This window comes from Streptomyces sp. NPDC046197, assembly GCF_040646295.1.
Taxonomy (GTDB): Bacteria; Actinomycetota; Actinomycetes; order Streptomycetales; family Streptomycetaceae; genus Streptomyces.
Window position 1 is genome coordinate 1 of sequence record NZ_JBEYZY010000019.1, and the last position, 55748, is coordinate 55748.

The 55748-nt window shown below is 73.3% G+C and carries 54 protein-coding genes and 2 pseudogenes (1 of these 56 running past the window's edge); 24 read left to right on the forward strand and 32 right to left on the reverse strand.

Features of this window, described 5'->3' with window-relative positions:
* Positions 1-316 precede the first annotated feature (316 nt).
* From AB0A61_RS25055 to AB0A61_RS25085, 7 genes are all read right to left on the reverse strand, one after another.
* Complete coding sequence (locus AB0A61_RS25055; protein ID WP_361296259.1) at positions 317-508, reverse strand: DUF2795 domain-containing protein; 192 nt, start codon at positions 506-508, stop codon at positions 317-319.
* A 99-nt stretch (positions 509-607) separates the two neighbouring features.
* Positions 608-2176: an NAD(P)/FAD-dependent oxidoreductase gene (locus AB0A61_RS25060; protein WP_361296262.1), complete on the reverse strand. Its 1569-nt coding sequence runs from the start codon at positions 2174-2176 to the stop codon at positions 608-610.
* Positions 2177-2288: 112 nt separating this feature from the next.
* Complete coding sequence (locus AB0A61_RS25065) at positions 2289-4529, reverse strand: serine/threonine-protein kinase (RefSeq protein WP_361296265.1); 2241 nt, start codon at positions 4527-4529, stop codon at positions 2289-2291.
* Positions 4530-4657: 128 nt separating this feature from the next.
* Positions 4658-5506, reverse strand: coding sequence for an oxygenase MpaB family protein (locus tag AB0A61_RS25070; protein WP_361296652.1), 849 nt, complete (start codon positions 5504-5506; stop codon positions 4658-4660).
* A 108-nt stretch (positions 5507-5614) separates the two neighbouring features.
* Complete coding sequence (locus AB0A61_RS25075; protein WP_361296268.1) at positions 5615-7393, reverse strand: MOSC and FAD-binding oxidoreductase domain-containing protein; 1779 nt, start codon at positions 7391-7393, stop codon at positions 5615-5617.
* 214 nt (positions 7394-7607) lie between these two features.
* Positions 7608-8786: an acyl-CoA dehydrogenase family protein gene (locus AB0A61_RS25080; protein ID WP_361296271.1), complete on the reverse strand. Its 1179-nt coding sequence runs from the start codon at positions 8784-8786 to the stop codon at positions 7608-7610.
* Between the two features lie 150 nt (positions 8787-8936).
* Positions 8937-9320 carry a ferredoxin gene (locus AB0A61_RS25085; protein ID WP_361296274.1) on the reverse strand — a complete coding sequence of 128 codons (384 nt, stop codon included), beginning with the start codon at positions 9318-9320 and terminating at the stop codon, positions 8937-8939.
* A 118-nt stretch (positions 9321-9438) separates the two neighbouring features.
* On the opposite strand from AB0A61_RS25085, the gene AB0A61_RS25090 reads away from it, so the two are divergent.
* The 8 genes from AB0A61_RS25090 to AB0A61_RS25125 all read left to right on the forward strand — a co-directional run bounded on the left by AB0A61_RS25090 (position 9439) and on the right by AB0A61_RS25125 (position 15144).
* On the forward strand, positions 9439-9837 hold the full coding sequence (locus AB0A61_RS25090) for a ChaB family protein (protein WP_361296277.1): 399 nt from the start codon (positions 9439-9441) through the stop codon (positions 9835-9837).
* Between the two features lie 67 nt (positions 9838-9904).
* The gene (locus AB0A61_RS25095) at positions 9905-10276 is read left to right on the forward strand and encodes a DUF6479 family protein (RefSeq protein WP_361296280.1); all 372 of its coding nucleotides are present in this window, start codon (positions 9905-9907) and stop codon (positions 10274-10276) included.
* Between the two features lie 792 nt (positions 10277-11068).
* Positions 11069-11794, forward strand: coding sequence for a ribonuclease BN (locus tag AB0A61_RS25100; protein ID WP_361296655.1), 726 nt, complete (start codon positions 11069-11071; stop codon positions 11792-11794).
* Between the two features lie 90 nt (positions 11795-11884).
* Positions 11885-12376 (forward strand): DUF1360 domain-containing protein, encoded by a 492-nt coding sequence (locus AB0A61_RS25105; RefSeq protein ID WP_361296283.1) that lies wholly within the window; start codon positions 11885-11887, stop codon positions 12374-12376.
* 4 nt (positions 12377-12380) lie between these two features.
* Positions 12381-12845: an ATP-binding protein gene (locus tag AB0A61_RS25110; RefSeq protein ID WP_361296286.1), complete on the forward strand. Its 465-nt coding sequence runs from the start codon at positions 12381-12383 to the stop codon at positions 12843-12845.
* Between the two features lie 243 nt (positions 12846-13088).
* Complete coding sequence (gene dhaK, locus AB0A61_RS25115) at positions 13089-14081, forward strand: dihydroxyacetone kinase subunit DhaK (protein ID WP_361296289.1); 993 nt, start codon at positions 13089-13091, stop codon at positions 14079-14081.
* Positions 14082-14126: 45 nt separating this feature from the next.
* A complete protein-coding gene (gene dhaL, locus AB0A61_RS25120; protein ID WP_361296292.1) occupies positions 14127-14735 on the forward strand; it encodes a dihydroxyacetone kinase subunit DhaL in 609 nt (202 codons plus the stop codon).
* Position 14736: 1 nt separating this feature from the next.
* On the forward strand, positions 14737-15144 hold the full coding sequence (locus AB0A61_RS25125) for a PTS fructose transporter subunit IIA (RefSeq protein ID WP_361296295.1): 408 nt from the start codon (positions 14737-14739) through the stop codon (positions 15142-15144).
* Between the two features lie 292 nt (positions 15145-15436).
* On the opposite strand, the gene AB0A61_RS25130 is transcribed toward AB0A61_RS25125, so the two are convergent.
* Positions 15437-16153 carry a glycoside hydrolase family 75 protein gene (locus AB0A61_RS25130; RefSeq protein WP_361296658.1) on the reverse strand — a complete coding sequence of 239 codons (717 nt, stop codon included), beginning with the start codon at positions 16151-16153 and terminating at the stop codon, positions 15437-15439.
* 384 nt (positions 16154-16537) lie between these two features.
* On the opposite strand from AB0A61_RS25130, the gene AB0A61_RS25135 reads away from it, so the two are divergent.
* From AB0A61_RS25135 to AB0A61_RS25145, 3 genes are all read left to right on the forward strand, one after another.
* On the forward strand, positions 16538-17560 hold the full coding sequence (locus AB0A61_RS25135) for a fibronectin type III domain-containing protein (protein ID WP_361296298.1): 1023 nt from the start codon (positions 16538-16540) through the stop codon (positions 17558-17560).
* 21 nt (positions 17561-17581) lie between these two features.
* Positions 17582-18523: a LysR family transcriptional regulator gene (locus AB0A61_RS25140; RefSeq protein ID WP_361296301.1), complete on the forward strand. Its 942-nt coding sequence runs from the start codon at positions 17582-17584 to the stop codon at positions 18521-18523.
* Between the two features lie 192 nt (positions 18524-18715).
* On the forward strand, positions 18716-19255 hold the full coding sequence (locus tag AB0A61_RS25145; protein WP_361296304.1) for a hypothetical protein: 540 nt from the start codon (positions 18716-18718) through the stop codon (positions 19253-19255).
* Between the two features lie 115 nt (positions 19256-19370).
* Here AB0A61_RS25145 and AB0A61_RS25150 read toward each other — a convergent pair whose 3' ends face one another.
* The 3 genes from AB0A61_RS25150 to AB0A61_RS25160 form a co-directional block, all read right to left on the reverse strand.
* Positions 19371-19922 carry a PadR family transcriptional regulator gene (locus AB0A61_RS25150; RefSeq protein WP_361296307.1) on the reverse strand — a complete coding sequence of 184 codons (552 nt, stop codon included), beginning with the start codon at positions 19920-19922 and terminating at the stop codon, positions 19371-19373.
* 81 nt (positions 19923-20003) lie between these two features.
* Entirely contained in the window at positions 20004-22019 is a 2016-nt protein-coding gene (locus tag AB0A61_RS25155; protein ID WP_361296310.1) for an NADPH-dependent 2,4-dienoyl-CoA reductase, read from the reverse strand.
* A 419-nt stretch (positions 22020-22438) separates the two neighbouring features.
* A complete protein-coding gene (locus tag AB0A61_RS25160) occupies positions 22439-22810 on the reverse strand; it encodes a hypothetical protein (RefSeq protein WP_361296313.1) in 372 nt (123 codons plus the stop codon).
* Positions 22811-23134: 324 nt separating this feature from the next.
* On the opposite strand from AB0A61_RS25160, the gene AB0A61_RS25165 reads away from it, so the two are divergent.
* The gene (locus AB0A61_RS25165) at positions 23135-25213 is read left to right on the forward strand and encodes a SpoIIE family protein phosphatase (RefSeq protein ID WP_361296316.1); all 2079 of its coding nucleotides are present in this window, start codon (positions 23135-23137) and stop codon (positions 25211-25213) included.
* A 130-nt stretch (positions 25214-25343) separates the two neighbouring features.
* On the opposite strand, the gene AB0A61_RS25170 is transcribed toward AB0A61_RS25165, so the two are convergent.
* The gene (locus AB0A61_RS25170; RefSeq protein ID WP_361296319.1) at positions 25344-26165 is read right to left on the reverse strand and encodes a putative protein N(5)-glutamine methyltransferase; all 822 of its coding nucleotides are present in this window, start codon (positions 26163-26165) and stop codon (positions 25344-25346) included.
* 534 nt (positions 26166-26699) lie between these two features.
* On the opposite strand from AB0A61_RS25170, the pseudogene AB0A61_RS25175 reads away from it, so the two are divergent.
* Positions 26700-26965, forward strand: a pseudogene (locus tag AB0A61_RS25175) (hypothetical protein).
* A gap of 29 nt (positions 26966-26994) precedes the next feature.
* On the opposite strand, the gene AB0A61_RS25180 reads toward AB0A61_RS25175, so the two are convergent.
* Positions 26995-27729, reverse strand: a complete 735-nt coding sequence (locus tag AB0A61_RS25180; protein ID WP_361296322.1) for a GNAT family N-acetyltransferase — start codon at positions 27727-27729, stop codon at positions 26995-26997.
* Positions 27726-28652 (reverse strand): NADP-dependent oxidoreductase, encoded by a 927-nt coding sequence (locus AB0A61_RS25185; protein WP_361296325.1) that lies wholly within the window; start codon positions 28650-28652, stop codon positions 27726-27728. Before AB0A61_RS25185 ends, AB0A61_RS25180 begins: the two co-directional genes overlap by 4 nt.
* 278 nt (positions 28653-28930) lie before the next feature.
* On the opposite strand from AB0A61_RS25185, the gene AB0A61_RS25190 reads away from it, so the two are divergent.
* Together AB0A61_RS25190 and AB0A61_RS25195 are read left to right on the forward strand one after the other, a co-directional pair.
* Positions 28931-29536 (forward strand): sulfite oxidase-like oxidoreductase, encoded by a 606-nt coding sequence (locus AB0A61_RS25190; RefSeq protein ID WP_361296328.1) that lies wholly within the window; start codon positions 28931-28933, stop codon positions 29534-29536.
* A complete protein-coding gene (locus tag AB0A61_RS25195; RefSeq protein WP_361296331.1) occupies positions 29529-30284 on the forward strand; it encodes a ferredoxin reductase in 756 nt (251 codons plus the stop codon). Before AB0A61_RS25190 ends, AB0A61_RS25195 begins: the two co-directional genes overlap by 8 nt.
* 21 nt (positions 30285-30305) lie before the next feature.
* On the opposite strand, the gene AB0A61_RS25200 is transcribed toward AB0A61_RS25195, so the two are convergent.
* Entirely contained in the window at positions 30306-30656 is a 351-nt protein-coding gene (locus AB0A61_RS25200) for a universal stress protein (protein WP_361296334.1), read from the reverse strand.
* A 675-nt stretch (positions 30657-31331) separates the two neighbouring features.
* Here AB0A61_RS25200 and AB0A61_RS25205 point away from each other — a divergent pair.
* From AB0A61_RS25205 to AB0A61_RS25215, 3 genes are all read left to right on the forward strand, one after another.
* The gene (locus AB0A61_RS25205; protein WP_361296337.1) at positions 31332-31916 is read left to right on the forward strand and encodes a hypothetical protein; all 585 of its coding nucleotides are present in this window, start codon (positions 31332-31334) and stop codon (positions 31914-31916) included.
* A gap of 147 nt (positions 31917-32063) precedes the next feature.
* Positions 32064-33230, forward strand: a complete 1167-nt coding sequence (locus AB0A61_RS25210) for a serine hydrolase domain-containing protein (RefSeq protein WP_361296340.1) — start codon at positions 32064-32066, stop codon at positions 33228-33230.
* A gap of 131 nt (positions 33231-33361) precedes the next feature.
* Positions 33362-34117 (forward strand): GntR family transcriptional regulator, encoded by a 756-nt coding sequence (locus AB0A61_RS25215; protein ID WP_361296343.1) that lies wholly within the window; start codon positions 33362-33364, stop codon positions 34115-34117.
* Between the two features lie 163 nt (positions 34118-34280).
* Here the strand turns inward: AB0A61_RS25215 and AB0A61_RS25220 are convergent, their stop codons facing one another.
* Positions 34281-35228, reverse strand: coding sequence for a methyltransferase domain-containing protein (locus tag AB0A61_RS25220; protein ID WP_361296346.1), 948 nt, complete (start codon positions 35226-35228; stop codon positions 34281-34283).
* A gap of 27 nt (positions 35229-35255) precedes the next feature.
* Positions 35256-35990: a hypothetical protein gene (locus tag AB0A61_RS25225; RefSeq protein ID WP_361296349.1), complete on the reverse strand. Its 735-nt coding sequence runs from the start codon at positions 35988-35990 to the stop codon at positions 35256-35258.
* A gap of 196 nt (positions 35991-36186) precedes the next feature.
* Here AB0A61_RS25225 and AB0A61_RS25230 point away from each other — a divergent pair, with 196 nt between their 5' ends.
* From AB0A61_RS25230 to AB0A61_RS25240, 3 genes and pseudogenes are all read left to right on the forward strand, one after another.
* The gene (locus tag AB0A61_RS25230; protein WP_361296351.1) at positions 36187-37014 is read left to right on the forward strand and encodes a class I SAM-dependent methyltransferase; all 828 of its coding nucleotides are present in this window, start codon (positions 36187-36189) and stop codon (positions 37012-37014) included.
* A gap of 322 nt (positions 37015-37336) precedes the next feature.
* Positions 37337-38482, forward strand: coding sequence for a transcription termination factor Rho (gene rho / locus AB0A61_RS25235; protein WP_361296354.1), 1146 nt, complete (start codon positions 37337-37339; stop codon positions 38480-38482).
* Between the two features lie 176 nt (positions 38483-38658).
* Positions 38659-39561, forward strand: a pseudogene (locus AB0A61_RS25240) (D-alanyl-D-alanine carboxypeptidase); the annotation flags it as partial.
* 11 nt (positions 39562-39572) lie between these two features.
* Here AB0A61_RS25240 and AB0A61_RS25245 read toward each other — a convergent pair.
* The 11 genes from AB0A61_RS25245 to AB0A61_RS25295 all read right to left on the reverse strand — a co-directional run bounded on the left by AB0A61_RS25245 (position 39573) and on the right by AB0A61_RS25295 (position 50597).
* Positions 39573-40940, reverse strand: a complete 1368-nt coding sequence (locus AB0A61_RS25245; RefSeq protein WP_361296661.1) for a glycosyltransferase 87 family protein — start codon at positions 40938-40940, stop codon at positions 39573-39575.
* Positions 40941-41265: 325 nt separating this feature from the next.
* The gene (gene mptB / locus AB0A61_RS25250) at positions 41266-42660 is read right to left on the reverse strand and encodes a polyprenol phosphomannose-dependent alpha 1,6 mannosyltransferase MptB (protein ID WP_361296357.1); all 1395 of its coding nucleotides are present in this window, start codon (positions 42658-42660) and stop codon (positions 41266-41268) included.
* 116 nt (positions 42661-42776) lie between these two features.
* Entirely contained in the window at positions 42777-43703 is a 927-nt protein-coding gene (locus tag AB0A61_RS25255; RefSeq protein WP_361296360.1) for a glutaminase, read from the reverse strand.
* A 45-nt stretch (positions 43704-43748) separates the two neighbouring features.
* A complete protein-coding gene (aspA, locus tag AB0A61_RS25260; RefSeq protein ID WP_361296363.1) occupies positions 43749-45158 on the reverse strand; it encodes an aspartate ammonia-lyase in 1410 nt (469 codons plus the stop codon).
* A 64-nt stretch (positions 45159-45222) separates the two neighbouring features.
* On the reverse strand, positions 45223-46239 hold the full coding sequence (locus tag AB0A61_RS25265; protein ID WP_361296664.1) for an asparaginase: 1017 nt from the start codon (positions 46237-46239) through the stop codon (positions 45223-45225).
* A 145-nt stretch (positions 46240-46384) separates the two neighbouring features.
* Positions 46385-47062 carry a FadR/GntR family transcriptional regulator gene (locus AB0A61_RS25270; protein WP_361296667.1) on the reverse strand — a complete coding sequence of 226 codons (678 nt, stop codon included), beginning with the start codon at positions 47060-47062 and terminating at the stop codon, positions 46385-46387.
* A gap of 172 nt (positions 47063-47234) precedes the next feature.
* Entirely contained in the window at positions 47235-48071 is an 837-nt protein-coding gene (locus AB0A61_RS25275) for an undecaprenyl-diphosphate phosphatase (RefSeq protein ID WP_361296366.1), read from the reverse strand.
* Between the two features lie 74 nt (positions 48072-48145).
* A complete protein-coding gene (gene crcB, locus AB0A61_RS25280; protein WP_361296369.1) occupies positions 48146-48520 on the reverse strand; it encodes a fluoride efflux transporter CrcB in 375 nt (124 codons plus the stop codon).
* Positions 48521-48555: 35 nt separating this feature from the next.
* Positions 48556-49041, reverse strand: a complete 486-nt coding sequence (locus tag AB0A61_RS25285) for a CrcB family protein (RefSeq protein WP_361296372.1) — start codon at positions 49039-49041, stop codon at positions 48556-48558.
* A gap of 170 nt (positions 49042-49211) precedes the next feature.
* The gene (locus AB0A61_RS25290) at positions 49212-50174 is read right to left on the reverse strand and encodes an SMP-30/gluconolactonase/LRE family protein (RefSeq protein WP_361296670.1); all 963 of its coding nucleotides are present in this window, start codon (positions 50172-50174) and stop codon (positions 49212-49214) included.
* Positions 50175-50309: 135 nt separating this feature from the next.
* On the reverse strand, positions 50310-50597 hold the full coding sequence (locus AB0A61_RS25295; protein WP_361296374.1) for a helix-turn-helix domain-containing protein: 288 nt from the start codon (positions 50595-50597) through the stop codon (positions 50310-50312).
* Positions 50598-50877: 280 nt separating this feature from the next.
* On the opposite strand from AB0A61_RS25295, the gene AB0A61_RS25300 reads away from it, so the two are divergent.
* Entirely contained in the window at positions 50878-51222 is a 345-nt protein-coding gene (locus AB0A61_RS25300) for a VOC family protein (RefSeq protein WP_361296377.1), read from the forward strand.
* Positions 51223-51390: 168 nt separating this feature from the next.
* Positions 51391-51786, forward strand: a complete 396-nt coding sequence (locus AB0A61_RS25305; protein WP_361296380.1) for a MarR family transcriptional regulator — start codon at positions 51391-51393, stop codon at positions 51784-51786.
* Here AB0A61_RS25305 and pqqB read toward each other — a convergent pair.
* The 3 genes from pqqB to AB0A61_RS25320 form a co-directional block, all read right to left on the reverse strand.
* The gene (gene pqqB / locus AB0A61_RS25310; protein WP_361296383.1) at positions 51783-52667 is read right to left on the reverse strand and encodes a pyrroloquinoline quinone biosynthesis protein PqqB; all 885 of its coding nucleotides are present in this window, start codon (positions 52665-52667) and stop codon (positions 51783-51785) included. The two genes, AB0A61_RS25305 and pqqB, sit on opposite strands and share 4 nt — an antisense overlap.
* Positions 52668-52783: 116 nt before the next feature.
* The gene (locus AB0A61_RS25315) at positions 52784-53191 is read right to left on the reverse strand and encodes an SseB family protein (RefSeq protein ID WP_361296386.1); all 408 of its coding nucleotides are present in this window, start codon (positions 53189-53191) and stop codon (positions 52784-52786) included.
* Positions 53192-53457: 266 nt separating this feature from the next.
* Positions 53458-54429 carry an Lrp/AsnC family transcriptional regulator gene (locus AB0A61_RS25320; RefSeq protein WP_361296389.1) on the reverse strand — a complete coding sequence of 324 codons (972 nt, stop codon included), beginning with the start codon at positions 54427-54429 and terminating at the stop codon, positions 53458-53460.
* Positions 54430-54558: 129 nt separating this feature from the next.
* Between AB0A61_RS25320 and AB0A61_RS25325 the strand changes: the two genes are divergently transcribed.
* Positions 54559-55353, forward strand: coding sequence for an inositol monophosphatase (locus AB0A61_RS25325; RefSeq protein WP_361296392.1), 795 nt, complete (start codon positions 54559-54561; stop codon positions 55351-55353).
* Positions 55354-55476: 123 nt separating this feature from the next.
* Here the strand turns inward: AB0A61_RS25325 and AB0A61_RS25330 are convergent, their stop codons facing one another.
* Positions 55477-55748 carry the 3' portion of a PP2C family protein-serine/threonine phosphatase gene (locus AB0A61_RS25330; RefSeq protein WP_361296395.1) on the reverse strand. It continues 808 nt past the right edge of the window, so 272 of the gene's 1080 nt are visible here — the last part of the coding sequence; the start codon falls outside the window, past its right edge; the stop codon is at positions 55477-55479.

Here is a 55748-nt window from a genome sequence, read left to right on the forward strand (position 1 = left end):
GTCCTCGTACTGGACGTACTTGGGCTTTCGGCCGGTGCGGCGAGAGTGCGTGCCGGGCGTCGCGACGGGGCGAACGTTGCCTGCCGGGGCACTAGGCAGTTCCGGCTGAGCCGCGGACGGTCAACGCGCCTGGTCGGCAGCGTGAATCCGATCGCCGAGACGAGGCAGAACTACCGACGGACTTCAGGCGCAGGACACCAGCTAGTGCCCCGGCAGGCAATGGGCGCCGCCCCCCGGGTCCGGTCCTGCGTGATCGCGGGCCGCGAGCCTGCGGTCCGGGCCGGGACCGCAGGCTCGCGGGACGGGAGCGGGGCCGTCAGTGCTTGAAGACGGCCTTCTGGACCTCGTTCGGTCCGTCGAAGTGGTCCTCCTTCAGACCGTCGAGACGGCGGACGATCTTGTCGTCGGCCTTGTTCCTGCGGGCACGTTCCACCAGGTGCTGCTTGTCCGTCGGGTAGTCCATGCCGCTGAGGGCCTTCTGCAGGTCGATCGGGCTGAGGTCGGCCATGGGAGCCTCCGGTGGGGGGTGGTACGGCCGTCCGCGGGGAACGGCCGCGTCGTGTGGATACCTTCGCTGTGTCGGAGTGCCCCACGACGCCGGAGGCATTCAGCCGCCCGGCCCCTCCAGCACCGCCATCGCCGCGTTGTGCCCGGGCACCCCGCTGACCCCGCCGCCGCGCACCGCGCCCGCGCCGCACAGCAGCACGTTGGCGTGCCCCGTCTCCACACCCCAGCGCCCGGTGCCCTCCTGGGCGTAGGGCCAGGTCAGGGCCCGGTGGAAGATGTTGCCTCCGGGCAGCCGCAGGTCCCGCTCCAGGTCGAGCGGTGTCCTGGCCTCGATGCACGGCCGGCCGTCGGCGTCCGTCGCCAGGCAGTCGGCGAGCGGCTCCGCCAGGTGTGCGTCGAGCTGCGCGAGCGTCGACTTCAGCAGCTCCTCCCGGACGGCGTCGTTGTCCCGGGTGAACAGGCGGGCGGGCGTGTGCAGGCCGAAGAGGGTCAGCGTCTGGTAGCCCTGCTCGACCAGGTCCGGGCCGAGGATCGTCGGGTCGGTCAGGGAGTGACAGTAGATCTCCGAGGGCGGCGCGGCGGGCAGCTCGCCGGCCGCGGCCTGGGCGTGTGCGGTGGCCAGCTGCTCGTACCCCTCGGCGATGTGGAAGGTGCCGGAGAACGCCTCACGCGGGTCGACGGAGGCGTCCCGCAGTCTCGGCAGCCGCTTGAGCAGCATGTTCACCTTCAGCTGGGCACCCTCGGCGGGTTCGGGGGGTGTGTCGCCGGTCAGCGCGGCCAGGGCCTGCGGAGAGGCGTTCACCAGCACGTGCCGCGCGCCGACGGTGCCCTCGCCGTCCCGTGTGCGGTACGTGACCTCGGCCCTTCGGCCATCCGTCGCGACCCGTACGGCCTCGTGGCCGGTGGCGACGACGGCGCCCGCGCGGCGCGCGGCGGCGGCGAGCGCGTCGGTCAGCGCACCCATGCCGCCGACGGGCACGTCCCAGTCGCCGGTGCCGCCGCCGATCACGTGGTACAGGAAGCATCGGTTCTGCCGCAGGGAGGGGTCGTGGGCGTCGGCGAAGGTGCCGATGAGCCCGTCCGTGAGGACCACCCCGCGCACCAGGTCGTCGGCGAACCGGTCCTCCACGGCGACGCCGATGGGCTCCTCGAACAGGATGCGCCAGGCGTCCTCGTCGTCCACCCGCCGGCGCAGCGCGTCGCGGCTGGGCAGCGGCTCGGTGAGGGTGGGGAAGACCCGCCTGGCGACGCGTCCGGTCATGCCGTAGAAGCGCTGCCAGGCCTCGTACTCGCGGTCGGAGCCGGTGAGCCGGGCGAACGCCTCCCGGGTCCGCTCCTCCCCGCCGCCCACGAGCAGCCCGGTGGGCCGTCCGTCCCGCTCGACGGGTGTGTACGAGGACACGGTGCGGGTGCGCAGGCGGAAGTCCAGGGCCAGGTCCCGCACGATCTTCTGCGGCAGCAGGCTGACCAGGTACGAGTAGCGGGACAGCCGTGCGTCCACCCCGGCGAACGGGCGCGTGGAGACGGCGGCGCCGCCGATGTGGTCCAGCCGCTCCAGCACCAGCACCGACCGTCCGGCCCGGGCCAGGTAGGCGGCGGCGACCAGCCCGTTGTGCCCTCCGCCGACGATGACGGCGTCGTACGTCCCATGTCCCTCGAGTGCGGTCATGGTTCTTGGTAACACGGGATGATCTAGGTCGGCCAGGGGTGTGCCCGCACGGATGCGGAGCCCGGGAACCACGTGCCGCGTGGCCGGGGCCGGAGGCGGCCGGGGTCCGCGTTCACAGGCCGCCCGCCGCCCGCCGCTGGCGCAGGACGGCGACCCTGCGGTACAGCTCCACGGCCTCCGCGCCGCGGCCGAGCTGTTCCAGGCAGTGGGCCTCGTCGTTGCGGCTGGCGAGGGTGTCGGGGTGGCCGGCGCCCAGGACGCGTTCGCGGGCGGCGGCCACCCGGCGGTATTCGGTGAGCGCGTCCGCCCAGCGGCCGAGCCAGCCGAGGCCGACCGCGACCTCGCGTCGGCTGACGAGGGTGTCGGGATGGTCGGCGCCCAGCACGCGCTCACGGATCGCGCACACGTCCCGGGACTCGGCGAGGGCCTCCTCCCAGCGGCCGAGCCGGCCGAGGTTGACGCCCAGGCCGTGCCGGGCACGCAGGGTCTCCGGGTGGGCCGGACCGTGGACCCGGGTGCGGTCGTCGATGAGGCCCCGGTAGAGCTGGAGCGCCTCCGCGCTGCGGCCGAGCCGGCCGAGGCTGATGCCGACCTCGTAGCGGGCCGCCAGGGTGTCGGGGTGGTCGGGTCCCAGTGCCCGGGCGCGCGCCTCCGCGACCTCGCGGTAGGTCTGCAGGGCCTCCGTCCAGCGGTTCAACTGGCCCAGGGCGTAGGCGACTTCGTACCGGGTGACCAGGGTGTCGGGGTGCTGCGGCCCGAGCACCCGGGCGCGGGCGGCCGCCACCTCGCGGGCCATGCGGTAGGAGTCCTCCAGCCGGCCCAGCCGGCTGAGGTTGAAGGCGAGGTTGTGGCGACAGCGCAGGGTGTCGGGGTGGTCGGCGCCCATCGTGCGCTCCCGCGCGGCGAGCACCGACGCGTACACCTGGTGGGCGTCGAAGTGGCGCCCCAACTGGCCCAGCACGTAGGCCATTTCCTGACGGACGGCGAGCGTGTCGGGATGGTCGGCGCCCAGCACCCGGATGCGTGCCTCGGCCACCTGTTTGTACTCGCGCAGTGCGTCACCGGCGCGGCCGGTGCGGCTCAGGGTGAAGGCCACCTCGTAGCGGCTGGCCAGGGTGTCGGGGTGATCGGGTCCGAGGAGGCGGGCACGCTCGGCGGCGACCGCGCCATGCACCTCGGCCGCCTCCGCCCAGCGGCCGAGCCGACCCAGGCTCAGGCCCGCGTTGTGCCGGCCGATGAGGGCGGCGACGGCCTCGGACCGCGGGCCGGAGCGTGCGTCCGGCGGCGCGGGCTGTTCCGCGCGGCCCGCGGCCGGCCGTGCGATCCACTCGCCGGTGAGGCCCGCCGCCGCGTCCGGGGGTGTGGTGCGCAGTGCGGATCCGGTCGCCTTGTGGCCGGTGGTCATGCCGCGCGTCCAGGACGGCAGACGGCCCTCGCGCGCCGCCGGTTCGGCCGGGCGCGGCCGCGGGCGCGGTGTGACGACGGTGGGGACGTATGTCGGCGCGGTCCGGCCCGCGATGATCCGGCGGCACAACTCGTGGGCGTCGCGGGGCCGTTGCTCGGGCAGCTTGGCGAGCAGGTCCAGGATGATCCGCTCGAGGTACTGGGGGAGTTCGCCGCGGTGGCGGCGCGGCGGGGTCGGCGGGGTGTCGCGGTGACCGACGAGGATCGCCCAGGCGTCGTCGAGGTCGAACGGCGGTGCCCCGGTGGCGATTTCGTACAGTACGCAGCCGAGCGAGTACAGGTCGCTGCGCTGGTCGACCTCGGCGCTGCCGATCTGCTCCGGGGACATGTAGTGCGGGGTGCCCATGGCGATGCCGGTGCCGGTCAGGCGCGCGGTGAAACCGATGTCGTGGCCGAGGCGGGCGATGCCGAAGTCGCAGATCTTCACCGTGCCGTCGCCCAGCCGCATGATGTTCGCCGGTTTCAGATCGCGGTGGACGATGCCCTGTTGGTGGGTGTAGGCGAGCGCGGCGGCGACCTGTTCGGCGATCTCGACGATGTCGGGTACGGGCAGCGGCCGGTGCTCGTTGTCCTCCAGGAGCTGGCTGAGGTTGCGGCCGTCGAGCAGTTCCATCACCAGGTACAGGACGCCGTCGCACTCGCCGAAGTCGTGGACCACGGTCACCCCGCGGTGCTGGAGCGCCGCGGCGACCCGGGCCTCGCGCCGGAACCTCTCCCGCAGCACGCGGGTGAAGGACGGGTCGTGGTGCGGGCCGAGCGGCTTGAGGCACTTCACCGCGACGCGGCGGCCCAGCGACTCGTCCCGCGCTCGCCACACCTCGCCCATGCCGCCGCGCCCGATCACGTCGAGCAGCCGGTAACGGCCCTGGATCAGCCTGGTTTCCGCCATCTCGCGCCGTCGCCCCCGTCGCCGTGTGCCCCGCCCTCCCCTGGCCGGAGCCTGCCCTCGGACCGTCCCGGGGCCGATTCCCGGCGCCGGCCTGATCCAAAAGGCGGGTCCTCGTCCAGTATGGCGGGCTATCGTCCGACTTTGTACGGTGCCGGACGCGACTCGGGGCCGAGCCTGGCCATGGCGCGGAGGATGTGTTTGGGCGGGAGTTGCCAGCGCACACGTGCGGGAACACAGCGCAGCAGGGTGCCGGTGGCCCGCAGCCGGCGGGTGACGGTGGCGGGGGCCGGGGCCGGTCTGCCGTACAGCTCGTGGGCGTACGGCGGCAGGGCGGCGTACGCCAGATGCGCCACACGCCGCCACAGCAGCTCGCGCGCCGGGACCAGCAGGGGATGCGTCGGGGGGCGGAGGAGGAAGTCGTCCACCTCGCGTGCCTCTGCTCCTGCGGCGAGTTCCGGGCGCACCTTGTCGAAGTAGGCGGCCAGCTCCGCCCGGTCGCGCGGGACGGCGCCGGGGTCGAGGCCCACCAGACGTGCGCTGGTGCGGTGTTCGGCGATGTACCGGTCGGCCTGCGCGTCCGTGAGGGGGAACCCGGAGCGGCGCAGGACGTGCAGATACGAGTCGATCTCGGCGCAGTGCACCCACAGCAGCAGCGCGGGTTCGCCGATCCCGTACGCCTCCCCCGTCTCCGGGTCGGTGGCCGACAGCAGGCTGTGGATCCTCCGCACCCGGGTGCCCGCCTGTTCGGCGGCCTCGGTCGTCCCGTACGTGGTCGTACCGACGAAGTTCGCGGTACGCATCAGCCGCCCCCAGGCGTCGCGCCGGAAGTCGGAGTTCTGCAACACGCCGCGCACCGCACGCGGGTGCAGCGCCTGCAGGTACAGCGCGCGTACGCCCGCGACCCACATCATCGGGTCACCGTGCATGTGCCAGGTCACCGAGGACGGCCCGAAGAGACCGGGGTCGGCGTCGGTCATGCGGCCCTCCTCCAGGTACGCCCGTTGGACCACGATGCCAGCCCCGCCGCTCACGGTCGACACCACGCCGTCGGGCGGCCGCGCGGGCGGTCCTCCACGGGTCGGAGGTCACAGGTCCAGAACGACATCGCCGGTGCCCGGCGCCGGAGTTGAGCAGCAGATCAGGGCGTTGCCCTCGGCGGGGGGCTCGACGGGGTCGGGCGAGTAGGAGACCGCCCCGGACAGCAGGGGCGACTCGCAGGTGTGGCAGACGCCCGTGCGGCAGGACCACCGCACCGGCACGTCACAGGCCTCCGCGAGCTCCAGCAGGCTCTGCCGGTCCCGCTGCCAGGGCACGGCCAGGCCGCTGCGGGCGAAGGTCACCTCCGGGCCCGTGCCCGGCTGCCCGGCAGGCTGGTGCGGGGCCCGGGCCGTCGCCGGAGCGCCGATGCCGGGGGTGATGGCCGCGAGCGCCCCGAACAGCTCGGTGTGCACCCGTGCCGGGTCCAGACCCGACTCGAGGAGGGCGACGGTGGTGGCGTCCATGAAGCCCCCCGGTCCGCACAGGTAGGCGTCCGCGTCGGCGGGCAGGCCCAGGCCGGTGATACGCGCGGGCGTGAGCCGGCCCTCGTCGGTGTAGTCGGCGCCCCTGCGGTCGGCGCCCGCGGGCCGGCTGTAGTAGATGCGGCTCCTGGCATGCGGCAGCGCTGCCAGCAGCTCACGGCTCTCCGCGGCGAACGGGTGCTCCTTGCTGTTGCGGGCACCGTGCAGCCACCACACCTCCCGGTGCGAGGCCGACCGGGCGAGGGCGTGCAGCATGGCGAGCACCGGGGTGGCGCCCACGCCGACGGAGATCAGCACCACCGGCGAGTCGCCCGCCGCCAGACAGAAGGTGCCGCGCGGGGCCGCCACCTCCAACTCGGTGCCGACGACGGCCCGGGAGTGGAGGTAGGCGCTGGCCACGCCGTGCGGCTCCCGCTTGACGCTGATCCGGTAGTCGCCGGTGCCGGGTTCACCGGACAGGGAGTAGCTGCGCACCAGGGGCGCGTCGCCAGGGCCGGGCCGGACCTTCACCGTGACGAACTGCCCCGGCAGCGCTGCGGGCAGCGGAGCCCCGTCCGGGGAGGCCAGTGTCAGGGATGCCACGCCGACGCTCTCCGCCCGGACGGCCGTGACGGTGAGCGGCCGGAATCCCGGCCAGGCCGGCGGCGGGGCGGCAGCACCGGTCAGGCCCGCGTTTCCGCCCGCCCCCGCGGCACCGTCTCCGGGCTGCTCGAGCAGGGCGCGCATCGAGGCCTGCCAGCCCGGGCTGAGGGCTGGGATCCGCAGGGCCCGCTCGACCTGCTCCCGGCTGTGCCCCGGCAGGTACAGCAGCCCGTCGATCTCCTGGACGGACATGTCCTCCGGGCCGGAGGCGACCTTGACGATCTCCTGCCCGGCCTCCACCTCGCCCTCCTCGATCACCCGGAGGTAGAAACCGGGGCGCCGGTGCGCCACGAGCAGCGCCGCCATCCGGGGCTCGCCCAGCCGCAGGCCGACGCGGTAGCAGGTCACCCGCGGCTGGCTGACCTCGAACACGGCGCCACCGATCCGGTAGCGGTCGCCGATGCGGACTTCGTCGTCCGGGAGCCCGTCCACGGTGAAGTTCTCGCCGAAGTGTCCCGGCCTCAGATCGTCGCGGCCCAGCTCCCGTGCCCAGTGGCGGTAGGAGTCGAGCTGGTAGACCAGCACGGCGCGCATCTCCCCGCCGTGTCCGGCGAGGTCGCCCTGGCCGTCGCCGTCGATGTTCAGCCGCCGCACCATGCGCGCCCCGGTGACGGGGTGCTTCCAGACGCCCGTGTGGACGGTGCGGCCCTGCCACGGCACGTCCTTGGGCAGCCCCACGTTCACCGATGCCAGCGTGGCCATGATCCACCTCGCCCGTCAGCCGCTGCCGAGTCGGACTCCCAGCATTTCGCCGTGGGGCGCGATCCGCCATTCACACCAACGGCACCCGGCCGCGCCGCCGGTGCATCGCAGGGCGGAGCATGACCCGCCTACCGGGCGTACTCGGGTGATGCGACAACGCGGAAAGGTGCCGCGCCAGGCATCGCGGACCCGGGGTTGATCCGAACGACACCCCCTAGCGCCGCACCCGTGGCATGCCCAGGCCGATCCAGGAGATGATCTCGCGCTGGATCTCGTTGTTGCCGCCTCCGAAGGTGAAGATGACCGCGGAGCGGTAGCCGCGTTCCAGTTCGCCGCGCAGGACCGCGCCCGCCGAACCCTCCTTCAGCGCGCCCGCCGCGGCGACGACCTCCATGAGGCAGGCGTAGGCGTCCCGGCGCGCCTCGGAACCGTAAACCTTGACCGCGGAGGCGTCCTGCGGGGTGAGCGTGCCGTTCTGTACGGCGCCGACCATCTGCCAGTTGAGGAGCTTGAGCGCGTCGAGTTTCACATGCGTCCGGGCCAGGCAGCGGCGCACCCAGGGAAGGTCGATCACGCGGCGCCCGTCGGCGAGCTTGGTCCGGCTCGCCCAGCGCTGCACGTCGTGCAGGGCCCGGATCGCCATGGTGCCGTGCGCGGCGAGCGTGACCCGCTCGTGGTTGAGCTGGTTGGTGATCAGCCGCCAGCCCTGGTTCTCCGCGCCGACCCGGCGGGAGGCGGGAACGCGTATGTCCTCGTAGTAGCTGGCAGTGGTGTCGTGCGAGGCGAGGGTGTTGATGACGGTGCACGAGTAGCCGGGGTCCGCCGTCGGCACCAGGAGCATGGTGATGCCCTTGTGCGGCGGGGCCGCGGGGTCGGTGCGCACCGCGAGCCACACCCAGTCCGCCGTGTCGCCGTTGGTCGTCCAGATCTTCTGCCCGTTGACGACGTACTCGTCGCCGTCCCGTACCGCCCGCGTCTTCAGGGACGCGAGGTCGGTGCCCGCGCCGGGCTCGCTGTAGCCGATGGCGAAGTCGATCTCGCCGGAGAGGATCTTCGGCAGGAAGTACGTCTTCTGCTCGTCCGTGCCGAACTGCATGATCGTGGGACCGACGGTGTTGAGTGCCATCAGGGGCAGCGGCACGCCGGCCTGGGCGGCCTCGTCGAAGAAGATGAACTGCTCCATCGGCGTCAGTCCGCGACCGCCGTACTCCTTGGGCCAGCCCACTCCCAGCCAGCCGTCGGCGCCGAGCCGCCGGATGGTGTCGCGGTAGAACCGCTTCTGGGCGGGCGGATCGATGTGGCGGTCGTCGGCGTCGTCCGGCACCAGCTCGGCGAAGTAGGCGCGCAGTTCACTGCGCAGCCGCTGCTGCTCGGGCGTGTATTCGAGATGCACGGCGCCTCCAGGCTCCCCAGAGCGGTCCTGACGGCGCACACCGTAGAACGTGTTCCAGAAATTGGGAATGCCGGTGCGGTAGTCCGCCCCGGCGCCGCGGCCTCCTCCCGGCCTCCGGCCCGGCTTCGGGCGGGCGCCGCGCCTGCCTCGTCAGGCGAGCGTCCCGATGAACTCCGAGCAGGCCCCGGCGCACGCCCGGCACGCCGCCGCGGTCTCCTCGGCGCCCAGGTGCCGGTCGAACACGTGCGCGCTCTCCAGACAGACCGTCCGGCACCACTCCAGCTGCACACGTATGCCGGCCTCGTCCTGCCGGTTCTGCTCGGACAGCACACGGCAGGTCGCGTCGCACACCTCCGCGCACATGATGCCCTTGCGGCGGACGAGCTCCTGATCCTCGCTCCCGACCGGATCCACCAGACTCGCGCGCAGTGCGCACGCCCGCGCGCACTCCGTACACGCCTGCGCGCACGCGAAGCGGTCCTCCAGGAATCGGATGAGTTCCTGTTGCGAAATCGCCGATGGTGTTGTAGTCACACCGCGCGGGTAGCCGGTGCCGAACCCGCCAAACCCGCTGCTCCCAAGGGTTCGGACCGTTTTCGGCCCCTTCTCCGGGCACTCGTGCGGCCCGGCACCCGACATTGGGAGGTGGACCGTGCCCGGACGACAGGAGCTGCCGTCGACGCTGGAGCGCTCCCCCGAGGACGCCCAGCGCACATGGATCAAGGCCCACGACTCGGCGGTGGAGGAGTACGGCGAGGGCGAGCGGGCGCACCGCGTCGCCTACGGCGCGCTCAAGCACAAGTACGAGAAGGTGGGCGACCACTGGGAGCGCAAGGAGGGCGGCCGCAAGGGCCCCTCGGACCCCCGGTCGGCCCGGCCCCGCGGGCAGGGCGGGCGCAGCGGCGAGGGCATCGACGAGAACGCCTCCAGGGAGCACCTCTACGACGTGGCGAAACGCCTCGGCGTCGAGGGGCGGTCCCGGATGTCGAAGGACGAGCTGCTGGACGCGCTCCGCAAGGCGAACCGTTCGAGGACGCGGCAGGCCCGGTAGGACTGACCGACCGGGCGACGGATGCGCCGAGCCGGTTCACCGCGGACACCAGGGGTACCCGCCGCTCATGACTACCGCATCGCTGAACCTCGCCGCAGCCCGGGACCTGCTGGTCGGCATCGGTCCCTTCGCCGCGGGCCTGATCGTGGTGGCCCTGCTGATCGGCGCCTTCTGGATGGGGGCGCGCATCCGCCGCCGCGAACCGGGTCCCCCGCGCCCCGAGGAACAGCCGAGGGTGCCGGACGAGGGCCCGGTCGGCGAGGTCCTGGAGAACCGTGAACCCGACGAGGTGCCCAGGAGCGGCGACCGGCTCACGCCGCACCGGTTGCCGGCCCACGGCAACATCCGGTCCCGGACGAGCCCGACGCGGCAGCGTCCCCGCTGGGACGAGGGCAGCAGTGGCTCGTTCGGCAGCGGAGGGCCGGGCGGCGGCCGCTGACGTCCGGGTGGGGCCGTCGCACCGAACCGCACAGAGGGACCTCGCAGAGGGAACAGAAAGAAGTGAGATCCATGGCCGACGACCCCGGCCGAAGCACTCTGCCCCTGCCGGACTACGACCATCTATCGAGGTGCTGACCGCCCGCCTGGAGCAGCTGCAGTCGGGCGCCAGGGCGACCCGGCGGCTCTGCGCCCCGAGCAGGGCCAGAGCCAGGCGGGCTCCCCCGTGACTCCCGCGACCTCGCCGGAGCCGTCCAGCCCGCCGCCGCACGGCACACCGGACCAGCGGGGCAAGCCGAAGGGCGACCGCACATAACCCTCGCCCCCTCGGCCCACGGACCCGGTCCGCGGGGTGACGGCAGGACCAGTCGCCGTGCTGTGTCGTCCGAGTCGTGACGAGTCGTACCGCGCAAGGCCGGTACGACGTGCGGTGAACGACTGGTCGCACCCGGGGGTGCCGTGACAACTGAAGCCCCGGACGGGGCACTTCGGCACGCGGATGTGGCCGGTCGCCCGAGATCGGCCGATGCGTCGTGACATGCCCCTCCCGGCCCGCGTACCCGCCCCACGTGCGGCGGGCCCGTGCCCTCGACGATGATGGGTGTGCGCGACCGCGCGCCGGTTTCCCGGGCCCGCGGAGAGGAGGCGCGGTCCTCATGTCACGCCAGACATCGAGCGTCGCCGGGCACGGTGACGGACACCTCCGGCGGGCGCGTTGAACGGGCGAAAGTCCAGCAACCGCCCAACGGCCAAGCTCTCGTGGTTCGTTGAGGTCTACCGGCGCGGCAAGGACCTGGAGCTCATGCACCGGGCCATGGGCTTCGCCACGCTCGCCCTGGTGACTCTGGCCCCGCTGCTGATCGTCGTGGCGGCGGCGGATCCGCTGCGCCACGGCGGATTCGCGCTGTGGCTGGTGGACGGCATGGACCTGTCCGGCCGGTCCGCCACCGTGCTCTCGCAAGTCTTCACCCCGCCGCGCAAGGTGGTCGGCGCCACCAGCGTGTGGGGCGGGGTCCTGCTCGCCGTGTTCGGCCTGTCCTTCGCGTCGAGCGTACAGAACGGCTACGAGCGGGTGTGGCGGTTGCCCGTGGGGCCGTGGCACCGGATCTGGCGGCAGGCCGTCTGGCTCCTCGCCCTCATGCTGTACCTGTACGTGCAGGTCCAGACCCGCACCGCGCTCGCGGGCACGTACCGGATGCTGATCAGCGTGGCGATCGGCGTGCTGTTCTTCTGGTGGGGGCCACACTTCCTCCTCGGCCACCAGGTGCGGTGGCGGCTGCTGCTGCCCGGAGCGATCGCCACCATGGCGGGTCTGGTGGGCCTGCGCGCCTTCTCCTACCTGGTGTTCACCCCGCTCATCGTGACCAACGCGGTCAGCTACGGCGCCGTCGGCACGGTCCTGGTGGTGGAGTCCTGGCTCATCGGCGTGGGGTTCGTCGTGCACGGCGGAACGCTGGTCGGGCATGTCTTCTGCGACCGTATGGGCCATCTGCTGGAACACGTGGAGCACGAGGACTGACGGGCCGGGCCACCGCGTGTGGCGGTCCGGCGGCGGGGCACTCGATCGGGGATGACGCGGGTGCGTGCTGCGGCGAACAGGAGGGACTGCATGGCGGCCGGAGAGCGGTCCTACGACGACCGGGACGAGGTGCCGCTCGTCGGCTACGCGACGCTGACGGCGACCTTCGCCGCGGGCGCCGTGCTGTTCGCGGCGGTGGTCCGGCGCCGTGGGGTGCGGCTGCCCGACCGGATCCCGCCGTGGGACGTGGTGCTGCTGGGCGCAGGGACGTTCAAGGCGTCGCGGCTGCTGTCCAGGGACAAGGTCACCAGCTTCGTGCGGGCCCCGTTCACCCGCCGCACGGAGGACATTGCGGCCGGCAAGGTGATGGAGGAACCACGGGGCAGGGGTGTCCGGCGCGCCGTCGGTGACCTGGTGTCCTGCCCGTTCTGCACCTCCGTGTGGGTGGCCGGTGCGCTGGTCGGCGGATACGCTCTGGCGCCGCGGGCGGCCCGGCTGGTGTGCGCGGGGCTGAGCGCGGTGACGGTGGCGGACTGGCTGCAGTACGCCTGGAGCTGGACCGAGCAGAAGGCCGAGGGCTGAGGCGGTGACCGAAACGGCGGTGCTCGCGGTCCTGGTGGGGCTGCAGGCGTCGGGCAAGTCCACCTTCTACCGCGAGCGGCTGGCGGACCGTTTCGAGGTGGTGAGCAAGGACCTCTTCCCGCGGGGCGCCCGAGGCAAGCAGGCCCGGCAGATGCGGTTGGTCGAGGAGGCGCTGACCGCGGGCCGTTCGGTGGCCGTGGACAACACCAACCCCTCCCCCGAGGAGTGGCGGCCCCTGGTGGACGCCGGACACGCCCACGGCGCATTGGTCGTCGCGTACTGGTTCCCTCCTGACCTGGCGGGAGCCCTGCGCCGCAACGCCGTGCGCCCGGGGCGCGCGCGGGTCCCGGAGGTCGGCGTCCACGCGACGCTCAGGCGGTTGTGCCGGCCCGCGCCCGGCGACGGCTTCGACACCGTGTACGACGTGCGGTTCGACGGGCGTGGTGGCTTCGAGGTCGCGGCCGCATGACGGCGGCGGGACCGGGCCGCCCGGCCGGACCAGCGGGGCGCGGCAGCTCGCCGGGACCCGCGGTACAGGTGACCATCGCGGTCACAAGGCCGATACTGCGGAGTGCGGGTGATTGCACCCGCCGAACCGTGTGTGGCGCTCCTCTGCCGTCGGCAGACCAGTGTCCCGACCACCGCATCCCGCACCCGACCTCACGGAAGCGCCAGACCGAGACCGCCCCGCCGGGCCCACCAGGAGGCAGCCATGAAGATGCTCATCAACGTTGCGGAGACAGTGGTCGCGGACGGGCTGCGCGGTTTGGCGGCCGCCCATCCCGAGCTGACGGTCGACGTGGAGAACCGGGTCGTCGTACGGAGGGACGCCCCCGTCGCCGGGAAGGTCGGCCTCGTCTCCGGCGGCGGCTCGGGGCACGAGCCGCTGCACAGCGGGTTCGTGGGCCCCGGGATGCTGTCGGCGGCCTGTCCGGGAGAGGTCTTCACCTCGCCGGTGCCGGACCAGATGCTCCGGGCCGCCGCGGCCGTGGACAGCGGGGCGGGCGTGCTGTTCGTCGTGAAGAACTACACGGGTGACGTGCTCAACTTCGACATGGCGGCCGAGCTCGCCCAGGACGAGGGCATCCAGGTGGCGAAGGTGCTGGTCAACGACGACGTGGCGGTGACCGACAGCCTGTACACGGCGGGGCGGCGCGGCACCGGCGCGACACTGTTCGTGGAGAAGATCGCGGGCGCGGCGGCCGACGAGGGACAGCCGCTGGAGCGGGTGGAATCGATCGGCCGGCAGGTCAACGAGAACTCGCGCAGCTTCGGCGTCGCGCTCAGCGCATGCACCACCCCGGCCAAGGGCAGCCCGACGTTCGATCTGCCGCCCGGGGAGCTGGAGCTCGGCATCGGCATCCACGGCGAGCCGGGCCGGGAGCGGCGGCCGATGATGACCTCCGGCGAGATCGCCGACTTCGCGGTGCACGCGATCCTGGAGGACATGGCCCCGCGCAACCCCGTACTGCTGCTGGTCAACGGCATGGGGGCGACTCCGCTGCTGGAGCTGTACGGCTTCAACGCCGAGGTGCACCGGGTGCTCGCCGACCGGGGCGTGGCCGTCGCCCGCACACTGGTCGGCAACTACGTCACCTCGCTCGACATGGCAGGTGCCTCGGTCACCCTGTGCCAGATCGACGAAGAGCTGCTGCGGCTGTGGGACGCGCCGGTGAAGACACCGGGCCTGCGCTGGGGCATGTGACACGGTACCGGCACCCCGACCGTACCTACCACGCAAGGAGATCCAGTGCTCGACGCCGACTTCTTCCGCCGCTGGATGACGACGACCGCCGCGTCCGTCGACCGCGAGGCGGAACGGCTCACCGCCCTCGACTCGCCCATCGGGGACGCCGACCACGGCAGCAATCTGCAGCGCGGGTTCACGGCCGTGCGGGCCGCGCTGGAGAAGGAGGCGGCGGACACGCCGGGCGCAGTGCTGACCCTGGCCGGACGCCATCTGATCTCGACGGTCGGCGGCGCGTCCGGGCCGCTTTACGGGACGCTGCTGCGGCGCACCGGCAAGGCGCTCGGAGACTCCACCGAGGTCAGTCAGGAGCAGCTCGCCGAGGCGCTGCGGGCCGGAGTGGACGGGGTGATGACCCTCGGCGGTGCGGCGCCCGGCGACAAGACCATGGTGGATGCGCTGGTACCGGCCGTGGACGCGCTCGGCGAGAGCTTCGCCGCAGCACGGGCCGCGGCCGAGGAGGGTGCCGAGGCGACCACGCCGCTGCAGGCCCGCAAGGGCCGGGCGAGTTACCTGGGCGAGCGCAGCATCGGACACCAGGACCCCGGGGCGACGTCGTCCGCGCTGCTGATCGCGGCACTCGCCGAAGCCGCTGAAACCGCGGAGGCCTGAAGTGAGTGCCGAGAAGATGGTCGGGATCGTGCTGGTGTCGCACAGCGCGGAGGTGGCCACGTCGGTGGCGGAGATGGCGAAGGGCCTGGCGGGCGGTGTCACGACGGTGCCGGTGGCTCCGGCGGGCGGCCGCGAGGGCGGTGGGTTCGGCACCAGTGCCGAGCTGGTCACCGCCGCGGCCGCATCGGTGGACCAGGGCGTCGGGGTCGCCGTCCTCACCGACCTCGGCAGCGCGGTGCTCACCGTGAAGGCGCTGCTGGAGGGCGACGAACTGCCCGACGACACGCGGCTGCTGGATGCACCCTTCGTCGAGGGCGCGGTGGCCGCGGTCGTCACGGCGGCCACCGGCGCCGACATCGACGCGGTGGAGACCGCGGCCGTGGAGGCGTACGGCTACCGAAAGGCGTGAAGCCGCCTGGTCCTGCAGCCATCGCAGGCCCAAGTCGCCGAGCCACGGCCACGGCCTGCACGGCTGGGGGGTGCCGTTTGGATCACCGCGGATCAGGCCGCGGCGCATGGTGGGGTGCCTCGCAGGGCGGAGCATGACCCGCGTACCGGGCGTACTCGGGTGATGCGACAACGCGGCGAGGTGCCGTGCCAGGCGTCGCGGACCCGCGGTGATCCAAACCAGACCCCCTGGGCACGTCCTGCCGCCGAACGGCGCAGCGGACGGCGGCCCCCGGCCGTGGGCGTCGCGTTCGTCATCGGCGGCGTGCGGGCGTGGTGCGCACCAGTTGCCGTGCCAGCCGCTCTCCCGCCGCCACGGTCGCCGCGTGGTCCTCGATGCGGTCCACCCGGGCGTTCCTGAAGACGATGTAGGTCACGCCGTGGCCCACGCCGCCGCGGCGTGGGTCCGCCGGGATGCCCAGGCGCCGGGCGGTGGCGTACGAGGCCTCGCCGATCACGTCCCGCGGCCCGGTGTCGCCGACGACCGCGTACTGCACGCGGTTGCGGTAGACGACGGCCGCGACCGATCCGCCGCCCACCCCGTGGGTGAAGTAGTTCCAGATGCGGCTCGGGGCGGGCAGGACGATGTACGGCAGGCGCTCGGCGTTCAGCCGTCGGCCGTCGGACTGCTGATAGGCCGCCGCGGGCGAGAAGTGCGGGTCGGTTCGGCGGTTGCAGCGGGCGGTCGGCCGTCCGTCGCAGTCGATGTCCATGTCGGCCTTCCAGAAGACGGCGCCGCTCAGGCCGCAGATGCGAACGGTGGCCGGTGACCCTGCGTCAGGACGGTAGCGGCCGCGGGAGACGGGCGCGCAGCCGCGTGTCCTGGCGAGCAGGTCGGCGGCGCGGACGTTCCCCTCGCTCCTCACCGTCGGCTCCTCTCGGGCCAAGTGGGGCGCGGCGACGGGGGGAGGTGTGGCCGGGGCGAGCAGGGTGGCGCTCGCCGCGGCGAGCGTCAGCGACTGGACACGCACGATGAGGAACCCTCTCCTCGGGGACATGACGGACATTCAGCCCAAATGCGCTGAAATGATCGTGCGGCCAACGTTAGGGGAACGGGCGATCCAGAGCTCGTAACGCCCACCAGGGCGGCCGGGGATCACAGGCCGAGCCGGCCCGGCCCCCGACCGCCCGCACCGGCGCGGCACAGCGACGACAGCGATCCGCGCCACGGCACGAACACCCTTGCTCTGCTGGGTAGTTCAGCCGCTTGGAGGCTTCAGCATACGTAACTCCCGCCGGGGGTCGCCCAGGACGGCCCCCTTGATGCGGTGCCGCCATCCGCGTCATATTGGTCCGGGCCTTTGAGGCGCGGCGTCCGGGCCGTCCACGCCGCCGTTCCGGGGAGGCCAGACCTCGTGCGACGCACTCCCGCCCCCGTTGTCCCGTGCCGCCCGTCCGGGCGTGCCGTCGCGGTCTGCGGCGCGCTGGTGCCGCTCTCCTCCTGCGGCTGGGCGGGTGCCGACGAGGGAGAGGGCCGCGGCCTGCCCGGGGCGCCGACGGGCGTCACCGCGACCGCGGGCAGCGCGACGAGCGTGCATGTGATGTGGAACGCGGTGTCGGCCGTACCGGACGTCAGCGGCTACGAGGTGTATCGCGACACCACCAGGGTGAAGGAAGTACCGGGGTCGGAGCACATGGTGGACGTCACCCGGCTCAGGCCCTCGACCACCTACGTCTTCACCGTGCGGGCCCGGGACACCGACGGCCGGCTCGGTCCGCGCAGCCGGGCTGTCCGGGCGACGACTCCAGCCGCCACGGCGGCGGACCGCTCCGTCCCGACCCGCCCGCTCGCTCCGCGGGGCCGGGTGGTGGGAAGCCGGGCCGTCCAACTGTCCTGGTCCCCGTCCAGGGACGACCGGGGGGTGGTCTCGTACGACATCTATCAGGGCGCCGCGAAAATCCACAGTGTGGACGGGGCCCAGACGGCGACCGTGATCACGGGCCTGCGGCCCGGCACGCGCTACTCCTTCACGGTCCGGGCCCGCGACGCGACCGACAACCTCTCCCCCGGCAGCGACCCGGTACGCGTGACCACCGCGCCGGGCTCCGACGACAGCCGGGGGACCGCACCCACCCGCTTCCACGCCACCACCCACCGCGACGGCGGGGCCTCCTACATCGATCTGGCCTGGGTTCCGCCGCGCACGGAAGGGGCGGTGACCGAGTATCAGATCGAGCTCGACGGGCAGGCCGCCACCTCCCTCGTCTGGGGCGGCACCGCACCACGCGACCGGGCCTCGTACAGCTTCTACGTCGGACGGGACTCCGGGGTCGCCCACCGGGTACGGATCAGGGCCAGGCTGCCGGACGGCACTTGGGGCGGCTTCTCGGCGGAGCGCACGGTGCGGACGGTGCGGACGGGCCAGGGAGAGTCGTAGGCGGACCTTAGGATCGTCCGTATGGCCCACAGGAACACGGATGGCCGGCCGGGACCCGGCGCGCCGCTGGACCTGTCGCAGCTGCGCACCTTTCTGGCCGTGCACCGCGCCGGGTCGTTCACGGCGGCGGCGCGGCTGCTCGGGCTGTCGCAGCCGACGGTGACGGCGCAGATCCGGGCCCTGGAGGAGCAGCTGGGCCGGGAGCTGTTCGAGCGGCGGCCGCGGGGCGTGGTGCCCACTACGGTGGCGGACCAGCTGGCCGGCCGGGTCGCCGCGCCGCTGGACGCGCTCGCGGCGGTCGCCGACCGCGGCGGCCCCGGGGCCGACCGGCCGCCGGAACCAGTCCATCTGGCGGGTCCTGCCGAGCTGCTGTGCACCCGCGTCCTGCCCGCGCTGGCCCCCCTGGTCGAGGAGGGCGTGCGGCTGCGGACCGGCACCGGCCTCACCGACGACCTGCTGCGGGCGCTGCGCGCCGGGCGCCACGACCTGGTGATCGCCACCTCGCGGCCACGCGGCCGCGCGCTGAGCTGGGTCCCGCTGATGGACGAGGAGTTCGTGCTGGTCGCCGCGCCCCTGTGGGCCGAGCGGCTCCACCCCGAGCGCATCGCCGCTCAGGGACCCGCCGCACTGCGCGAGGCGCCCCTGGTCACCTACGCCGAGGACCTGCCGATCGCACGTCGCTACTGGCGGCACGTGTTCGGGACACGGCTGGCCGCGCAGGCCGCGATCACCGTGCCGGACCTGCGGGGCGTGCTGTCCGCGGTCGTCGCCGGAGCCGGGGTCACCGTGCTCCCCCGCTATCTGTGCCTGGACGAGCTGAGCTCGGGCGCGCTCGTGCCGCTGCTGTCACCCGAGGACCCGCCGATCAACACCGCCTACCTCACCCAGCGCCCGGGCGTCCCGGACAACCCGCACGTCCTCGTCGTCCGCGAGCGATTGCTCCAGGCCGCGCCGACCTGGTGAAACGCGGGCCGCGCGCCCGCCACCCGGGGGCCGCCCGGTGCGCCGGGCGCGGGATCCCGTCACCCGCTCGGGTGCGCTCCGCATGCGGTACGGGCTTGTGGCACGTTGGCTGACTCCGAGGCAGCACGGGCGATTCCCTATCTCCGGCGGCGCATGGGACGGACCGCCGACCGTGCCGCCGGAGGACAGCCAATGCGCACTTCTCAGCCTTTGCTCCGCTCCGGCCCGGTCCTGGCGGCCTCCGCCGCGCTCGCGGTCGGTCTCACCGCCGGACCGGCCGCCGCCGCGGGGCCGGGAATCTCCGTAAGCACCAGCGGCTCCACCGTGTCCGTCACCACCAGCGTGTGTTCCCTGGTCAACGGCAGCTGGGGCACAGCCTCACTTCTCACCAGCAGCCAGACGAACTTCACCCAGGGACGGCAGGTGCCGCTGACCGGCACGAAATCCGGCCAGTCCGCCGCCTGGCAGAACGTGAGCCCGGGCACGTACACCGTGATCGTCGTGTGCTCCAACAACATCACGGCGGGCACCCAGTCGGTCGTCGTCTCCACCCGCACGGCGCCGACGATCTCCGCCACGTCCTCGCCGTCCCACGGCGTGATGGGCGGCCTGGGCGGCGGCACCAAGGACTACGGTCCGATCACCTTCGCGGTGGGCGGGGCGCTGGTCGGCACCGCGATGATCGCCACGGGCTGGGTGCTGCGCCGCCGCTCGAAGCCGTACCGGCTCTGAACCGACGGGCGCCACCGCGGCAACACGCCATCCGCCGTGCCAGGTGCGGCGGAGCAATCCGGCATGGCAACCGGGGCCGCCCGGCCGGGACGGGCCATCGCGCGTCCGGCCGCCGTCACACCGGGTCGGGGCCGGGCAGCTCGGCGAACTCCTCCAGCGCGTGCGCGAGCCACTGCGTCCAGAAGGTCTCCAGGTCGATGCCCGCCCGCAGCACCAGGTGCTGCAGCCGGTCCTGGGCGCCGTCCTTGCCGGGCGGAAAGTCGCGCTGCTCGATCTCCCGGTACTCCGCCAACTGGCGTTGATGCAGCTCCAGATGGCGCCGGAGGTCGGATTCCAGGCCGGCGGTGCCGACGACGGCCGCGGCGCGCAGCCGCAGCAGCAGGGTGTCCCGGTGCGGCCTGGGGTCCTGGGACGCGGCGGTCCAGCGGGCCAGTTCGGCACGGCCCGCCGGCAGGACCTCGTAGCTCTTCTTCTGCCCGCGGGCGGGCTGCTCGGCCGGCAGCGCGCGGATGAGTCCGTCGGCCTCCAGCCTGCCCAGCTCCCGGTAGATCTGCTGATGCGTCGCCGACCAGAAGTAGCCGATCGACCGGTCGAAGCGGCGCGTCAGCTCCAGCCCCGACGAGGGCTTTTCGAGCAGTGCGGTGAGGATCGCGTGCGGGAGTGACATGAGGTCATCCTAGGGACGGGGTGGTACGGGGCTACGGGGCAGCCGCGGCGGCCCCGCCCCCCCCGTACGGCCGGTGTCCCGCTACAGGGCCGCCGCGAGCTCCGTGCCCTGCTTGATGGCGCGCTTGGCGTCCAGCTCGGCGGCCAGGTCCGCGCCGCCGATGAGGTGCACGCCTCGGCCGGTGGCGCGCAGTTCCTCGTACAGGTCCCGGCGCGGCTCCTGCCCGGTGCACAGCACGATCGTGTCGACCTCCAGGACGGTGCTGTGGCCGTCGACGGTGATGTGCAGTCCGGCGTCGTCGATACGGTCGTAGCGCACGCCGGGCACCATGGTGACGCCACGCTGCTTGAGCTCGGTGCGGTGGATCCAGCCGGTGGTCTTGCCGAGGCCGGCGCCGACCTTGCTGGTCTTGCGCTGCAGCAGGTGCACGGTGCGCGGCGGCGCCGGCCGCTCCGGTGCGGCGAGGCCGCCGGCCGCACGGTAGTCCATGTCGACGCCCCAGGCGCGGAAGTACGCGGCCGGGTCCTCGCTCGCCTTGTCCCCGTGGTCGGTCAGGTACTCGGCGACGTCGAAGCCGATGCCGCCCGCGCCGAGGATCGCCACCCGGTCGCCGACGGCTGCGCCACCCTGCAGCACGTCGAGGTAGCCGACGACGCGGGGGTGATCGACGCCCGGGATGTCGGGGGTGCGCGGGGTGACACCGGTGGCGACGACGACCTCGTCGTAGTCGGCCAGGTGCGCCGCGGCCACCCAGGTGTTCAGGCGCACGTCCACGCCGTGTTCGTCGAGCCGGTGGCGGAAGTAGCGCAGGGTCTCGTCGAACTCCTGCTTGCCGGGGACCTTGCGGGCGACGTTGAGCTGTCCGCCGACCTCGCTCGCGGCGTCGAAGAGGGTGACGTGGTGGCCGCGTTCGGCCGCGCTCACGGCGCAGGCGAGGCCGGCCGGGCCCGCGCCGACCACGGCGACACGCTTGCGCAGCCGGGTCGGCGAGAGCACGAGTTCGGTCTCGTGGCAGGCGCGCGGGTTGACCAGGCAGGAGGTGATCTGCCCGCTGAAGGTGTGGTCGAGGCAGGCCTGGTTGCAGCCGATGCAGGTGTTGATGGCCTCCGGCCGGCCGGCCGCCGCCTTGGCGACGAAGTCGGGGTCGGCCAGCATCGGCCGGGCCATGGACACCATGTCGGCGTGTCCGTCGGCCAGCAACTGCTCGGCGACTTCCGGGGTGTTGATGCGGTTGGTGGTCACCAGCGGGACCGAGACCGCGCCCATGAGCTTCTTGGTGACCCAGGTGTACGCGCCGCGCGGCACGGAGGTCGCGATGGTGGGGATGCGGGCCTCGTGCCAGCCGATGCCGGTGTTGATGATCGTCGCCCCGGCGTCCTCGACGGCCCGGGCGAGCGTGACGACCTCGTCCAGGGTCGAGCCGCCCGGCACCAGGTCGAGCATGGACAGCCGGTAGATGACGATGAAGTCCTCGCCGACCGCCTCCCGCACCCGGCGGACGATCTCGACCGGGAAGCGCATCCGGTTCTCGTAGGAACCGCCCCAGCGGTCGGTGCGGTGATTGGTCTGCGCGGCGATGAACTCGTTGATGAGGTAGCCCTCGGAGCCCATGATCTCCACGCCGTCGTAGCCGGCCTGCCGGGCCAGGCGGGCGGTGCGGGCGTAGTCGTCGATGGTCCGCTCGACGTCGGCGTCGGTGAGCTCACGCGGCACGAAGGGGCTGATCGGTGCCTGGAGGGCGCTCGGGGCGACGAGGTCGCGGTGGTAGGCGTAGCGGCCGAAGTGCAGGATCTGCAGTGCGATCCGGCCGCCCTCGCGATGGACCGCGGCGGTGACGCCGGCGTGCCGCTCGGCCTCCTCCTCGGTGGTGAGCTTCGCGCCGCCCTCGTAGGGCCGCCCCTCCTCGTTGGGGGCGATGCCGCCGGTGACGATCAGGCCCACTCCTCCGCGGGCCCGGGCGGCGTAGAACTCCGCCATCCGCTCGAAGCCACGCTCCGCCTCCTCCAGGCCGACGTGCATGGAGCCCATGAGCACCCGGTTGGGCAGGGTGGTGAAGCCCAGATCGAGCGGGCTCAGCAGGTGCGGGTAACGGCTCATGGGCCCCTCCGTACGCGGTGTCGTCTCCGTAGTTGTAGAGGACGGCACCGCGTTTGTGCAACTAGTTGCAGAATACTCGGGCGCGCGGTGACCGCCGCGGGACAGGCTCGGCGTACCCCTGCACGGGGGACGGACATGGGTGAAGCCCGGCGGCCGGACACGACCCCGGCCCTCGGGCTCGCCGGGGAACTGGTCCGTCGGGCAGGCGGCCGCCGGGCCGGACGCACGCGTGTCCCCCCACGGCTGCCACGACCGGCCGCGATCACTCCGGTGGCCGTATGCCGACGTTCCGCAAGCCGACGTTCCGCCTGGCGGAGGACGCACAGCCGCCGCCGTGCCGCCAAGGCACCCGCCCGACGGTGCACGCGGTCTGTCCGGGGACCGTCCTCAGCCGCCTCGGGGTCCCCGGCCCGTGGGTCTCAGCGGCTCTCCAGCCGCGCGTGCAGCTCGCGCTCCTGGTCTCCGGAGACCGTGGACAGGTCCTGGACGGTGAACAGGGAGTCCAGGGTCGTGCGGAACCGGTCGATCGCCCAGTAGCCGCCCTGCGCGTCGGCCGTGACGGACGCCCCGAGCCGCGTGGGTCCGCAGCTCCCGCCGGGCCCCTCGGCCACGTCGAAGGTGCCGAGCCAGACCGTCGGGCGTACCTCGTGGTAGTCGCGGGGCACGTCCTCCGCGCACCGGTCCGACGTGAAGCACGCGCACAGGGCGTCGAAGACGATCCGGGCGTCTTCCTTGGTGCACCCGCTCAGCTCCACCGAGACGGACTCCGGGTGCGGTCGCTCGCTGTCCATCGTGATCGCTCCTCTCGTGGCCGCGCTGCGGTACCGCGGGAGTTCCCGGCGGAACCGCACCCCCGTCCACAGCAAAGCACCACCTCCCAGGAGAGCACTACCGGCGGCACCCCACATCCCCTCGGGCGGCGGCACTCCGCGTGACCGGGCGGTTTCGGTGGGGAGCGGTTCTTACGGCCGACTCGGCGGGACGGCCGCCGTTGTGTTGAGGGATGGTGGAGGGAGGCGACGGACCGTCGGAGAGTTGAGTGTGGGCGCGGTAAAACAGGGAGTGTCGGCACCGGGGAGTTCGGGCCGCGTGGACGGGCGAAGGCGGTGCGTGGAATGACTCCAGCCGGGACTCCCTTGGCCAAGGGTGAGGAGCCGGTGCACGGGCCGGTGGGGCCGAGCGGACTGCTCGACGTGCTGGGCGTGGCGTCGGTGGTCCTCGACTCCGAGGGTCGCATCGTGCTGTGGAGCCCGCAGGCCGAAGAGCTCTTCGGCTACTCGGCGCAGGAGGCGCTGGGGCAGTTCGCGGCCCGCATGATGGTCCACGAACAGCATCTCGACCTGGTCGTCAAGCTGTTCGCCGATGTCCTGGAGACGGGCAAGGGATGGGCCGGCGCCTTTCCCGTCCGGCACAAGGACGGCAGCACCCGCCTGGTGGAGTTCCGCAACATGCGGCTCCTGGACGACCGGGGGAACGTGTACGCGCTCGGCCTCGCCGCCGACCAGTCGACGGTACGGCGGCTGGAGCGGGACGTGGCGCTGTCGGCGCGGATGGTCTCGCAGGCTCCCATCGGGCTGGCCGTCCTGGACACCCGCTTGCGCTACGTCTCGGTCAACCCGGCTCTGCAGCGGATCAACGGCATACCCGCCGAGGAGCACGTCGGCCGGACGGTTCGCGAGGTGCTCCCGCAATGGGACGTCGACGCCATGGAGGCCGCGGCCTGCGGAGTGCTGGAGACCGGCCAACCGGTCATCGACATGTCGATAATCGGCCGTACCCCGGCCGACCCGGACGCGGACCACGCCTGGACGGTCTCGCAGTTCCGGCTGGAGGACGCCGCCGGGACGGTCCTGGGCGTGGCCGTTTCGGTCGTGGACGTCACCGAGCAGTACCGGGCGGGCATCGAGGCCGAGGAGGCACGGCGGCGCCTGGCCCTCATCGCCGACGCCTCCGCCCGGATCGGTACCACCCTCGACCTGGACCGGACCGCCCGCGAACTGGCCGATGTCGCGGTGCCGGAACTGGCCGACGTCGCGGCCGTGGACCTGCTGGACGCGGTGGTGGGCGGTCGCCGCAGCAGCCTCGGCCCCGCCGAGTCGGCTGTGTTCCGCGCCCTGGCCGTCCGGGCGGACCACGCCTCCGACGCCCTGGAGGCGGCCGATCCGCCTGGTCAGATCGCCCGCTACGGCCCCGACCGCCTCGTCACGCAGTGCGTGCGCACCGGGCGCCCGATCCTGGTGGCTCAGGTGAAGGACGAGGACCTGCCCAAGATCGCCCGCTCTCCGGAGGCGGCCGTGCTGCTGTCACGCGCGGGCGTGCACTCGTATCTCGCCGTGCCGCTGATCGCACGCGGCGAGGTGCTCGGCGCCCTCGACCTGAAACGGACGCGCAATCCGCTGCCGTTCAGCGCGGACGACGTGCTGCTGGCCCGGGAACTGGCCGCGCGTGCCGCCGTGCAGATCGACAACGCCCGCTGGTACCAGAACGCCCGCGACACCGCCCTCACCCTCCAGCGCAGCCTGCTGCCCAGCCACCCCTCGGTGACCGGCGGGCTGGAGGTTGCCTCCCGCTACCAGCCCGCGGGCGCCACCAGCGAGGTGGGCGGCGACTGGTTCGACGTGATCCCGTTGGAGGGCGACAGGACTGCGCTGGTCGTGGGTGACGTCATGGGCAGCGGAATCAGCGCCGCGGCGACGATGGGACGGCTGCGCACCGCGACGAAGGCCCTCGCCTCACTGAACCTGGACCCCGCACGGCTGCTCGAACACCTCGACCAGATCACCGACGGCCTGGACCACTCCATCGCCACCTGCCTGTACGCCGTGCACGACCCGCATCTGCGGCAGTGCCGGATCGCCAACGCCGGGCACCTGCCGCCGGTCCGGGTCCGTCAGGGCTGCCATCCCGAGCTGCTCGACCTGCCCACCGGGGTCCCGCTGGGCGTCGGCGGCGTCGAGTTCTCCACCACCACGGTCGACCTCGCACCCGGCGACCAGCTCGTGCTCTACACCGACGGGCTCGTCGAGACGCGTCGGCACCCGCTGGACGAGCGCCTGGCGACGCTGCTGAGCCTGCTGGACGGCCCGCCCCGGCCCCTGGAGGAGCTCTGCGACCTCCTGCTGCGCACGCTGCACCAGCCGGACAACCACGACGACGTGGCCCTGCTGATCGCCCGCGTGCAGGCGCCGGCGTAGCACCGACGCCCTTGACGCCGCACCGGCGGGCCGCCGTCGCCCGGCCCGCCGGTGAGCGGGACGACAAGACGGCTCCCGGCCCCGGCACCCCGTCCTGTTGCCGGACGGCCACCGCCGCGTGCCGGACGGCCTACCGCCGCGTGCCGATCACCACGTACGCGTACAGCTCCTCGGACACCGCGAGACGGGCCGCAAGCCCGGCCTCCCGAAACGCCTCGAGGGCGGCCGGGGCCTGGTGTTCGCCGGTCTCGACCAGGAGGGAGCCCCCGGGGGCGAGCCAGTCGGGCGCCCCGGCGGTGACGCGGCGCAGTACGTCGAGGCCGTCGGTGCCGCCGTCGAGGGCGACCAGCGGTTCGTGGTCGCGGGCCTCCGCCGGCAGCAGGCAGACCTCGTCCGTCGGCACGTAGGGGACGTTGGCGGCGAGTACGTCGACGCGGCCGCGCAGGTCGCCGGGGAGCGCCTCGAACAGGTCGCCCGCGTGCACCCGGCCCCCGGCGGGTCCGATGTTGCGGCGGGCGCAGCGCACCGCGGCCGGGTCGATGTCGGCGGCGTGCAGCTCGACCGGACCGAGCGCCGCGGCCAGCGCGGTGCCCACCGCGCCCGTACCGCAGCACAGGTCCACCACCACCGAGGCCCGCGGGGCACCGGCCACGGCCTGGTCGACCAGGAACTCGGTGCGGCGCCGGGGCACGAAGACACCCGGCTCCACGACGACGCGCAGACCGCGGAACTCGGCCCATCCCAGGACCTGTTCGAGAGGCAGCCCGGCGGCGCGCCGGTCCACCAGGGCGGTGAGCTCCTCCGGGGTGCGGGCGGCGGTGAGGAGCAACTCCGCCTCGTCCTCGGCGAAGACGCAGCCGGCGGCGCGCAGCGCCGCGACCGCCCAGGCCCGGGAGGCCGGCGAAGTCGCTCCGGACGAAGCGGATGAGGCGGACGACGGGGCGGCGGACACAGCAGCGGATGACGAGGGGGACGGCGAAGGGGAGGGAGCCGGACGTGAAGGCATGGACAGCGAGACCTCTCGGGAGCCGAAGGGCGCTCCCGCGGTCACCTACGGGCGGTGATCCGCGTCGTTCGGAGATGAGAGCACCCGACCTGACACAGCGGTAATGGGTCTCACCTCCTCGGCTTGCCCGACCGGGGCCGTCCGCGGTCGGACGGACACTTTACCCCAACGCTCAGACGGCCACGGCCTCTTCTGTCTCCGCCTCGGCCGCCGCGGCCGCCGCGGCCGCCTCGGTCTCCTGGGGCTCCCCCGCCCCGGTCCGGCGGGTGGCGGGCACGGGGGAACGGGGTCGCGTGGGCGCCACCGGCCGCGTGTGCGCCCCGCGGGCCGCTGATGCTTTCGCCGGCTCGTATCCCGCCGCCACCGCGGTGACCGCCAGTCCGAGCAGCAGCCATGTCAGCGACCGAGAGGTCCGACGAGCCGGTCACCCACCCGGACCGGACCGCCGCGGAGACGGCCGTCGAGACCATCCAGCGCGAGATGACGGTCTTCGCCCGCCGGGCCCGTGCCCCGGCGGAACGCATGCACCCCGAGCTGTCGCTGGTGTCTTACACGCTGCTCGGGCATCTGAAGGAGAGCGGCGGCTGCCGGGCGCCGGACGGCGCATCCTCGCCCAGGTCACCGAGAGCCGCCGGGCAGCCCTCGGCGAACGGCTCGCTCACTGGCCGCAGGAGGACCTGAGTCGCTTCGCGGGCTGCCTCACCCGCTACAACTCCTGGCCCCGGACGCAGCAGGCGGACGGCTGACGTCCGGGGCGGCAGGAGGTCGCGAACTCCTACACCACCGGCACGGCGGCCCGTTCGTCCGCCAGCCGCTCCGGCGCGCGGGCCGCGAGGAAGGCGGTGCGGCGCCGCAGCCTGAAGCCCAGGGACTCGTAGAGCCGGATGGCGCCCGAGTTCTGTGCGCCCGTGTGCAGGAAAGGCGTCTCGCCGCGCTCGCGGATGCCGTCGGCGACCGCGAGGATCAGCCGGGACGCCAGGCCCTGACCGCGCACGACGGGGTCCGTGCAGACCGCGCTGATCTCCGTCCAGCCAGGCGGGTGCAACCGCTCCCCCACCATGGCGACGAGTGCACCGTCGCGGCGAATGCCCAGGTAGCGGCCCAGTTCGATGGTGCGGGGCAGAAACGGGCCGGGCCGGGTGCGGGCGACCAGGTCGAGCATCTCGGGTACGTCGGCGGGGCCGAGGCGGACCGCTTCCGGGTCGGGAGCCGCGGCCAGGCCGTCGTCCACCAACTGCACGCCCTCGATCTGGAACGTGATCTCCCAGTCGTCCGGAACCCGCCCCCGGAAGCCGAGCAGCGGGACCTCGGTGCCCGGCCCCGCCAGGGCCGCGAGGTCCGCCCAGTCACCGGCGTCCGGCTCGTCGGGCAGCGCCAGCCACGGCGTGACGTCGACCGGGTAGCGCAGCACCCGGCCGCGCCGCTCGGCGAAGCGGGCGTGCGGCCCGGTCAGGGAAGCCATGGCGGGGTTGTCGAGAACGTGGCGCCGGGTGGTCCCGGTGCTGCTCATGCGGCGACCTCGATCACGATCTTGCCGCGGGCGTGGCCGTCCTCCACGGTGCGCAGCGCCTCGCCGGCCCGCTCCAGCGGGAACCGCTGGGTCACGTGCGGGTCCAGTTGGCCGCGCACGACCAGGTCCGCCACCGCGTCCAGCACGGTGGAGGTGCGGGCGCGGGCGACCCGGGCCCCGCCCAGCTCCACCACGTCCTGGGGCGCAGCGCCGGCGGTGATCAGCTTGGTGCGGTGGGTCAGCAGCCCGGCCGCCTCGGTGAGCACCTCACCGCCCACCAGGTCGTAGACGGCGTCGATGCCGTCGGGCGCGGCCGCCCGCGCCCGTTCGGTCCACTGCGCTCCGGACGGTACGTGCACGGCACCGAGCGACTCGACGAAGTCCTTCTTGCCCTCGCTCGCGACTCCCACGACCGCCAGCCCGAAGGCACGGGCGATCTGCACCACCGCTCCGCCGACCCCGCCGCCCGCACCGGTGACCAGGACCGTCGCGCCGGCGGGCAGGTCGAGCTGGCGCAGGCCGTCGTAGGCCGTGGCCGCGGCGACGGGCAGGGTGGCGGCGTCCGCGAAGGACACCCCGGCGGGCTTGTGCGCGGCCACCTCGGCCGGCAGCAGCGCGAACTGCGCATAGCCGCCCGCCGCCGTGCTGCCGAAGACCTCGTCGCCGGGTGCGAAGCCGGTGACGCCCTCACCGGCCTCCTCGACCACCCCCGCGACCTCGTTGCCGAAAACGACGGGAAAGACGCGTTCCTCGCTCTCCCCGGGACGCCGCAGGCCCCTGCGCTGCTTCCAGTCGACCGGGTTCACACCCGCCGCGCGCACCGCGACCAGGATCTGGCCGGGGCCGGGCCGGGGCCGGTCCACCTCGACGAGCGCCTCGGTCTCCGGACCGCCGTACCGTGTGAAGACGTACGCCTTCGGCATTGCTCCCACTCTCCCTCACTGTCGCCGGGGTACCGGTCGCGGAGGCCACCGGTGTCGGCACGCCACGTGCAAGGGAGAGCGGGCCACGGCTATTCCCGCCGCGCAGGACAGTTCACACGGCCTCGACGAACGCGGGTGCCACCCGGGCGGGGACGGCGCCGACGAGCGCGTACGGTTGAATGCCTGAGCAATCGTCCCGCTCGGCCGGCGGACCGTCGCGTGCGGCGGCGGCTGCGCGGCACCGACCACCCCATGACCGTCATCCGAGGCTCCCACGCATGAACGTCACCCGAGGCTTCACCGGGCGCCCCCGTGTCGCCAACCCGGGCCTGCCGCCCGGGCAGTACGACGCGGGCGACGACTGGCCCGTCCTGTCCGCGGAGGTCACGCCCGACCTCGCGCCCGCGCAATGGGCCTTCCGCATCGACGGCCTGGTGGCCGAGCCCCGCACCTGGGACTGGGAGCAGGCGCACGAGCTGCCGGCGGCTGCGTACGAGGGCGACATCCACTGCGTCACGGGCTGGTCGAAGTTCGGCGTGCGGTTCGGCGGTGTGTCCCTGGACGTGTTCCTGGACGCGGTACGGCCCGAGGCCCGCGCCACCCATGCGGTCGCCTACTCCCACACCGGGTACACCACGAACCTGCCGCTCGCGGACCTGACGGGCGGCCGCGCGTGGATCGCCTTCACGTACCGGGGCAGGCCGCTGGCCGCCGAGCACGGCGGCCCGGCGCGGCTGCTGGTGCCGCACCTGTACTTCTGGAAGAGCGCCAAGTGGATCGCGGGCCTGCACATCCTCGACCGCGAGGAACCGGGCTTCTGGGAGCAGAACGGCTACCACGCCCGTGGCAACCCCTGGGAGGAGCAGCGGTACTCCGGTGACTGAGACCTTCGCACCCCCCACGCGTTTCGCGGTGCCGGGACGGATCGCCGTGGGCGAGCAGGTCGCCGCGGCGTGGCGGACGGCCACCCTCACCGAGATCCGGCGGGAGACCCCTCGTGCGGCCACCTTCCGCTTCGCGGTGCCGGGCTGGGCGGGACACCTGCCCGGCCAGCACCTGTTGCTGCGGCTGACCGCGCAGGACGGCTATGTGGCCCAGCGCCACTATTCGATCGCGTCCGCACCCGACGACTCGGGCCACATCGAGCTGACCCTCGACCACGTCGAGGGCGGCGAGGTCTCCGGCTGGTTTCACGGCGTCGCACGGCCCGGCGACCAGGTCGAGGTACGCGGCCCGCTGAGCGGCTTCTTCGCCTGGCCCGGCGACCGGCCGGCGCTGCTGATCGGCGCGGGCTCGGGGGTCGTTCCGCTGATGTCGATGGTGCGGCATCACCGGGCGCGGCGCCTGTCGGTGCCGCTGCGGCTGGTGGTGTCCGCGCGCAGCCCTCAAGAGCTCATCTACGCCCGGGAATTCGGTGCCGAGACGGCGCCCGTGTTCACGCGCAGCGCCCCCAAGGGCGTGCCGGTGGGCCGTCTGACGGCGGCGCACCTGGCGCCGCGGCTCGCCGAACGGCCGCCGGGCGGCTGGGAGGCGTACGTGTGCGGCTCCAACGCCTTCGCCGAGCACGCCTCGCGACTGCTGGTCGAGGCGGGGCAGCCCGTGGACCGGATCCGTATCGAGCGGTTCGGCTGACGGGTCCGGCCGCCCGGCCGGTCAGCCGTCCGGCACCACCGCCACGGGGCAGCAGCAGTGGTGGACCAGTGGACACGCGACCTCGCCCAGGCCGCGGCCGGAGCCCGCGCGGCGCCCGACGATCAACAGGCCGGACCGGGCGCACGTCTGCAGCAGTTGGTGCCCGCGGCGGCCCAGGACCACGTCCACCTCGATGGGGACTTCGGGGAACTTCCGCCGCCACGGCCGCAGCCATGCGGCCGGCAGGTACTGCCGGATGCCCTTCCCGGCCACCGCGTCGTCGGTCACGGGCGCCACGGCGAACGGGTCCGCGACGACGTCCGGCCCGCACACCGGAGACTGCCGCGCGCGCCGGTGCAACGACCGTGCCACAGCCGGGGCTTGCGGGCCGGTACGCCGTGGCCCGGGCCGTCACCTGGCCCGGTCGGCCGTGCTCCAGGCCCGAGACCGGTGTTTCGCAGGCGTGATGGCCGGGGAGCGGCACCGGGGCACGAGGAGGGGCGCGAGCGCCGTGCCGTGCCCGGCAGGTCCGGCGCGGGGGCCGGGCAGGCCTGGCTCCAGGCGTTCTCCAGCCGGGAGTTGGCGAGGCTCGCTCCGCGCGGGGTACCACGGTTGGGGATGTCCCGGGACGCGTTGCGGCATGCCACGGTGCCACGCAAGGCGGACCGCCATGGCCCGTTGTGCTCCGGGGCCGCGGCCCGGGGCGGCAGCGGGCCGGCCCCCAGGGGCGACCGCACGGGCACCTGCTGGGCCGCGACCCGGTGCACACCGGGCCCGGCGGCCGGATCCCTCGTCATGGCGGTTCCTCGGCGGTGGAGGTGAGATGACAGCCGCTCCGCTGCCGTTGGGGTGTGGTGGACGGGTTCCACGGGGCACGCGGATCAGTCGTGCGGCGGCACTTCCCGAGCGCCGTCGGAAGGAACGATGTCGGCCGGACGGGGTACCAGAGGTGTGTGGACGCTCGCACTCGGTGCGGAGGGAGGGGCTCACCGGTCCCTGGTACGGACCCGTCGGGCCGCCGGCGTCGGTGACGGCAAGGAGGTCGGCATGCGAACCCGGGTCCGCACCTGGCGTTGGCGGCACAATCCGCTGCGGCGGCGCTCGGACGTCGTCGAGGCATGGACGGCGCTGGTCGCCGCCGTCCTGCTGCTCCTGGGCGCGCCCCTGGCCGGGGTGTGCGCCGCCTGGTGGGCGCATGACGAGGCCCGTGGCGTGGAGGCGGCCCAGCGCGCCGACCGGCATTCCGTCCGCGGCGAGGTCGTCGGCGGGAAGTCCGGCGCGCTGCCCTCGGCGCAGAGCGGCCGGCAGCACGCGTACCGGGTGGCGGTGCGCTGGACCGAGCCGGGCCGGGGACCGCACACCGGCGTGGCACGGGTCCCGGCGGGGACGCGGCGGGGCGACCTGGTGGACGTGTGGTTCGACACCCGGGGCCGGAACGTCCCACCTCCCACGGACGACACCGCGGTCTGGCAGCACACCCTCACCCTGGGTGCCTGCGCCGCGGGCGGTGCCGTCGTCGTCGTTCTCCTCGCCCGCTCCGTCGTCGGCCGCTTCGCCCTGCGCCGCCGGCTGGACGAGTGGGAGCGGGAGTGGGCCCGGACCGGACCGGAGTGGACCCGGCGCAGCGCATGAGCCGTCCGGGCGGGACCGACGCGGGCCGCCCCCGGCACGTCCGAGGCGGCCGCGCCGGGCACCTTCCCTCCAGTCCGACCAGTCGGTACGTTCATGCCCGGGCCGCGGCGTGGCGGTCCGGGAATCCCGGCGGACGACGGAGGGCTCATGTCCGAGCACCAGCCACAGGTTCACGGCCACTGCGACGCACGCTTCACGGCGGTGCGGACCGCGTTCGAGGACAACTTCCGGGACCGCGGCGAACTGGGCGCCGCGGTGACCGTCACCGTCCGCGGCGAGACGGTGGTGGACCTGTGGGGCGGGTGGGCCGACGCGGCACGCACCCGGCCGTGGGAGCGGGAGACGCTGGTCAACGTGTGGTCGACGACGAAGGGGCCGGTCGCGCTGTGCGCGCACATCCTCGCCGACCGGGGCCTGCTCGACTTCGACGCGCCGGTGGCCGCCTACTGGCCCGAGTTCGCCGCGGCGGGCAAGGAGCGGGTGCTCGTCCGGCATCTGCTGTCGCACCGGGCCGGCCTGTCCGGGCTCCGGGAGCGACACTCCCTCGCGGAGCTGTACGAGTGGGAGCTGACCACCGCGCGGCTCGCGGCGACGGAGCCGTGGTGGGAGCCGGGCACACGCTCCGGCTATCACGCCCTGACGTACGGATTCCTGGTCGGTGAGGTCGTCCGCCGCGTCTCGGGGCTGCTGCCGGGCACCTTTCTGGAGCGGGAGGTGACCGGGCCGCTCGGGATCGACTTCACCGTCGGCCTGCCGGAGAAGGAGTACGGGCGGGCGGCCGAACTCGTCCACCCGCCGACCGCGGCGGCCGGCGAACGGGCCGTGGCCTTCAGCCAGTTGGCACCGGCCGCGCTGGCCGCGCTGACCAACCCGGTGGTGGGCGCCACCGAGGCGAACACGCCCGAGTGGCGGGCCGCCGAGATCCCCGCGGCCAACGGTCACGGCACCGCTCGGGCCGTCGCCGCGCTGTACGGCGTCTTCGCCGGGCGCGGTACGTACGACGGCCGGCCGGTGCTGTCCGCGGAGGCGGCCGAGCGGGTGCGCGAGGGGCAGGGCAGTTGCCGGGACCTGGTGCTGGGTGCGGGGTTCGGGCGGGAGACGGAGGTGGGCCTCGGCCTGTGGCTGAGCGGCCCGAACCGCTCGTACGGGCCCAACCCGCGGGCTTTCGGTCATGACGGCTTCGGCGGCTCCTGCGGCCTGGCGGACCCCGAGGCCGGGGTGTCGCTGGGGTATGTGATGAACCGGATGGGGCCTCATATCGCCGACGACCCACGGAAGATGTCGCTGATCAACGCCCTGTACAGCGCCTTGTGACGGGGGCCGGGCGCGGGTGGGTTTCGGCCGAAGTGCCGGGCCGGCCTTCCCTCGTGGTTTAGACCAATGCTAGATGTGGTGGCGCAATGAGCCCACACGACTACGGTACGTCACCAACAGGAGGGCGCGGCATGGCCCGCACCACCCCGCACGACCATCCGCTGACCGAAGGGACGAGCGAGGAACGACCGCTGTACTGGAGGGTCGCCACCACGCTGCTCGACGAGCTGCGCGACGGGACAGTTCCGCCCGGTGAACGGCTGCCCGGAGAGCGGCAGTTGGCGACCCATTTCGGGGTCAGCCGGGAGACCGTCCGGCAGGCACTGGAAGTGCTGCGCCGGGACGGGCTGGTCGCCACCGACCGGCGGGGCAGTCACGCCACCCTGCCCGGGCAGCCGGTCGAAGCGGCCTCCTCCCTGACCTTCCCGGTCGGGGCCCGCCCCACGGACCCGGGGGGCTTCGACCGGGCCACGGTGAACTGGGAGACTCCCCCGCCGGAGCACGCCGAGGCACTCGGACTCGCTCCGCACCGCCCGACCCTGGTGCACCATTACCAGTCCGCGGCCGCCGACGGCAGCGGGCTGCGGACGGCGGTGACGTCCTTCTCCGCCGTTGCCGTGTCGGAGGTCGAGGAGCTGGCCCGCTACCGGGACCGGGCCGACGGCTCGGGGGCGGCGCAGCTGCGGCGGGCCTACGACTGGATGCGCAGAGCTGGGTTGACCCTGCACCACCGGGACTCCATCACCCGGCTCCCGGAGGGCCCCTCGATGCGGGTGACCCGCCGAGTCCACGACCAGTACGCACGCCCCCTGGAGATCACCGACCTGGTGGTGGACGCCCGGCAGGACGCGCTCGTCTACGAGTTCACCCTCCCGGCGGCGGTCTGACGGACCGGGCCAGGGGGTGTCGTCACATCCCCGCCTGCCCCGCGACGCCATGCTGGTCGCCACCGACCGGCGGCTGATCCGTATCCACGCGGTCGGCTCAACCCGGTCGCCCCCGGCGAGGAAGGTCGCCGGGGGCGGGACGGACGACCAGCCGCCGGGCGAGCTACTCAGAAGTCGGTCGGTGAGCCGCGATCATGCGCGCCCGTGGGCTTCCGTCCCCGCGCCGCCCGAACGCGGGCAGGGCGTGGAACTCCACCCGGAAGCCCGCGCGCTCCAGTTCCCGGCACACGTCCCCGAAGCGCAACGCGCGGTAGTACATGACGAACCGTGGCCGCCACACGGCGTTGCGCACCCGCATCACCGCGTCGAAGCCGAGCAGCGTCCAGAACAGCGGCGACCCGGGGCGCGGCGGAGCGAGCACGGGGAACGCGAACACGCCGCCGGGCCGCAGCACGGAGTGGACCTGACCGAAGAGGGCCGGCAGTTCGCGGGGCAGGAAGTGCCCGAACGCGCCGAAGCTCACGACGAGGTCGAAGGCGCCGGTGAAGGGGAGCGCACGGGCGTCCCCGCGCACCCACCCGACACGGGGAGAAGCCGACGCCACGACCGGGAGACCTGCGGACGGCGCGCCCGCGACGCCGTCGGCCGGAGCGGACGCGGAGCCTGCGGCCGGGGGCGCCAGGGGGTCTGCAGGTGGGAGCTCCACGGGGTCTGCAGCCGGGGGCGCCACGGAGCCTGCGGCCGCAGGAGTCACGGCGCCTGCGGCCGGGCGAGCCATGGAATCCGCCACCGGAAGAGCCGTGGAACCTGCGACCGGGCTGCGCCGGCGCGCGACCTCGAGCATGCCGGCGCTGAAGTCGACCCCGGTGACGCTCTCCCGGCACACCCGGGCCAGCACCTCGACCCCGGCTCCGGTCCCGCAGCACAGGTCGAGCCCGTCGTCGAACGGCCCGATCCCCTCCAGCGCCACCGCGACGGCGTCCAGTACCCGGTCCGGCGTCCGGAACGGGGTGTGATCGAACTTCGGCGCGAGCAGGTCGTAGCCGCGCTCGACGGAGGACAGCGCCTGGACGGCGAGCTCGCGGAGGCTGGGGCCCTCGGGGCTGAACACCTGGTCAGCATAGGGCCACCCGCTGCGCTACGGGCAACCCGCAACGATGCCCGGCGTCACCTCGCGCCCCTTCCTCGCGAGCTGGAAGGCGGCGAGGGTCCAGGCGGTGCCGAAGGCCCACACCGACAGTGCCTCGCACGCGTACAGCGGCGTGATCCGCGAGCCGTCCGCCAGGTGCGTGACGGACACGACGAGGCTCAGGGCGACGAAGCCCACGATGGCCCAGCCGGCCACCCAGTACGCCCGGCCGGACCCCGAGCCCTCGGACATCCGGCGCCGGAACGGCAGCAGACAGAACCCGGCGAGGACGAGCAGCAGCGACACCGCGAACGCGACGTGGAAGCCGCGGACCGTCAGTTGCCAGCCTGACGCATGGGCGGCCGGTGCGGTCGGGAAGAACGCCACACCGAGCGCGCACACTCCGGCGGCCGAACTCCATCTGTCCTCGCGGCGTTCGAAGCGGTAGGCGATCAGGAAGACGCCGAGCGCGCACAGACCGCCCACGAAGACGTTGCGCGTGCTGGTGTAGTAGGAGCCGCTCATCGAGTCGGGCCAGTAGTGCCAGAATCCGCCGACCACCTGGTGCCGGGCCTCCGCGTACAGCCAGTTCCCCAGGGGGATCGCGGGCGGCAGGAGCAGTCCGATCGTGCCGACCCCCAGGCGCAGCCGCCTGACCGTCCGTTCGTCCTGCAGGTCCGTTCCGGGTGAGGCCACCCGGGCCGCCGAGGCCGCCCCGTCCTCCATCCGCCCCTTGCGCAGCATCGGCCACTCCCTGTTCGCTCCACAAAGCCCCTGTCTGCCCTGCCCGTTGACTTGCGACCGACCGGGAAGAAGCCGTCCGTCACAAGTTCACAAGCGTTGTTCCCGTCCAGTCGGCCCGTGACACCTTCGGGCTTCATGAGTGGGTGGGCGAGGCGTTCCCGCCCCGTCCGCCGTCCGTTCGCGGTTGGATGTCCCCATGACCGGCGACGAGCACGAACGGCTGATGCGGGCCAACCGGGCGAACTGGGACGCGCGCACACCGGTGCACGTGGCCAGCCGTTTCTACGGCCTCGACCGGGAACTCGACCCCGCCCGCTGGTTCGCCCCCTTCGAGTGGGAGGATCTCGGCGACCTCGCGGGACGCGACGTGCTGCACCTGCAGTGCCACCTGGGCACCGAGACGCTCGCCTTCGCGCAGCGCGGGGCGCGCGCGGTGGGGCTCGACTTCTCCGCCGCGTCCGTGACGGCCGCCCGCGACATCGCCGCGCGTGCGGGGCTGGACGTGACGTACGAGCAGGCCAATGTGTACGACGCCGTCGCGGCCCTCGGGCACCGGCGCTTCGACGTGGTGTACACCGGCAAGGGCGCGCTGTGCTACCTGCCCGATCTCGCGCGGTGGGCGGACGTCGTGGCCCGTCTGCTGCGCCCCGGCGGCCGGCTGTACGTGGTCGAGTTCCATCCGCTGCTGAACGCGCTCGGTCCGAAACCCGCCCCGGGCGACGGGCCCGAACTGCTGCTGCGCCACGACTACCTGGGCGGTCGCGGCCCGGTCCACCGGGACGCGACGTACACCTACACCGACGGACCTGCCGTCCAGGGCGCGACCGACAGCTATGAGTGGATGCACGGAATGGACGAGGTCGTCAACGTGTTGATCGAGGCGGGACTGACCGTCCGGCGGCTTCGGGAGAGCGACGAACTGCCGTGGCCGCGCTGGCCGCAGATGGTCCGTACGCCGTCGGGCTGGTGGCGGCTGGCCGAGCCCAGGATCCCGCTGCTGTACGGTCTGCTCGCCCTGCGCTGAGCCCGGTCCGGCCCCGCACCGACGGCCCGAGTGGTACAGTGCGGTCAGCACCTGTGTACGCCCCCGTTGTGGGCGCCGGTGCGAGTTCCACTGCGGTTCACCCAGCCGCCCGCCGTTTCCGTCGGCGCACGGCTTCTTGTCACCACCTCGTACAACGGCACTGCTCGCCGTGTCCGGTGTTCAGTCCCACCCGAGGTGGCGTTCCCCGCCGCCGGAGGCCGTGTCGCACGCCTCCGCTCGCGGCTCCTCCCCTCCCCCGCGCTCCCTTTTCGCAATCCCCCACGCATCTCTCATCCCACCGTCCGCGAAAGGACCACCCTGAATGACCACCACACTCGAACACCCCCCGGTACTGCACCAGCAGTCCCCGGCCGACCAGCTCGTCACCGGTGTCCTCGACATCGACGCCGCAGGGAAGGGCCATCTGCGCGCCGTGAGCTGCCTGCCGTCCGCGTCCGACCCACAGGTCTCCGCCGCCCTGATCCACCGCCATGGCCTGCGCAAGGGCGATCTGGTCGAAGGCGTACGCGGACCGAAGCGCGCCCTGACCGGGATCGCCCGCGTCAACGGCCAAGCACCCAACGAGCTGCGGGGCCGGCGCCACTTCCGTGACCTGACCCCCCTGCACCCGCGCGAGCGGATCCGCCTCGAACACCCGGCCGCCGGCCTGACCGGCCGGGTCGCCGACCTGATCGCTCCCGTCGGCAAGGGGCAGCGCGGGCTCATCGTGGCCCCGCCGAAGACCGGCAAGACCGTCCTGCTCCAGCAGATCGCCGCCGCGCTCGCAGGCAACCACCCCGAATGCCGCCTCATGGTGGTACTGCTGGACGAGCGTCCCGAGGAGGTCACCGACATGCGGCGCTCCGTGCGCGGCGAGGTGTACGCCTCCACCTTCGACCGGACGCCCAAGCAGCACATCGCGCTCGCCGAACTCGTCGTCGAGCGGGCCAAGCGGCTCGTCGAGGCGGGTGAGGACGTCGTGATCCTGCTCGACTCCCTGACCCGGCTGTGCCGGGCCCACAACAACGCGGCCGCCGCCGGTGGCCGCACCCTCAGTGGAGGTGTCGACGCCGGCGCGCTGCAGGGCCCCAAGCGGCTCTTCGGCGCCGCCCGTCTGGCCGAGGAGGGCGGTTCCCTCACCATCCTCGCCACCGCCCTGGTGGAGACCGGCTCCCGCGCCGACGACTTCTTCTTCGAGGAGCTGAAGAGCACCGGCAACATGGAGCTGCGACTGGACCGCGACCTGGCCTCCCGCCGCATCTTCCCGGCCGTCGGCATCAACCCGTCCGGCACCCGGCGCGAGGAACTCCTCCTCACTCCCACCGAGTTGGCGACGGTTCGCGGTCTGCGCCGCGCCCTGCAGACCCGCGACGGCCAGGCCGGCCTGGAGACGCTCCTGGGCCATCTGCGCGAAACGCCGGACAACGCCGCGTTCCTGCGCCGCATCCGGCCGACACTGCCCGACTGACGCTCCGCCGGATCGCGACTCGGCGGACGGTTCCCGGGCGAACCGTGTCCTGCGGCGGCGCCCGCCGCCGCGAGGAGCCCGTGCGACCGGCCCGGCTAGGGCATCCGGGTGCTCGCGCACCCCGTTCGGCCCTCGGCAGTGTCTCCCTTCCGCCGGACTCTTCCTACGTTTGCGATATGACGATCGGATTCTCTTCACGGGTGGCCGTGTCCGCCTGCGCCCTCGGCGCGGCGGGCGTGCTGGTGCTGGCATCGCCCGTGGCGGCGGTGGCCCGGCCCGGAGCCGACCCCACCGCCCCCGGACGACACAAGGCGGCGCAGCAGAAGGCGACGGTGCCTCAGCCGGCCCTGCTGCGGCAGGACGGCACGCAGGTCCGGCCCCGCCCCGGCGCGCCCGAGGTCCCGGCCGTCTCCGCGCTCTCGTGGCTGGTGGCCGACGCCGACACCGGCGTAGTCCTCGCCGCGCACGACGCGCACCGGAAACTGCCGCCCGCGAGCACCCTGAAGACCCTGTTCGCCCTCACCGTGCTGCCGGGGCTGCCCAGTGGCCTCCAGCACACCGTCGCACAGGGCGAACTGGCGGGCATCGGACCCGGAAGCAGCCTGGTCGGGGTCTCCGAGGGGCACACGTACCAGATCGCCGATCTGTGGCGCGGGGTCTTCCTCAACTCCGGGAACGACGCCGTGCACGTGCTCGCCGCGCTCAACGGCGGCTGGGAGCACACGGCCCGGCAGATGCAGATGAAGGCCCGGGCCCTGGGTGCCCTCGACACGTCGGTCGTCTCACCCGACGGCTACGACGCCGAGGGGCAGGTGTCCTCGGCCTACGACCTGGCGGTGTTCGGCCGGGCCGGGCTGCGCAACGCGGACTTCGCACGCTACTGCTCCACCGTGACCGCGCAGTTTCCCGGCGACAGCGGCGCGTACGAGACGATCGAGAACACCAACCGGCTGCTGACCGGCGCCGACGGCGTGGCGCGGTATCCAGGCCTGATCGGCATCAAGAACGGCTACACCAGCCACGCGGGCAACACGCTCGTCTCCGCGGCCCACCGGGGCGGGCGCACCCTCGTCGTGACCGTGATGAACCCTCAGGAGGGCGGCGGCTTCGCCGTGTACGAGGAGGCGCGTGCACTGCTCGACTGGGGCTTCGCCGCGGGTGCCAACGTCGATCCCGTCGGTTCGCTCGACGCGCTGCGCCCCTCGCCGAAGGGTCCGGTGGTGGTGGCCCCGGCGGCCGCGGCGACCGAGGAGTCGGACTGGCCGGAGACGGGAGCGATCGCGTGCGCCGCCGGTCTGGGCGCGGGCGCGGTACTGCTCACGCTGCGGTTCAAGGGCGGCAGGGTCTCGCGCGACTGACCGACCGGCAGCCGGAGCAGCAGGCCGAGGGTGATCCAGGTGTAGGCGTTGCTGCCGAGGAAGCCGTCGATGCCGGACGCGTCGTGGAACCACAGCCACACCACGCTGGTGCACAGCACCGCGTACACGGCGAACGCAACCCGGCGCCGCCCCGCGCGCAGCAGCACGGCCAGCGACGGCAGCAGCCACACCAGGTGGTGCACCCAGGTGATCGGACTGACCAGGCAGGCCGCCGCCCCGGTGAGGGCGAACGCCGCGAGCCAGTCCCCCGCCGTCACCGCCAGGTGCGTCCGCCACACCCACACGGCCAGCACCGGTAGGACCGCCAGCATCCAGACCGGGTGACTCGTCTCGCCCAGCCGGGCCAGGATGCCCTGCACCGACTGGTTGGAGACGTAGGCCAGGCGTCCGACCCGGCTCGTGTCCCACAGGGCCTGCGTCCAGTAGAAGCGCGAGGTTTCAGGGGACACGCAGGCAGCGAGCGCGGTCGCCCCGCCCGCGACGACCGTGGCGACGGCGGCGGCCCGCCACCGCCGGGCGACCAGCAGCAGGCCGATGAAGAGCGCGGGCGTGAGCTTGATCGCCGCCGCCAGCCCGATGCCGACGCCCGCCCAGCGTTCCCGGCCGGTGGCCAGCAGTCGGCCGTCGGTCAGCACCAGGGCGAGCAGCAGCAGGTTGACCTGGCCGAAGCTCAGGGTGTCCCGGAGCGGCTCGAACAGGGCCAGCAGGCACAGGGCCACCGCGCAGCGGAACCAGCCGTGCCGCCGCCACTCCCGTCCGGCGAGGAAGCGCAGGACCAGGGCCAGGGCCGACAGGTTCAGCAGCAGGGCCACGACGACCGCGGTGTGCCAGCCGACCAGTGTCATCGGCAGCATGCAGACGGCCGCGAAAGGCGGGTAGGTGAAGCCGTACGTCGTCCCCGGCACGACGTAGTCGTAGATCCGGCCGCCGTGGTGGACCCAGCTGTCGACGGTTCCGTAATAGACCCGCAGGTCGAACCAGCCGCGCAGCAGCGGCACCGTCGCCGTGAAGACGGCGACGGCGGTGGCCAGGGCGAGGACCAGGAGCAGTTGGCCCCGGTCGGTGCGGGGCAGACCCAGGCCGAGGAACCGCAAGCCGTTGTCCTTCAAGCCGAGGCTCCCGGAGTCGTCGGACTTCGTGCCGCTGTCCCCGGAGGCACTGTGCTCGGAGCCGCTGTCCCCCGAGCCGTTGTTCCCGGAGCCGCTGTCCCCAGAGCCGCTGTTCCCGGAGCCGCTGTCCCCAGAGCCGCTGTTCCCGGAGCCGCTGTCCCCAGAGCCGCTGTTCTCAGGGCCGTTGTTCTCAGAGCCGTCGTGTCTCAAGCCGAGGCCCCCCGAGCCGCTGTCCCTCAAGCCGTTGTCTCTCAAACCGAGGCCCCCGACCCCTTGTCCCGGCACCCGTTGTCTCTCATACGGCACGCCCCAGCGCCGGGGCCCGGGCCGCCTGGTGTGCCTGCAACAGAACGACGGCCCCGAGCACACCGCCACAGACCGCGAGGACGAGCTGTCCGGTGTCCGCCGGGCCGCCGCTCGGCAGGACGGCGAGGGCCAGCACGCCGGCCACGGCCGCCATGCGGTGCCGCACGGAGGTGGTGGGTGCGGCGGCGGCGATCAGGAACAGTCCCCACAGGGCGTACCAGGGCCGGATCGCCGGGCCGAAGGCGGCCACCGCGGCCAGGCTCAGGCCGAGCGCGTAGACGGGGCGCGGCCGCAGCCGTATCCAGATGAAGAGGACGGCGACGGCGGTGACGGCGAGGCCCAGTAGGTGCCAGGCCGGGACGGCCAGCGGGGCCAGGTTGCTGCCGAGCCGCTCCAGCACGGCGCCGGTGGCGCGGCCGAGCAGGCTGGTGAGCGCCCAGTTCTGCGGGGACACCGGGGTGTCCAGAGCCCGTATCCAGCCGTAGCCGGTGCCGGCGACGGCCGTCGCGGCCGTGGTGGTGGCGGCCGCCGCCGCGGCCGTGGTCAGCACGGCCGGCACCGGCCGGCGCCCCGCACGGATCTGGAGGACCACGACGGCGGCGAGTCCCAACGCGGCAGGTGCCTTGACCAGGGCGGCGAGCGTGACCAGCACCACGCCGAGGACCGGCCACCGGCCGAGAGCCGCGACCAGTCCGACGCCCAGCAGCCCCAGCATGATGGCATCGTTGTGGGCGCCCGCGACCAGGTGCAGCAGCACCAGCGGGTTGAGGGCGCCCAGCCACAGCGCGGCAGCCGGGTCGGCTCCGCTGGGCCGGGCGAGGCGGGGCAGCGCGGCCGCCATGAGCGCCACTCCGAGCAGCGCGACGAGCCGCATGCCGACCAGCCCGGAGGGGACCTCGCCCCGGGTCAGACCGGACAGGGCGGAGGCGACCGCGAGGAACACCGGCCCGTAGGGGGCGCCGGTGTGCCGCCACAGCGGGGCCACCTCGTCGGCGAGGGGGCCGCCGAGCTGGGCGGGGCCGTGCGCGTACACATCCATGTGCGCGTCGACCATCGCACCCTGCGCCAGGTAGCTGTACACGTCCCGGCTGAACAGCGGCGGCGCGATCAGCAGCGGGACCGCCCAGACGGCGAGGACCAGCAGCAGGGTGCGGGGCGTCGGCGGCTCGGTGCCGTGGACGAGCCGCCCGAGCAGCGCCCAGGCGGCGATCAGCAGGACGACGCCGAAGTACACGCCGACCAGGCCGAGGGCGGCCTGGGCGGACGCGGGGGCCAGCAGCTCCCGGGCGGGCAGGGCCCCGGCCGTCTCACCGCCCAGCGCAAGGCAGGTGGTGCCTGCCAGCCCGAGCACCTGGCAGCGGCGGAGATCGACGGGAAAAGCCATGGCCAACACTCGGTCAGCGTGTCAACGCAGGATGGCCGGAACTTGACGGGCCGCCTTCCAGGCGGGGACCTGCGCATGACCGACGCGTGATCAGGTGACCCGCGCAAGGTACGGCTTCAGAACACCGACAGTCCGGTGAGGGTCGTGAAGCGGTCCAGGGCCGCCACGCCGGCCACCGAGTTGCCGCGCTCGTCCAGCCCGGGACTCCACACGCACAGCGTGCACCGGCCCGGTACGACGGCGATGACACCGCCGCCCACACCGCTCTTGCCGGGCAGCCCGACGCGGTAGGCGAAGTCGCCGGCCGCGTCGTACGTTCCGCAGGTCAGCATCACGGCGTTGACCTGCTTGGCCTGGCTGCGGGTGAGCAGCCGGGAGCCGTCGGCCCGTATGCCGTGCCGGGCCAGGAAGGTGGTGGCCAGGGCGAGGTCGGCGCAGGACGCGGCGACGGAGCACTGGCGGAAGTACTGGTCGAGGAGGACCGGCACCAGGTTGTCGATGTTGCCGTAGGACGCCATGAAGTGGGCGAGCGCGGCATTGCGGTCGCCGTGAGCGGTCTCGGAGGCGGCGATCTCCTGGTCGAAGGTCAGGTCCGGGTTGCCGCTCTCGGCACGCAGGAAGGCGAGCAGTTCCCCCGCCGCGTCGCCGGTGCGGGTCTGCAGACGGTCGGTGACGACGAGCGCACCCGCGTTGATGAACGGGTTGCGCGGGATGCCGTTCTCGTACTCCAGCTGCACCAGGGAGTTGAAGGGGTTGCCGGACGGCTCCCGGCCCACGTGCTCCCAGAGCTCGTCGCCCTCGCGGGCCAGGTCGAGGGCGAGCGTGAACACCTTGGTGATGGACTGCGCGGAGAACGGTTCGCGCCAGTCGCCCACCCCGTACACCGTGCCGTCCAGCTCCGCGACGGCCATGCCGAAGGCGCGCGGGTCGCGGGCCGCGAGCGCCGGGATGTAGTCGGCGGGACGCCCACGGCCGGGCGTCCGTTCGACCTCCTCCGCGATGCGCTCCAGGATCGGCTGGAAGGTCAGGGACGACGTCGTCATGATCGCTATTCTGCCTCCGGCCCGGTCCTGGTGCGCATCCGCGGCTCAGGCCGCCGGCGCGCCGCTGCCCGCGACGACCTCCGGGCGCAGCAGGTCGGCGAGCCGCTCGGCCGGCAACAGGCCCTTCTCGAGGACGAGTTCGGCGACGCCGCGGCCGGTGGCGAGGGCTTCCTTGGCGATGTCGGTGGCGGCCGTGTACCCGATGTGCGGGTTCAGCGCGGTGACCAGCCCGATGGAGTTCTCCACCGTCGCGCGCAGCACCTCGGTGTTGGCCGTGATGCCGTCGACGCAGCGCTCGGCCAGGGTCAGGCAGGCGTTCCGCAGGTGTGTGATGCTCTCCGACAGGGAGTGCAGGATGACCGGCTCGAAGGCGTTGAGCTGGAGCTGTCCGGCCTCGGCGGCCATGGTGATGGCGACGTCGTTGCCGATCACCTCGAAGGCGACCTGGTTGACGACCTCGGGGATCACCGGGTTGACCTTGCCCGGCATGATGCTCGAACCGGCCTGCACCGGTGGAAGGTTGATCTCGCCGAGGCCCGCGCGCGGCCCGGAGGACAGCAGACGCAGGTCGTTGCAGCTCTTGGAGAGCTTGACCGCGATCCGCTTGAGCACGCCCGACATCTGCACGAACGCACCGCAGTCCTGGGTGGCCTCCACCAGGTTGGCGGCGGTCACCAGCGGCAGCCCGGTGATCTCCGACAGGTGGCGGCGGGCCGACTCCGCGTATCCGGCGGGAGCGTTGAGGCCGGTGCCGATCGCGGTGGCGCCGAGGTTGATCTCGTGGATCAGCTCGACCGCCTCGGCGAGCCGGCTGCGGTCCTCCTCGAGCATGACGGCGTACGCCGAGAACTCCTGCCCGAGCGTCATCGGCACCGCGTCCTGGAGCTGGGTGCGGCCCATCTTCAGCACGTCCCGGAACTCGACGGCCTTGCGGGCGAAGGCGTCCTGGAGGACCGCCATGGCCTTCAGCAGCCCGCGCACGGCGAAGACCGTGCCGATCTTCACGGCGGTCGGGTAGACGTCGTTGGTCGACTGGCCGAGGTTGACGTCCTCGTTGGGGTGCAGGTACTGGTACTGCCCCTTGTCGTGGCCCAGCAGTTCCAGGGCCCGGTTGGCGACGACCTCGTTGGCGTTCATGTTGGTCGAGGTGCCGGCTCCGCCCTGGATGACGTCCACGACGAACTGGTCGTGCAGTGCGCCGGCCCGGATCTCCCGGCAGGCCGCCACGATGGCGGCGGCCTTCTTCGGCTCCAGCAGGCCGAGTTGCTCGTTGGCGAGGGCGGCGGCCAACTTGACGGCCGCTAGGGCGTCGACCAGGTGGGGGTAGGCGGAGATCGGGGTGCCGGTGATGGGGAAGTTCTCCGTGGCGCGCAGGGTGTGGACGCCCCAGTACGCGTCGGTGGGGACCTCGCGGTCGCCGAGCAGGTCGTGTTCGCTTCGGGTGGCGGCGGTCATGAGGGTGTGGGTCCTCTTTCGGAGGTACGCAGGTGAGGGCGTCGTAGGGGGCTGCGGCGCGGGATCAGGCGCAGGCGGGCACGGCGACCGGGTCCAGCGCGTGCACCGGCCGGACGCAGCCGACCGGTTCGCCGCCGCCGAGCAGGGGTTCCCCCGCGAAGCCGGCGAGCCGGGCCGGGTCGACACCGGCCCGGGCGAGGGCTGCAGCCGCCACGGGGATCCGCGCCCGGCTCGCGCCGTCGGCTATCTTCACGGCGATGGCCCGGCCGTCCGGCAGCGCGGCCACCTGGACGCCCTCGAAGCCGTCCTTGGCGAGCAACCCGGGCACCGCGCGCATCAGCGCCGCCACGTCCCGGTCCGAGCCGGAGGCCATCTCCGCGTGCTCGCGCATCGCGTCGGCGACGCGGGCCTCGGGGGTGCCGGGCGCGGCGGTGGTGATGCGCGCGGCGGCGCGGGCGAGTCCGTGCAGCGAGACGGCGAACAGGGGCGCGCCGCAGCCGTCGACGGTGACCCGGGCGATGCGCTGCCCGGTGAGGTCCTCCACGGTCTCGGCGATCGCCTGCTGGAGCGGGTGGGCGGGGTCGAGGTAGTCGTCCAGGGACCAGCCGTTGAGCTTGCAGGTGCAGAGCATGGCCGCGTGCTTGCCGGAGCAGTTCTGGGCGAGCCGGGAGGGCGGGCGGTCCTCGCGCACCCAGGCGTCGCGGACCTCCGGGTCGAACGGCAGGTCCGGCACGTTGCGCAGGTGGTGCTCGGCCAGCCCGGCGAGCTCCAGGATCCGGCGGGTGCCGGCGAGGTGGAACTCCTCGCCCGAGTGGCTGGCGGCGGCCAGCGAGAGCAGCTCACCGTCCAGCGGGAGTCCGGCCCGGACCATCGCCACGGCCTGGACGGGCTTGAGGGCCGAGCGCGGATAGAAGGCGGCCTCGATGTCGCCGAGCCGGTGGCGGACCTGACCGTCGCCGTCGAGGACGGCCACGGAGCCGTAGTGGATGCCTTCGACCACCCCGCCCCGGACGAGGTGGGCCACGGGTGCGTGGTTGGGTTCTCGGACGCCGGGAGCGTCCGCGGGGGAGCTGCTGTACATCACTGCCTGTACCACCGGTGGGTTGTCGTGGACCTGCGTGGGTCTCACGCGTCGGCCCTGCTGGAGCTGCGTGCCGTGCGGCCGCGGATGCCGACCCGGCACGGGGCCGGGGCCGCCATGGTCGGCGGCAGGCGGAGCTGGTCGCTCACGCCTGGGGTCCGCCTTGTGTGGGGGTGTCCGTGCGCCGGGCACGCACGATGTCGGTGAGGGTCGTCTCGACCCGGTCGAGGTGGTGGGACATGGCCTGCACCGCGTCCGGTTCGCAGCCGTCGATCAACGCCTCGACGATCGCCCGGTGCTCACGGTTGGACTGCTCGCGCCGGCCGCCCAGCTCATTGAGGAAGGCCGACTGGCGCGCCAGCGCGTCGCGGATCTCCTCGATCACCCGGCGGAAGACCGGGTTCTGGGCGGCCTGCGCGACGGCCAGGTGGAACAGGGTGTCGAGCGCCACCCAGGAGGTGGTGTCGGTCTCCTGCTCCATCCGCTCCAGCAGGTGGGCGAGGTGGTCCAGGTCCTCGGGCGTGCGTCGGGTCGCCGCGTAGCCCGCGACCGGAACCTCCACGTGGCGGCGCACCTCCAGCAGGTCGCTGGCCGCGTAGTCGCCGAAGGTGGGGTCCTCCACGGCGTTGGCGACGACGAAGGTGCCCTTGCCGGTCCTGGAGACGGTCAGGCCCATCGTCTGCAGGGCCCGCAGGGCCTCCCGCAGCACCGGCCGGGAGACCTCCAGTGAGCGGCACAGCTCGGCCTCGGAGGGGAGCTTGTCGCCGATCGCGTACTGGCCGCGCTCGATGGCGCCGCGGAGGTGGGTGAGCACCGCTTCCATGGCGCTGACACGCCGCGGGCCCACACCACCTGTCTGGCTGTCTGACAGGTTCACGGGGCGATCCTCGGTCCTGCGGGACGGTGCTGTCAAGAAATCCGGTGTGGAAAAGCGCACGGGGTGCGACGCCCGGATACCGGCGTCACACCCCGTGCGGGACCAGGGACCAACGGCGTCAGGCGCTGAGGACGCCCGTGCCCAGCAGGCCGAACAGCAGCACGCCGACGACGATCCGGTAGAGGACGAAGGCGTTGAAGGAGTGCTTCGCGACGAACTTCAGCAGCCAGGCGATGGAGGCATAGGCGACCACGAAGGAGACGACGGTGCCGACGGCCAGCGGGGCGGCGCCCACCCCCGCACCCAGGGCGTCCTTGAGCTCGTAGAGGCCGGCGCCGGTCAGGGCGGGGATACCGAGGAAGAAGGAGAGGCGGGTGGCGGCGACGCGGTCCAGGTCCAGGATGAGCGCGGTGGACATGGTGGCGCCGGAGCGGGAGAAGCCGGGGAAGAGCAGGGCGAGGATCTGGGAGCAGCCGACCAGCATCGCGTCCTTCAAGGAGGTGTCGTCCTCACCGCGCTTGTGCCGGCCCATCTGGTCGGCGCACCACATCACGACCGAACCGGCGATCAGCGAACCGGCGACCACCCACAGCGAACCGAGCGGGCCGTCGATCAGGGGCTTGGCGGCCAGACCCACGAGGACGATCGGGATGGTCGCGTAGATCACCCACCAGGCGAACTTGTAGTCGTGGTGCACCCGCTCCTCGCGGTTCCTCAGACCGCGGAACCAGGCGGAGACGATGCGCACGATGTCCTTGAAGAAGTACACGAGCACGGCGGCGATCGCGCCGACCTGGATGACGGCGGAGAACCCGACGACGGACTTGTCGTCGACGGGGATGTTCATGAGCCCCTCAGTGATCTTGAGGTGGCCGGTGGAGGACACGGGGAGGAACTCGGTCACCCCCTCGACGACTCCGAGGACGACGGCCTGACCGACGGAGATGGCGCTCATGGGATCCAGTTCTGAGGATAGTTGGTCGACAGTGCTGTAGACAGTCTTACTATGCCGAGATGACGGCCCGGTGACTACGCCCCCAGGGCTTCGGCGATCGACACGCCGGCGAACGCGGCACCGAGGCCCGCGGCCACACTCGCGACGGCGTTGGCGGCAGCGTAGAGCCCGGCGCCGGTCTCGGTCAGCCTCAGGGTCTCGTACGAGAAGGTCGAGTACGTGGTCAGCGCCCCGCACAGGCCGGTACCCAGCAGCAGCTGCAGCTGGTGACCCGCGGCGCCCACACCGGCGGCGCCGGTCAGCAGACCCAGGATCAGACAGCCGGTGACGTTCACCACGAAGGTGCCCCAGGGGAAGACGGATTGGTGCCTGGACTGCACGGCGCGGTCGGTGAGGTAGCGCAGCGGGGCGCCGATCGCGGCCCCTATGACCACCAACAGCCAGTTCACAATGACTTCTTACCCTTCTCGCCCGTTTTGCCCGATTAGTTCGGATGTCCGGTATACCGTCCCCGCTTCCGTCCCGCCAGGACGGCGCGGGTCGCCGTCATGGCGAGCCACACCGCCGCGAGCGCCGTGAGCAGGGTCACGGCCAGGTAGGCAAGGCCGGTACGGGTGTGGCCGGAGCCGACCAGCCGCTGGATGTCGACCGCGTAGGTGGAGAAGGTGGTGAAGCCGCCGAGCACGCCGGTGCCGAAGAAGGGCCGCACGAGACGGTGGGCGGCCCATGCGTCGGTAATCACCACCATGAACACGCCGATCACCGCGCAGCCGACGACGTTGGTCCAGAAGGTCGTCCAGGGAAAACCGCCGGGCGGCGTCGGCCACCACAGCGAGGCCGCGTAGCGGGCCGTGGCACCGAGGATGCCGCCGAGCGCCACCACCGCGACCACCGGAGCCTCGCCGCGCCAGGCCCGTCGCTGCGGCGCACTCGGGCGGACGCGGAGGCTCTCGGCTTCCGGGGCTGTCATGATCGTGTGTCTCCTACTCGCCCGGCCCCCCGGACATGCGGGGGCCGTTGCCGTCGCAAGTAGGGACCGTTGGCGGCGCCGGTGCCGCGGTTCGGATACGGCGGGCCCCACCGCCGCGCCGCGAGGCGATCGCGGCCGCGCAACAGGTTAGCGCCGAACAGCCGACCGGGTCACTTCGGGCCCGGTGCGGCGCACACCGCCACGCCGTGCTCCCACAGGCTGCCCAGCACCAGGTGGCCGGCCGCCGCACAGACCGCGGTGACCATGCGGAAGCCGGAGCGGCGGCGGGCCAGGTGGTGGACGACACGGCCCTCGTCGTCGACGCCGAGCACGCCGACCGTGCCGGTCGGCCGGAAGGGGACACGGACGGCGACGCTGGAGGCGGCGGCGCGTACGGCGGGGCCGGCCCGGTGCAGCAGGTCCAGCGGGGGCACCCGGGGGCCGGCCAGCGCGACCCAGACGGGCCCGGCCTTGCCCGCCCGCCAGAGGTTGTCGGGCATGCCCGGCAGGTTCTCCACGAAGGGCTCGGTCCGCCCGGCGCGGGGACTGGTGAGCCAGTGCCGGACGAGACGGCACGCGCCGGTCTCGGCGACGATCAGGAAGGACTCGTCGGCGCTCGGGGCCAGCCCGTTGGCGAACTGCAGTCCGTCCAGGACGACTTCGGGGGTGTCGCTGCCGGGCGCGAGGCGCAGCAGCCGTCCCGTGCCGGTGTGTTCGACGATGTCGCCGATCCACTGCTGCAGGGGGTAGCGGCGAGTGGAGACGGTGAAGTACACGCTGCCGTCGGACAGCGAGACGACGTTGCTGCAGAACCGCAGCGGCTCCCCCGCCACCGAGTCGGCGAGGACGCGGACGTCACCGTCGTCCAGACCGACCCGCAGCAGACCACGTTCGGCGTCGCACACCAACAACCCGCCCGCCGGGAGGAGTTCGAGCCCCAGGGGCCGGCCGCCGGTCTGCGCGAGCACCTCGACGCGGGCTGCCGACGGGTCCGAAAGGCCGTCGATGCGAAGAATGCGACCATCCTCCACTCCGGTGAGCACGCGACCGAGGCCGTCGGCCACGACGTCCTCGGGGCCACGGCCCCCGATCGCGACGTATCCGCGCGGAACGAGGGCGGAGGAACGGTCCATGGGTGCCTGCCCTTCAGGTCGTGTGACGGCCGGGCGCTCGGTGCCCGCGGGCCGCTCGGGCAGCATGCCGTCCGGTCGCCGCATCCTCGGAAGGCCGCTCATTCTGGCAGCACTTGTACCCGGCTCACCCGCTGGTTACCAGCCCTTCTCGAACATCCGGGCCACCTCGGCGATGCGCATCTCGTCGCGGCGATAGTAGGTGCGGCGGCGCACCCGCCGCGTACGCAGCAGGCCGAGGTCCGCCAGCAGGCCGAGGTGGGTCCGGGCGACCCGGCTGGGCACCCCGAGTCGGGCCGCGACGGCCCGCGCGGTCACACCGTCCTCGACCAGGTCGCCGTGGCGCTGCGGGGGGAAGTGCGCGGCCGGGTCCTTCAGCCACTCCAGGATGGCCAGACGCGTCTGGCTGACGGGAGTCCTCAGCATCTCCGCCTCCTCCGTCGAAGCCGCCTCGCCACAGGTCTGCCCACTCTCGCGCGACGCGACCCGCCGCGCCCCGCAACCGGCCGCCCCTTGTCCGGTACCCAACGCCCCTGACCAGAAGGCGACTTGGCCTCAGCCGCCGGGCGCACGGCGCGGGGCGACCGGTCAGGATCCGAGACCCGGGTCATCGGTCAGGATCCGAGAAGCCCTGCCCCGCTCCCCCGGCCCAGACTGGTGCCACCGACCGAACCCGTCGGCCCACACATCGTCAAGGAGCACGCACATGTCCGCCGGCCTCAAGACCATCGTCTACCCCGTCAAGGACCTCGACCGGGCGAAGTCCCTGTTCACCGCGCTGCTGGAAGTCGAGCCGTACGCCGACCAGCCCTACTTCGTCGGCTTCAAGGACGCCGGCCAGGATGTGGGCCTCGACCCCAACGGGCACGCGAAGGGCATGACCGGGCCGGTGCCGTACTGGCACGTCTCCGACATCCGCGCACGGCTGGCGGGGCTGCTGGAGGCGGACGCCGAGCTGCTGCAGGATGTGCGGGACGTCGGCGGCGGCAAGCTGATCGCGTCGGTGAAGGACGCCGACGGCAACCTCGTCGGGCTCATCCAGGAGGCGTGAGCCGGGGCCGCGAGTGGGGCGCTCGCCCGGGCTGCGTGAGCCGCCCGAGCCGCGAAGCCGGTGCCGGAGCCGCGAAGCCGGTGGCCGAGCCATGGGCCGGTGGCCGAGCCATGGGCCGGTGGTGGCGCCGCCGCCCCATGTGGATGCACGCGCATTAACATTGGGGGTATGGGAGCGAACGCGGCCGAGGCCCGGCTGGAGAAACAGTGGCGGGACATCCTGTCCGTCCACGCACGCACGATGTGCGAGATCGATCGGGTACTGCACCCGCACGGGCTGGGCGCGAGCGACTTCGAGGTGCTCGACATCCTGGCCTCGGCATCGCCCGAGGAGGGCGACCAGTGCCGCGTACAGAACCTCGTCGGCCGGGTGCACCTCAGCCAGAGCGCCCTGTCCCGCCTCATCGGCCGACTGGAGAGGGAGGGGCTGGTGGAGCGGTCGGTGTGCGCGGAGGACCGGCGCGGGGTGTGGGTCTGCCTGACCGGGAAGGGCCGTGACCTGCACACGGAGGTACTGCCACTGCAACGGGCGGTGCTGGCCCGCATGCTGAACGACACCCCCTAGACCACCAGCTCGTCCCCGTCCAGCGGCACCTCGATCCCCGTTCCGGCCGTCTGCGCACGGGCCGCCGAGGCGGGGTCGAGCAGCGGGTTGGTGTTGTTGAGGTGGGTGTAGATCCGCCGCCGGCCGGGATGGCGGGCGAGGGCCGCCAGACTCCCGTGCGCGCCGCTCACCGGCAGGTGTCCCATGGCCGCCTGGCCCCCGCCGTCGCGCACCGCGGTACCCATCTCGGCGGGCGTGTGGAACGTGCCGTCCACCAGCGCGCAGTCCGCACCGGACAGCAGCTCGTCGAGCAGCGGGGACCAAGCGCCGACACAGGGCGCGTAGACCAGAACCCCGCCGGTGGCGAGGTCCTCGATGCGGTAGGCGACCACCCATCCCGGGTCCGGGACGGGATCGGGCACGTACTTGGGGACCTTCCCGCCGACCGGGTGCGCCGTGACGACGAGGCCGCCGGGCAGCACGAATCCCCCGTCGGCCCGGCTGTCGGCCCACTCCCAGGGGCCGTAGCTGTCGAGCTGCCCGCGCAGCGGCGCCAGCGCCGCGGTGACGGGTGGTGCCGCGTACACCTTCAGGCCCGCCGCTCCCCGCAGCACGGTCAGCCCGCCGGCGTGGTCGGCCTCGGCGTCGGTGAGCAGCACGCCACGCACCGGGGTGTCCCGGGGGCCGGGGCCCGGCCACAGCGCGGCGGTGGCGGTGAGCTGGGTGCGCAGATCGGGCGAGGCGTTGAGCAGCCACCAGTCGCGGGAGTTTCCGGTGACGGCCGCGCAATCCTGCGTACGGGAGGGCAGCTTGCCGTCACGGGCGGCGGCGCACAGCGTGCAGGCGCAGTTCCACTGGGGGACTCCCCCGCCTGCCGCGGTGCCGAGCAGGACGACCCTCACGTCGATCGCACCCCTTCCCGTCGGCTCGGTCGGGTGGGGTTTTCCCGCTGGAAGCGGTCGGCCCACTCGACCACGGGGAAGAGATCCGGCCGATCTTCCCGGGCAGAGCCCGGCGTTCAGCCCTGCGGACGGGCCAGCAGGGTCCGGACGCCTTCCGAGGTGAGCGTCAGGCCGTGCGGGGAGTTGGCGTCTATGGTCAGCGACAGCTCGTCGGCCGGCCATTGCGAGGCGAGGGCACCGAGCGGCACGAGGCGGTAACGCGAGATGAACGGCAGCAGCTCGGACATCTCCAGTTCGGAGGTGAACACCGGGACCACGGGCACGCCGCCCGGCTGCTCCAGGACCGGCAGCGCCACCGCCGAGGGGTTGGTGGCGTCCTCTTCGCTCACGTCGTCGGGCACGGGGACCAGCACGTCGCTGCTCGCCAGCGTGTCCAGTGCCGCCGTGTCCTCGGCGTTCTCGGCCAGCACGTCCAGCGCCTGCTGGGCCGGCGTGGCGGTGTTGTCGTTGGCGGGTGTCTCCATGGCGAATTCCCTGGTCGCAGCGGTTGGGCGCCCACCCGGGGCGTGACGGCCCGGACGCGGCCCTGCTCGCGTACCCGGTCGGACCCGGCGCAACCGTCCGTGATCCGGGGAATGTCCCGTCGCGGTCGGCCGAAGGCGGGGCCGAGTTGGAAGGGGCGCTGCGGTCGGGCACCCCGCACCCGCGGTTGTCCGACCGCCGGGGCTCCGGCACGGGCGTGCCGGTCGCCGAAGGCGCTGGTTGCCGACGGCACTGTCGCCGGCGGTGGTCAGGGCCTGGGACGAGGGCGCCCCGTGCGGCCCGGGCGTTTGACCGCCTGCCCGACGATGACCGTCTCCGCCCCGTCGACGCCCAGGCCCCCGAGGTCTCGCGTGATGAACCGGTACAGGTCGGTCAGGTCCCGCACCCATACGGCGGTATGCAGGTTGTAGGCGCCCGTCGTGGCGAAGGCACCGTGCACCGCGGGATGCCGGGCCAGCGCCCGCCCCACCGCGTCGAGCCGGCCGGGCGCGACCCTCGCCATGACGTTGGCGTCGATGGCCAGCCCCAGCCGCTTGGGATCCACCACGACGTGGGTGAGCAGCCGGCCCGTTCGTGCGAGCCGGGCGATACGGCGGCGCACGGTGGAGTCGGGGTGGCCGGTGTGCGCGGCCACGGCCGCGGCCGGCATCCGCGCGTCCTCCTCCAGCGCGGCGAGGACGGCCCGGTCGACCTCGTCGGTGTCGCCCGGGACAAGGGTGGTGGCCGGGGTGAGCGCGGCCCGTTCGGCGTCGCTGAGGACCTGGTGCCGCCAGTCCGAGGCCTCCACGAAGACGTGCAGGATCGTGTCCGCCGTCACGGAGGTGACCGCCCGGGTCGCGGGCAGCTCCCGGAAGACCAGGTGATCGCGGGTGCCGGGCCGGGTCCAGGAGACGGCGAGAATCTCGTCGCCGGACGCCGACAGGTCGACGAAGGGGACGTCCGGGCGGGCCGCCAGGGCGGCCGTGAGCGCGTCGACCTTGCCACCGAGGACGCGGATCCGCAGCAGCAGCGCGCCGATCGCGTCCGGCCGCGGCGGCAGCGCGACGACCCGGCACACTCCGTCGGCCAGCAGTGCCCGCCAGCGCCGGTGCACCGTGCGCGGGCTCATGCCGAGCACGTCGCCGGCCCGTTCGGCGGTCAGCCGTCCGTCGCACTGCAGGGCGGCGACCAGCCGCTGGTCGCGTTCGTCGAGTACGTCAATCGCCGCATTGGGGGTCACGAATGGCAGTATCGCTCACCAAGGGCGACCAGAACGCCGTACCCGGTCATGGCTCCCGGAGGATCGGACCACTCACCGACGGAACACCCACCGACGTGCGGACAACGACGTACGGACAAGGAGCCCGACATGACGTACCAGGAACTGCTCGCCCCGATGGCCGCCGCCGCGCAGGAGGTCGGTGATCTCCTGCGTGCCACCCCGCGGCCGGCCCCGGTCGCCTCCTTCGCCGAACTCGCCGACGCCTACGGTTCGGTGGAGGCGCCGGCGGTGGCTGTCATGCGGCGCCACCTGGACGCTCTGCGGCCCGGCGTGGGCTGGGCGGAGGAGCTGGACAGCCTGGCCGTGCTGCCGCCGGACGGGGAAGTGTGGGTGGTGGACGTCGTCGACGGGGCCGTGCAGTTCCTGCAGGGTCTGCCGCAGTTCTGCGTGAGTCTCGCCCTGGTGCGCGACGGTGAGCCGGTGGCAGCCGCCCTGCACGCGCCGCTGCTGGGTGAGACGTACCTCGCCGCCCAGGGCGGCGGCGCCACGCGCAACGGCCGGCCGGTCGTCCCGGCGGTGAAGACCGACCCGGCCGCCGCCGTCGTGGCCACCAGCCAGCCGCCGTTCGTCGTGCGGCAGCCCGCGGCCGTCGAGGAGGCGGGCCGGTCGCTCACCGCGGTGCTGCCGCACGTCGGCGCCGTGCGCAACCTGGGCCCCACGTCGTGGCAGATCGCCGACACCGCCGCCGGGCGCCTGGACGCCTTCTGGCAGTTCGGCCGGGACGACGCCAACCTGCTGCCGGGCGCCCTGGTCGCCCGCGAGGCGGGGGTCGTGGTCACGGATGCCGAGGGCCGCCCGTGGACAGCCGGCGCGGGCAGTTTTCTGGCAGCACCCGCAGGGCTGCACGGCCACCTGCTCAAGCTGCTCGCCGACCGGGGCTGAGCCGGGGCCCGCGGCGCCGCGCGCAGGCGCGGCGTGGTGCGGCGGCGGGTCATCGGGGGTCTGCGTGCACCGGCGGACAGGCACCGGCGCACCCGCCGTTCCGGTCGCCGGGCGGGCCCGCGCTCACTGCAGGCGGCGTCTGACCGCGACCGCCCCGGCATCGTCGCCGAGACGGCCGCGGGTGTGGGCGAGGAGGTCGTCGCACAGCAGCCGCAGGAGGTCGTCCGGCAACTCGGCGCCCCACATGTTCGCGCGGACGACGAGGGGAAAGAACTCCCCCTTCGCGTCGCGTGCCTCCAGTACGCCGTCGGTGTACAGCAGGAACTCGTCGCCCGGCTGGAACGCGAACGACTCGACGGTGTAGTCCTCCTCCGTGCCGGACAGTCCGCCGAGCC

Bases quoted from the DNA above. Each gene is read 5' to 3' on its own strand.
- AB0A61_RS25275 (WP_361296366.1), bottom strand. From the start codon at position 48,071: ATGAGCGCCATCTCCGTCGGTCAGGCCGTCGTCCTCGGAGTCGTCGAG.
- AB0A61_RS25095 (WP_361296280.1), top strand. From the start codon at position 9,905: ATGACTACCGCATCGCTGAACCTCGCCGCAGCCCGGGACCTGCTGGTC.
- AB0A61_RS25215 (WP_361296343.1), top strand. From the start codon at position 33,362: ATGGCCCGCACCACCCCGCACGACCATCCGCTGACCGAAGGGACGAGC.
- AB0A61_RS25065 (WP_361296265.1), bottom strand. From the start codon at position 4,529: ATGGCGGAAACCAGGCTGATCCAGGGCCGTTACCGGCTGCTCGACGTG.
- AB0A61_RS25230 (WP_361296351.1), top strand. From the start codon at position 36,187: ATGACCGGCGACGAGCACGAACGGCTGATGCGGGCCAACCGGGCGAAC.
- aspA (WP_361296363.1), bottom strand. From the start codon at position 45,158: ATGACCGCCGCCACCCGAAGCGAACACGACCTGCTCGGCGACCGCGAG.
- AB0A61_RS25270 (WP_361296667.1), bottom strand. From the start codon at position 47,062: ATGGAAGCGGTGCTCACCCACCTCCGCGGCGCCATCGAGCGCGGCCAG.
- mptB (WP_361296357.1), bottom strand. From the start codon at position 42,660: ATGGCTTTTCCCGTCGATCTCCGCCGCTGCCAGGTGCTCGGGCTGGCA.
- AB0A61_RS25075 (WP_361296268.1), bottom strand. From the start codon at position 7,393: ATGGCCACGCTGGCATCGGTGAACGTGGGGCTGCCCAAGGACGTGCCG.
- AB0A61_RS25315 (WP_361296386.1), bottom strand. From the start codon at position 53,191: ATGGAGACACCCGCCAACGACAACACCGCCACGCCGGCCCAGCAGGCG.
- AB0A61_RS25150 (WP_361296307.1), bottom strand. From the start codon at position 19,922: ATGTCACTCCCGCACGCGATCCTCACCGCACTGCTCGAAAAGCCCTCG.
- AB0A61_RS25325 (WP_361296392.1), top strand. From the start codon at position 54,559: ATGACGTACCAGGAACTGCTCGCCCCGATGGCCGCCGCCGCGCAGGAG.
- AB0A61_RS25305 (WP_361296380.1), top strand. From the start codon at position 51,391: ATGGGAGCGAACGCGGCCGAGGCCCGGCTGGAGAAACAGTGGCGGGAC.
- dhaK (WP_361296289.1), top strand. From the start codon at position 13,089: ATGAAGATGCTCATCAACGTTGCGGAGACAGTGGTCGCGGACGGGCTG.
- AB0A61_RS25290 (WP_361296670.1), bottom strand. From the start codon at position 50,174: ATGGACCGTTCCTCCGCCCTCGTTCCGCGCGGATACGTCGCGATCGGG.
- AB0A61_RS25205 (WP_361296337.1), top strand. From the start codon at position 31,332: ATGCGAACCCGGGTCCGCACCTGGCGTTGGCGGCACAATCCGCTGCGG.
- AB0A61_RS25070 (WP_361296652.1), bottom strand. From the start codon at position 5,506: ATGACCGACGCCGACCCCGGTCTCTTCGGGCCGTCCTCGGTGACCTGG.
- AB0A61_RS25060 (WP_361296262.1), bottom strand. From the start codon at position 2,176: ATGACCGCACTCGAGGGACATGGGACGTACGACGCCGTCATCGTCGGC.
- AB0A61_RS25140 (WP_361296301.1), top strand. From the start codon at position 17,582: ATGGCCCACAGGAACACGGATGGCCGGCCGGGACCCGGCGCGCCGCTG.
- AB0A61_RS25180 (WP_361296322.1), bottom strand. From the start codon at position 27,729: ATGAGCAGCACCGGGACCACCCGGCGCCACGTTCTCGACAACCCCGCC.
- AB0A61_RS25055 (WP_361296259.1), bottom strand. From the start codon at position 508: ATGGCCGACCTCAGCCCGATCGACCTGCAGAAGGCCCTCAGCGGCATG.
- AB0A61_RS25155 (WP_361296310.1), bottom strand. From the start codon at position 22,019: ATGAGCCGTTACCCGCACCTGCTGAGCCCGCTCGATCTGGGCTTCACC.
- AB0A61_RS25285 (WP_361296372.1), bottom strand. From the start codon at position 49,041: ATGACAGCCCCGGAAGCCGAGAGCCTCCGCGTCCGCCCGAGTGCGCCG.
- AB0A61_RS25160 (WP_361296313.1), bottom strand. From the start codon at position 22,810: ATGGACAGCGAGCGACCGCACCCGGAGTCCGTCTCGGTGGAGCTGAGC.
- AB0A61_RS25255 (WP_361296360.1), bottom strand. From the start codon at position 43,703: ATGACGACGTCGTCCCTGACCTTCCAGCCGATCCTGGAGCGCATCGCG.
- AB0A61_RS25105 (WP_361296283.1), top strand. From the start codon at position 11,885: ATGGCGGCCGGAGAGCGGTCCTACGACGACCGGGACGAGGTGCCGCTC.
- rho (WP_361296354.1), top strand. From the start codon at position 37,337: ATGACCACCACACTCGAACACCCCCCGGTACTGCACCAGCAGTCCCCG.
- AB0A61_RS25300 (WP_361296377.1), top strand. From the start codon at position 50,878: ATGTCCGCCGGCCTCAAGACCATCGTCTACCCCGTCAAGGACCTCGAC.
- AB0A61_RS25185 (WP_361296325.1), bottom strand. From the start codon at position 28,652: ATGCCGAAGGCGTACGTCTTCACACGGTACGGCGGTCCGGAGACCGAG.
- AB0A61_RS25165 (WP_361296316.1), top strand. From the start codon at position 23,135: ATGACTCCAGCCGGGACTCCCTTGGCCAAGGGTGAGGAGCCGGTGCAC.
- AB0A61_RS25145 (WP_361296304.1), top strand. From the start codon at position 18,716: ATGCGCACTTCTCAGCCTTTGCTCCGCTCCGGCCCGGTCCTGGCGGCC.
- AB0A61_RS25210 (WP_361296340.1), top strand. From the start codon at position 32,064: ATGTCCGAGCACCAGCCACAGGTTCACGGCCACTGCGACGCACGCTTC.
- AB0A61_RS25295 (WP_361296374.1), bottom strand. From the start codon at position 50,597: ATGCTGAGGACTCCCGTCAGCCAGACGCGTCTGGCCATCCTGGAGTGG.
- AB0A61_RS25265 (WP_361296664.1), bottom strand. From the start codon at position 46,239: ATGTACAGCAGCTCCCCCGCGGACGCTCCCGGCGTCCGAGAACCCAAC.
- AB0A61_RS25190 (WP_361296328.1), top strand. From the start codon at position 28,931: ATGAACGTCACCCGAGGCTTCACCGGGCGCCCCCGTGTCGCCAACCCG.
- AB0A61_RS25225 (WP_361296349.1), bottom strand. From the start codon at position 35,990: ATGCTGCGCAAGGGGCGGATGGAGGACGGGGCGGCCTCGGCGGCCCGG.